General features: G+C 67.9%; 55 protein-coding genes and 1 pseudogene (1 of these 56 cut by a window edge). 24 read left to right on the top strand and 32 right to left on the bottom strand.

What is annotated here, in order from left to right; translation table 11 throughout:
- The 3 genes in view from ABIC63_RS12165 to ABIC63_RS12175 are tightly spaced (at most 27 nt apart) and all read right to left on the bottom strand, a layout consistent with a single transcriptional unit that may run on beyond the window.
- A protein-coding gene (locus ABIC63_RS12165) for an efflux RND transporter periplasmic adaptor subunit (RefSeq protein ID WP_354319944.1) crosses the window boundary here: on the bottom strand, nucleotides 1–301 show its start. 851 nt of this gene lie to the left of the window's left edge; only the first 301 of its 1,152 coding nucleotides appear in the window; it begins with the start codon at nucleotides 299–301; its stop codon lies beyond the left edge, outside the window.
- A 27-nt stretch (nucleotides 302–328) separates the two neighbouring features.
- Nucleotides 329–1,936: an efflux transporter outer membrane subunit gene (locus ABIC63_RS12170; RefSeq protein ID WP_354319945.1), complete on the bottom strand. Its 1,608-nt coding sequence runs from the start codon at nucleotides 1,934–1,936 to the stop codon at nucleotides 329–331.
- Complete coding sequence (locus tag ABIC63_RS12175; protein ID WP_354319946.1) at nucleotides 1,933–2,613, bottom strand: CerR family C-terminal domain-containing protein; 681 nt, start codon at nucleotides 2,611–2,613, stop codon at nucleotides 1,933–1,935. The genes ABIC63_RS12170 and ABIC63_RS12175 overlap by 4 nt, the downstream gene beginning before the upstream one ends.
- 92 nt (nucleotides 2,614–2,705) lie before the next feature.
- Between ABIC63_RS12175 and ABIC63_RS12180 the strand changes: the two genes are divergently transcribed.
- The 9 genes from ABIC63_RS12180 (at nucleotide 2,706) to ABIC63_RS12220 (ending at nucleotide 13,211) form a co-directional block, all read left to right on the top strand.
- On the top strand, nucleotides 2,706–4,112 hold the full coding sequence (locus ABIC63_RS12180; protein WP_354319947.1) for a DUF2130 domain-containing protein: 1,407 nt from the start codon (nucleotides 2,706–2,708) through the stop codon (nucleotides 4,110–4,112).
- A 27-nt stretch (nucleotides 4,113–4,139) separates the two neighbouring features.
- Nucleotides 4,140–5,675: a sigma-54 interaction domain-containing protein gene (locus ABIC63_RS12185; RefSeq protein ID WP_354319948.1), complete on the top strand. Its 1,536-nt coding sequence runs from the start codon at nucleotides 4,140–4,142 to the stop codon at nucleotides 5,673–5,675.
- 151 nt (nucleotides 5,676–5,826) lie between these two features.
- Nucleotides 5,827–7,011: a substrate-binding domain-containing protein gene (locus tag ABIC63_RS12190; protein ID WP_354319949.1), complete on the top strand. Its 1,185-nt coding sequence runs from the start codon at nucleotides 5,827–5,829 to the stop codon at nucleotides 7,009–7,011.
- A gap of 139 nt (nucleotides 7,012–7,150) precedes the next feature.
- Nucleotides 7,151–8,602, top strand: coding sequence for an extracellular catalytic domain type 2 short-chain-length polyhydroxyalkanoate depolymerase (locus ABIC63_RS12195; RefSeq protein WP_354319950.1), 1,452 nt, complete (start codon nucleotides 7,151–7,153; stop codon nucleotides 8,600–8,602).
- 20 nt (nucleotides 8,603–8,622) lie between these two features.
- Nucleotides 8,623–9,387, top strand: coding sequence for an ABC transporter ATP-binding protein (locus ABIC63_RS12200; RefSeq protein ID WP_294368565.1), 765 nt, complete (start codon nucleotides 8,623–8,625; stop codon nucleotides 9,385–9,387).
- Between the two features lie 154 nt (nucleotides 9,388–9,541).
- The gene (locus tag ABIC63_RS12205) at nucleotides 9,542–10,267 is read left to right on the top strand and encodes an ABC transporter ATP-binding protein (RefSeq protein ID WP_354319952.1); all 726 of its coding nucleotides are present in this window, start codon (nucleotides 9,542–9,544) and stop codon (nucleotides 10,265–10,267) included.
- The gene (locus ABIC63_RS12210; protein WP_294368559.1) at nucleotides 10,264–11,256 is read left to right on the top strand and encodes a branched-chain amino acid ABC transporter permease; all 993 of its coding nucleotides are present in this window, start codon (nucleotides 10,264–10,266) and stop codon (nucleotides 11,254–11,256) included. Before ABIC63_RS12205 ends, ABIC63_RS12210 begins: the two co-directional genes overlap by 4 nt.
- A gap of 18 nt (nucleotides 11,257–11,274) precedes the next feature.
- Nucleotides 11,275–12,339 carry a branched-chain amino acid ABC transporter permease gene (locus ABIC63_RS12215; RefSeq protein WP_354319953.1) on the top strand — a complete coding sequence of 355 codons (1,065 nt, stop codon included), beginning with the start codon at nucleotides 11,275–11,277 and terminating at the stop codon, nucleotides 12,337–12,339.
- Entirely contained in the window at nucleotides 12,336–13,211 is an 876-nt protein-coding gene (locus ABIC63_RS12220) for an alpha/beta fold hydrolase (protein WP_354319954.1), read from the top strand. Before ABIC63_RS12215 ends, ABIC63_RS12220 begins: the two co-directional genes overlap by 4 nt.
- Nucleotides 13,212–13,417: 206 nt before the next feature.
- On the opposite strand, the gene ABIC63_RS12225 is transcribed toward ABIC63_RS12220, so the two are convergent.
- The 9 genes from ABIC63_RS12225 to ABIC63_RS12265 form a co-directional block, all read right to left on the bottom strand.
- Nucleotides 13,418–13,804, bottom strand: a complete 387-nt coding sequence (locus ABIC63_RS12225; RefSeq protein WP_354319955.1) for a hypothetical protein — start codon at nucleotides 13,802–13,804, stop codon at nucleotides 13,418–13,420.
- A gap of 570 nt (nucleotides 13,805–14,374) precedes the next feature.
- Nucleotides 14,375–14,884, bottom strand: a complete 510-nt coding sequence (locus ABIC63_RS12230) for a hypothetical protein (RefSeq protein ID WP_354319956.1) — start codon at nucleotides 14,882–14,884, stop codon at nucleotides 14,375–14,377.
- Nucleotides 14,885–15,621: 737 nt separating this feature from the next.
- Complete coding sequence (locus tag ABIC63_RS12235; protein ID WP_354319957.1) at nucleotides 15,622–16,080, bottom strand: PA2169 family four-helix-bundle protein; 459 nt, start codon at nucleotides 16,078–16,080, stop codon at nucleotides 15,622–15,624.
- A 277-nt stretch (nucleotides 16,081–16,357) separates the two neighbouring features.
- Nucleotides 16,358–16,597: a hypothetical protein gene (locus ABIC63_RS12240; RefSeq protein WP_354319958.1), complete on the bottom strand. Its 240-nt coding sequence runs from the start codon at nucleotides 16,595–16,597 to the stop codon at nucleotides 16,358–16,360.
- Between the two features lie 56 nt (nucleotides 16,598–16,653).
- On the bottom strand, nucleotides 16,654–16,965 hold the full coding sequence (locus ABIC63_RS12245; protein ID WP_017760619.1) for a GNAT family N-acetyltransferase: 312 nt from the start codon (nucleotides 16,963–16,965) through the stop codon (nucleotides 16,654–16,656).
- A gap of 67 nt (nucleotides 16,966–17,032) precedes the next feature.
- Nucleotides 17,033–19,741, bottom strand: coding sequence for a response regulator (locus tag ABIC63_RS12250; protein WP_354319959.1), 2,709 nt, complete (start codon nucleotides 19,739–19,741; stop codon nucleotides 17,033–17,035).
- Between the two features lie 287 nt (nucleotides 19,742–20,028).
- Nucleotides 20,029–20,220: a hypothetical protein gene (locus ABIC63_RS12255; RefSeq protein WP_294368532.1), complete on the bottom strand. Its 192-nt coding sequence runs from the start codon at nucleotides 20,218–20,220 to the stop codon at nucleotides 20,029–20,031.
- A gap of 366 nt (nucleotides 20,221–20,586) precedes the next feature.
- Nucleotides 20,587–21,273 (bottom strand): substrate-binding domain-containing protein, encoded by a 687-nt coding sequence (locus ABIC63_RS12260; protein ID WP_354319960.1) that lies wholly within the window; start codon nucleotides 21,271–21,273, stop codon nucleotides 20,587–20,589.
- A 43-nt stretch (nucleotides 21,274–21,316) separates the two neighbouring features.
- Nucleotides 21,317–22,222, bottom strand: a complete 906-nt coding sequence (locus ABIC63_RS12265) for a LysR family transcriptional regulator (protein WP_354319961.1) — start codon at nucleotides 22,220–22,222, stop codon at nucleotides 21,317–21,319.
- 108 nt (nucleotides 22,223–22,330) lie between these two features.
- Between ABIC63_RS12265 and ABIC63_RS12270 the strand changes: the two genes are divergently transcribed.
- From ABIC63_RS12270 to ABIC63_RS12285, 4 genes are read left to right on the top strand one after another with little or no spacing between them, the layout of a single operon-like run.
- Entirely contained in the window at nucleotides 22,331–23,692 is a 1,362-nt protein-coding gene (locus ABIC63_RS12270) for an aromatic ring-hydroxylating dioxygenase subunit alpha (protein WP_354319962.1), read from the top strand.
- Nucleotides 23,689–24,171: an aromatic-ring-hydroxylating dioxygenase subunit beta gene (locus ABIC63_RS12275; RefSeq protein WP_354319963.1), complete on the top strand. Its 483-nt coding sequence runs from the start codon at nucleotides 23,689–23,691 to the stop codon at nucleotides 24,169–24,171. Before ABIC63_RS12270 ends, ABIC63_RS12275 begins: the two co-directional genes overlap by 4 nt.
- A gap of 10 nt (nucleotides 24,172–24,181) precedes the next feature.
- Nucleotides 24,182–24,571 carry a chorismate mutase gene (locus tag ABIC63_RS12280; protein WP_354319964.1) on the top strand — a complete coding sequence of 130 codons (390 nt, stop codon included), beginning with the start codon at nucleotides 24,182–24,184 and terminating at the stop codon, nucleotides 24,569–24,571.
- Nucleotides 24,568–25,566, top strand: a complete 999-nt coding sequence (locus tag ABIC63_RS12285) for a Bug family tripartite tricarboxylate transporter substrate binding protein (RefSeq protein WP_294368515.1) — start codon at nucleotides 24,568–24,570, stop codon at nucleotides 25,564–25,566. The genes ABIC63_RS12280 and ABIC63_RS12285 overlap by 4 nt, the downstream gene beginning before the upstream one ends.
- A gap of 38 nt (nucleotides 25,567–25,604) precedes the next feature.
- Here the strand turns inward: ABIC63_RS12285 and ABIC63_RS12290 are convergent, their stop codons facing one another.
- The 13 genes from ABIC63_RS12290 to ABIC63_RS12350 form a co-directional block, all read right to left on the bottom strand.
- Entirely contained in the window at nucleotides 25,605–25,904 is a 300-nt protein-coding gene (locus ABIC63_RS12290) for a hypothetical protein (protein ID WP_294368513.1), read from the bottom strand.
- 54 nt (nucleotides 25,905–25,958) lie between these two features.
- Nucleotides 25,959–27,008: a glycerophosphodiester phosphodiesterase gene (locus tag ABIC63_RS12295; protein ID WP_354319965.1), complete on the bottom strand. Its 1,050-nt coding sequence runs from the start codon at nucleotides 27,006–27,008 to the stop codon at nucleotides 25,959–25,961.
- Between the two features lie 155 nt (nucleotides 27,009–27,163).
- The gene (locus tag ABIC63_RS12300) at nucleotides 27,164–27,745 is read right to left on the bottom strand and encodes a YceB family lipoprotein (RefSeq protein WP_354319966.1); all 582 of its coding nucleotides are present in this window, start codon (nucleotides 27,743–27,745) and stop codon (nucleotides 27,164–27,166) included.
- A 152-nt stretch (nucleotides 27,746–27,897) separates the two neighbouring features.
- Nucleotides 27,898–28,866: a Bug family tripartite tricarboxylate transporter substrate binding protein gene (locus tag ABIC63_RS12305; protein WP_354319986.1), complete on the bottom strand. Its 969-nt coding sequence runs from the start codon at nucleotides 28,864–28,866 to the stop codon at nucleotides 27,898–27,900.
- A gap of 89 nt (nucleotides 28,867–28,955) precedes the next feature.
- Nucleotides 28,956–29,732 (bottom strand): amino acid ABC transporter ATP-binding protein, encoded by a 777-nt coding sequence (locus ABIC63_RS12310; RefSeq protein WP_294368504.1) that lies wholly within the window; start codon nucleotides 29,730–29,732, stop codon nucleotides 28,956–28,958.
- Nucleotides 29,716–30,369 (bottom strand): amino acid ABC transporter permease, encoded by a 654-nt coding sequence (locus tag ABIC63_RS12315; RefSeq protein WP_354319967.1) that lies wholly within the window; start codon nucleotides 30,367–30,369, stop codon nucleotides 29,716–29,718. Before ABIC63_RS12315 ends, ABIC63_RS12310 begins: the two co-directional genes overlap by 17 nt.
- 12 nt (nucleotides 30,370–30,381) lie before the next feature.
- Nucleotides 30,382–31,035 (bottom strand): amino acid ABC transporter permease, encoded by a 654-nt coding sequence (locus ABIC63_RS12320; protein ID WP_294368501.1) that lies wholly within the window; start codon nucleotides 31,033–31,035, stop codon nucleotides 30,382–30,384.
- Between the two features lie 52 nt (nucleotides 31,036–31,087).
- On the bottom strand, nucleotides 31,088–31,876 hold the full coding sequence (locus ABIC63_RS12325; RefSeq protein WP_354319968.1) for a transporter substrate-binding domain-containing protein: 789 nt from the start codon (nucleotides 31,874–31,876) through the stop codon (nucleotides 31,088–31,090).
- Nucleotides 31,873–32,688 (bottom strand): GntR family transcriptional regulator, encoded by an 816-nt coding sequence (locus ABIC63_RS12330; RefSeq protein ID WP_294368496.1) that lies wholly within the window; start codon nucleotides 32,686–32,688, stop codon nucleotides 31,873–31,875. Before ABIC63_RS12330 ends, ABIC63_RS12325 begins: the two co-directional genes overlap by 4 nt.
- 136 nt (nucleotides 32,689–32,824) lie before the next feature.
- Complete coding sequence (locus tag ABIC63_RS12335; protein WP_354319969.1) at nucleotides 32,825–33,775, bottom strand: dihydroorotate dehydrogenase; 951 nt, start codon at nucleotides 33,773–33,775, stop codon at nucleotides 32,825–32,827.
- A complete protein-coding gene (locus ABIC63_RS12340; RefSeq protein ID WP_354319971.1) occupies nucleotides 33,768–34,631 on the bottom strand; it encodes a dihydroorotate dehydrogenase electron transfer subunit in 864 nt (287 codons plus the stop codon). The genes ABIC63_RS12335 and ABIC63_RS12340 overlap by 8 nt, the downstream gene beginning before the upstream one ends.
- Complete coding sequence (locus ABIC63_RS12345) at nucleotides 34,628–35,914, bottom strand: hydantoinase/carbamoylase family amidase (protein ID WP_354319972.1); 1,287 nt, start codon at nucleotides 35,912–35,914, stop codon at nucleotides 34,628–34,630. Before ABIC63_RS12345 ends, ABIC63_RS12340 begins: the two co-directional genes overlap by 4 nt.
- Complete coding sequence (locus ABIC63_RS12350) at nucleotides 35,911–36,582, bottom strand: orotate phosphoribosyltransferase (RefSeq protein ID WP_354319973.1); 672 nt, start codon at nucleotides 36,580–36,582, stop codon at nucleotides 35,911–35,913. The genes ABIC63_RS12345 and ABIC63_RS12350 overlap by 4 nt, the downstream gene beginning before the upstream one ends.
- 135 nt (nucleotides 36,583–36,717) lie before the next feature.
- On the opposite strand from ABIC63_RS12350, the gene ABIC63_RS12355 reads away from it, so the two are divergent.
- From ABIC63_RS12355 to ABIC63_RS12365, 3 genes are all read left to right on the top strand, one after another.
- Complete coding sequence (locus ABIC63_RS12355) at nucleotides 36,718–37,635, top strand: LysR family transcriptional regulator (protein WP_294368485.1); 918 nt, start codon at nucleotides 36,718–36,720, stop codon at nucleotides 37,633–37,635.
- A 239-nt stretch (nucleotides 37,636–37,874) separates the two neighbouring features.
- Nucleotides 37,875–39,653 carry a PAS-domain containing protein gene (locus ABIC63_RS12360; protein WP_354319974.1) on the top strand — a complete coding sequence of 593 codons (1,779 nt, stop codon included), beginning with the start codon at nucleotides 37,875–37,877 and terminating at the stop codon, nucleotides 39,651–39,653.
- Nucleotides 39,654–39,738: 85 nt separating this feature from the next.
- On the top strand, nucleotides 39,739–41,439 hold the full coding sequence (locus tag ABIC63_RS12365) for a long-chain fatty acid--CoA ligase (protein ID WP_017760755.1): 1,701 nt from the start codon (nucleotides 39,739–39,741) through the stop codon (nucleotides 41,437–41,439).
- Nucleotides 41,440–41,574: 135 nt separating this feature from the next.
- Here the strand turns inward: ABIC63_RS12365 and rbp are convergent, their stop codons facing one another.
- The 3 genes from rbp to ABIC63_RS12380 form a co-directional block, all read right to left on the bottom strand.
- Entirely contained in the window at nucleotides 41,575–41,907 is a 333-nt protein-coding gene (gene rbp / locus ABIC63_RS12370) for an RNA-binding regulator (RefSeq protein ID WP_354319975.1), read from the bottom strand.
- A 63-nt stretch (nucleotides 41,908–41,970) separates the two neighbouring features.
- On the bottom strand, nucleotides 41,971–42,243 hold the full coding sequence (gene infA, locus ABIC63_RS12375; protein ID WP_017760753.1) for a translation initiation factor IF-1: 273 nt from the start codon (nucleotides 42,241–42,243) through the stop codon (nucleotides 41,971–41,973).
- 37 nt (nucleotides 42,244–42,280) lie between these two features.
- Nucleotides 42,281–42,496, bottom strand: a complete 216-nt coding sequence (locus ABIC63_RS12380) for a hypothetical protein (protein WP_294368473.1) — start codon at nucleotides 42,494–42,496, stop codon at nucleotides 42,281–42,283.
- Nucleotides 42,497–42,842: 346 nt separating this feature from the next.
- Here ABIC63_RS12380 and ABIC63_RS12385 point away from each other — a divergent pair, with 346 nt between their 5' ends.
- The gene (locus ABIC63_RS12385) at nucleotides 42,843–43,061 is read left to right on the top strand and encodes a hypothetical protein (protein ID WP_052383800.1); all 219 of its coding nucleotides are present in this window, start codon (nucleotides 42,843–42,845) and stop codon (nucleotides 43,059–43,061) included.
- A gap of 273 nt (nucleotides 43,062–43,334) precedes the next feature.
- Here the strand turns inward: ABIC63_RS12385 and ABIC63_RS12390 are convergent, their stop codons facing one another.
- Entirely contained in the window at nucleotides 43,335–44,669 is a 1,335-nt protein-coding gene (locus tag ABIC63_RS12390) for an NAD(P)/FAD-dependent oxidoreductase (RefSeq protein WP_354319976.1), read from the bottom strand.
- 151 nt (nucleotides 44,670–44,820) lie between these two features.
- Between ABIC63_RS12390 and egtB the strand changes: the two genes are divergently transcribed.
- The 5 genes and pseudogenes from egtB to ABIC63_RS12415 all read left to right on the top strand — a co-directional run bounded on the left by egtB (nucleotide 44,821) and on the right by ABIC63_RS12415 (nucleotide 48,816).
- Nucleotides 44,821–46,080 (top strand): ergothioneine biosynthesis protein EgtB, encoded by a 1,260-nt coding sequence (gene egtB, locus ABIC63_RS12395; RefSeq protein ID WP_354319977.1) that lies wholly within the window; start codon nucleotides 44,821–44,823, stop codon nucleotides 46,078–46,080.
- Nucleotides 46,080–47,054, top strand: a complete 975-nt coding sequence (gene egtD / locus ABIC63_RS12400) for an L-histidine N(alpha)-methyltransferase (RefSeq protein ID WP_294368463.1) — start codon at nucleotides 46,080–46,082, stop codon at nucleotides 47,052–47,054. Before egtB ends, egtD begins: the two co-directional genes overlap by 1 nt.
- A gap of 150 nt (nucleotides 47,055–47,204) precedes the next feature.
- Nucleotides 47,205–47,492: pseudogene (locus ABIC63_RS12405) on the top strand (DUF427 domain-containing protein); the annotation flags it as partial.
- Nucleotides 47,489–48,229, top strand: coding sequence for a 2OG-Fe dioxygenase family protein (locus ABIC63_RS12410; RefSeq protein WP_114803592.1), 741 nt, complete (start codon nucleotides 47,489–47,491; stop codon nucleotides 48,227–48,229). The pseudogene ABIC63_RS12405 and the gene ABIC63_RS12410, both read left to right, overlap by 4 nt.
- Before the next feature lie 140 nt (nucleotides 48,230–48,369).
- Entirely contained in the window at nucleotides 48,370–48,816 is a 447-nt protein-coding gene (locus ABIC63_RS12415; protein ID WP_017759115.1) for a universal stress protein, read from the top strand.
- Here ABIC63_RS12415 and ABIC63_RS12420 read toward each other — a convergent pair.
- The gene (locus ABIC63_RS12420) at nucleotides 48,797–49,492 is read right to left on the bottom strand and encodes an RluA family pseudouridine synthase (protein ID WP_294368441.1); all 696 of its coding nucleotides are present in this window, start codon (nucleotides 49,490–49,492) and stop codon (nucleotides 48,797–48,799) included. The two genes, ABIC63_RS12415 and ABIC63_RS12420, sit on opposite strands and share 20 nt — an antisense overlap.
- A gap of 240 nt (nucleotides 49,493–49,732) precedes the next feature.
- On the opposite strand from ABIC63_RS12420, the gene ABIC63_RS12425 reads away from it, so the two are divergent.
- Nucleotides 49,733–50,920, top strand: coding sequence for an MFS transporter (locus ABIC63_RS12425; RefSeq protein WP_354319987.1), 1,188 nt, complete (start codon nucleotides 49,733–49,735; stop codon nucleotides 50,918–50,920).
- 28 nt (nucleotides 50,921–50,948) lie between these two features.
- The gene (locus tag ABIC63_RS12430) at nucleotides 50,949–51,680 is read left to right on the top strand and encodes an RNA methyltransferase (RefSeq protein ID WP_294368438.1); all 732 of its coding nucleotides are present in this window, start codon (nucleotides 50,949–50,951) and stop codon (nucleotides 51,678–51,680) included.
- Nucleotides 51,681–52,525: 845 nt separating this feature from the next.
- On the opposite strand, the gene ABIC63_RS12435 is transcribed toward ABIC63_RS12430, so the two are convergent.
- Complete coding sequence (locus tag ABIC63_RS12435; RefSeq protein ID WP_354319978.1) at nucleotides 52,526–53,707, bottom strand: hypothetical protein; 1,182 nt, start codon at nucleotides 53,705–53,707, stop codon at nucleotides 52,526–52,528.
- A gap of 80 nt (nucleotides 53,708–53,787) precedes the next feature.
- Nucleotides 53,788–54,141 (bottom strand): hypothetical protein, encoded by a 354-nt coding sequence (locus ABIC63_RS12440; protein ID WP_354319979.1) that lies wholly within the window; start codon nucleotides 54,139–54,141, stop codon nucleotides 53,788–53,790.
- Nucleotides 54,142–54,498: the final 357 nt, after the last annotated feature.

Consider the following 54,498-nt stretch of genomic DNA (forward strand, 5'->3'; position numbering starts at 1 on the left):
TCTTCACCACATCGCCCACGTTCACCCGCACGTCGGCCAGGCGCAGGCCGGCCGATTCGGAGCCGATGATGGCCTCCTGCCAGGCGGCGATGTTGCCGTTGGCCGGCAGGCCGGCCACCAGGTCGGCGGGCTGCGGCTGTACCACCGTGACGGTGAGGGCAGGGCGGGCGATGGCGGCGGGCTTGTCGGCCTTCTTGGCCTCGCCCTCCGCGGGCTTGCCGCGCAGCAGGAAGAAGGCGGCCACGGCCAGGAGGGCCACGACCAGGATCGCGATGAGGAGCGGGCGTCGGGAGCGTTGCATGGTGATCTTTCCGGGCGCGAGGCGGGTTCAGGGACGTGGCGTCGCGGTGGCGCCGGTCGTGGTCGGGAGGGCCGTCGAAGCGGCCTGGGCGTCTGGGGCGGCGACGGCGGCGTTCGACCTGCCGGCAGCGGTGGCCGAAGCGGTGGCTGCGGTGTCTGCATCGGGCCGTTGCCAGCCGCCACCCACCGCGCGGTAGAGCGCGACCCAGGCTTCGTTGCTTTCGCGCTGCAGCGAGACGCGCGCGGTCTGCGCAGCGAACAGCGTGCGGCGGGCATCCTCCAGCTCGAACAGGCTGGCCAGGCCGGTCTGGTAGCGCGACTGCGCGGCGTCGAGGTTGGCCTGGTAGCCGCGCACGGCGGTGTCGGCATCGGCGGCGCGCTGGCGGGTGCTGTCGAGATTGGTCAACGCCTCTTCCACCTCGCGCACGGCCTGGCGCACGCTGGCGCGGTACTGCACCACGGCCTCGTCGTAGCGGGCGCGGGCCGACTCGGCATTGGCGGCCGACACGCCGCCGTCGAACAGCGGTACCGACAGCGCCACCGGGCCCACGCTCCAGGTGTCGACCGAGGCGCGGAAGCCCTGGCTGCGCAGCTGCAGCCGGCCCACGCTGCCGCTGAGCGTCAGGCGCGGATAGCGCTGGGCCTGGGCGGCGCCGGCATCGGCGCTGGCCGCCGCCACGGCGCGCTCGGCGGCGAACAGGTCGGGGCGCTGCAACAGGGTCTGGGCCGGCACGGCGTCCACGGCGGGCGGCGTGGGCAGGGCGGTGATGGCGGACTGGGCATCGAGTCGCCGGTCGATGTCCTCCGCCGGCAGGCCGGTCAGTGCGACCAGCCCGTGGCGCAGCACGCGGCACTGGGCGCGCTGCTGCGTGAGCCGGGCGGAGGCATCGGCCGCGCTGGCGCGGGCCAGGGCCGCATCGGCCGGCGCGGTGAAGCCGGCGTCGGCCGAGAGGCCCGTGAGGCGGGCTGTCTCGGTCCGCGAGCGGGTGTCGGCCTCGGCCACGGCGAGCTGGCGGGCGCAGGCGCGTTCGGCGAAGTAGGCATTGGCCGTCTCGGCCGCCACGGCGATGCGGGCGTCGTGCCAGCGGGCTTCGCCGGCATCCAGGCGGGCGATGGCCGCGTCGCGGCTGGCGCGCAGGCCGCCGAAAAGGTCGATCTCCCAGCTGGGTTGCAACGTGGCCTGCAGCACGGTCGCCGGCGGCACGCTGGTGCTGCCGGTCCCGGTGGTTGTGGTGCTGCCCGTGCTGGTGCCGCCAAGCGGCGAGGCACTGCGCGTGGCCGACAGGTTGCCGTCCAGCCGGGGCGCCAGGGCCGCGCCGGCCTGGGTGCGGGCGCCGCGGGCCTCGGTGACGCGTGCGGCGGCGCTGGCGACGTTGGGGCTGGCCGCCTGGGCGGCCTCGATCAGGTTGGCCAGCAGCGGATCGCCGGCCTGGCGCCACCAGTGGGCGAGGTCTGCCGTCGAGCCGTGGTGGGGCAGGGCGTCGGCCGGCACCGGGCTGCGCCACTGGGCGGGCGCAGGCGCCTGCACGGCGGCCGGCGGGCGGGTCACGCCGCAGGCGGCCAGGGCCAGCGCGAGCGGCAGCGCGGCCAGCAGGCGGCCGGGCACTGGACGACGCGGTGCGGTTGTCGGTGTCATGCGGAAGGTTCCTCGGAAGCGTCGGCCGCGCGGCGGCTGCGTTCGTCCGCCACCATGGCCAGGGCCAGGGCGGTCAGTCGTTCGGCCCACTGGTCCACGGCGCGGGTGGTGCGCAGCAGGCCGGGGCGGATCGCGTCGATGAAGTCGCGCGTCACGTAGGGTTGCATGGCCAGCCCGGTGATGGTGAAGGCCAGCCGGTGGATGTCGTCGTCCACCCGGGCATCCAGGTGGCGGGCCAGCAGCCGCACCATGGCCTGGTGGGGGGCCTTGATGTCGCGCTCGACCTCGGTGGCCCACTGGCTGCTGGGCTCCAGCATCTCGCGCAGGTGAAGCCGCATGCACTGGCGCACCGGCTCGCCCAGTTTGAGTGGCGCCAGGTAAGCGCCCATGAACACGGCCAGCGCCTCGCCGAGCGACAGGCCGGGCGCGGACCACAGGGCCGTGGTCTCCTCGGCCGTGCCGCCCAGGGGCTCGGTGAAGCAGGCGGCATACAGCCCGGCCTTATCGCCGAAGTAGTAGCTGATGGCGCCGATGTTCATGTCGGCGGCCGCGGCGATGGCGCGCGTGGAGGTCTTGGCGAAGCCCTGGTCGGCGAACAGGGCGAGCGCGGCCAGCAGCAGGCGCTGGCGGGCCTCGGCCCCGTCGCCCCGGGCCGGCTTGGGCGTGGCGGTGGTCATGCGGGTGCGGATTAGAGCATGAGAATCAAACGAATGATTAAAGTCGTCGCCGCGGTCGCGCCTTTGTCCGACGCCACGCTAGGATCGCCCGCATGCAAGACATCAAGTGTCCCCACTGCGGCAAGGCCTTCAAGATCGACGAGTCCGGCTATGCGGACATCCTCAAGCAGGTGCGCGACAGCGACTTCGACCGCCAGCTGCACGAGCGGTTGGAACTGGCCGAGCAGGACAAGCGCAGTGCGGTCGAGCTGGCGCGGGCCCAGCTCGCCAGCGAGCTGGAGAAGAAGGCATCGGCCCGGGAGGCCGAGATCCTCGCGCTCAAGGCGAAGCTCGACGCCGGCGAGGTGGCGCGGCGGCTGGCGGTGAACGAGGCGCTGGGCAGCATCGAGCGCGAGCGCGACCAGCTGGCGCACGAACTGGCCCAGGCCCGGCAGGAGCGCGAGTCCGCGGCCCGCCTGGCCGAGGCGCGGCTCGCGAGCGAAGTACAGAAGGCGGCGGCGGCCAAGGACGCCGAGATCCAGGCGCTCAAGTCCCGCCTCGACGCCGGCGACATGGCCCAGCAACTGGCCGTCACGCAGGCCGTCGGCGCGGTCGAGAAGGAGCGCGACGCCCTGCGCAACAACCTGGAGCGTGTCGCGCTGGAGAAGCAGGTGGCCGAGCAGATGCTCAAGGACAAGTACGAGACCCAGATCCGCGACCGCGACGACGCCATCGAGCGCCTGCGCGACATGAAGGCGCGGCTGTCCACCAAGATGGTGGGCGAGACGCTGGAGCAGCACTGCGAGACCGAGTTCAACCGCATCCGCGCGACGGCCTTTCCGCGCGCCTACTTCGAGAAGGACAACGACGCCCGCACCGGCAGCAAGGGCGACTACATCTTCCGCGACCTCGACGAGGACGGCATCGAAATCGTCTCGATCATGTTCGAGATGAAGAACGAGAGCGACGCCACCGCCACGCGCAAGAAGAACGAAGACTTCTTCCGCGAGCTGGACAAGGACCGAACCGAGAAGGGCTGCGAATACGCGGTGCTGGTGTCGCTGCTGGAGCCCGAGAGCGAGCTCTACAACACCGGCATCGTCGACGTGTTCCACCGCTATCCCAAGATGTACGTGGTGCGGCCGCAGTTCTTCATTCCCATGGTGACGCTGCTGCGCAATGCGGCCACCAAGGCGCTGGCCTACAAGTCGGAACTGGCGCTGGTCAAGGCGCAGAACCTGGACATCACCCGCTTCGAGACCCAGCTGGACGACTTCAAGACCGCCTTCGGTCGCAACTGGCGCCTGGCCTCCGATGGCTTTGAGGAGGCCGTCAAGCGCATCGACGAGGCGATCAAGGACCTGGAGAAGACCAAGGACGCGCTCTACAAGTCGGCCAACAACCTGCGCCTGGCCAACGACAAGGCCGAGGACCTGACGATCAAGAAGCTCACGCGCGGCAACCCGACCATGGCGGCCAAGTTCGCCGAGCTGAAGGACGCGGGCGGTACCGAAGACTGAACGCCCGCGCCGCTACGATCGCGCGCCATGTCTGCCGCTCCCTCCGACCCCACGCTGCCGCAGGATGCCCAGGGCATCCTCGCGCTGGCGGCGCGCTCGATGTTCCAGCTGTTCTCCAGCATCAGCCAGGGCATGTTCCTGATCGACCGCAGTGGCCGCATCGTGTGGGTCAACGAGGGCTACCGCCGCTTCCTGCCGGCGCTGGGTTTCGACGGCGTGGACCAGTTCGTGGGCCACATGGTGGAGGAGGTGATCCCCAACACCCAGATGCGCCGGGTGCTGGAGACTGGCGAGCCGGTGCTGGTGGACCTGCTGACCAACAAGGCCGGCACCTTCGTCGTCAGCCGCCTGCCATTGCGCGAGGAGCACGACGACGGCACCGGCCCGGTGATCGGCGCCATCGGCATCGTGCTCTTCGACCATCCGCAGACCACGCTGCAGCCGCTGGTGGCCAAGTTCGCCCTGCTGCAGCGCGACCTGGACGAGGCCCGGCGCGAGCTGGCCAGCCAGGCGAGCCGCGCGGCGCGCAACGGCCTCGAAGGTGGGCTGCCGCGCCAGGCCAAGTACAGCTTCGCCAGCTTCATCGGCAGCAGCCCGGCGGCCGTGGAGGTCAAGCGCCATGCCCGGCGGGCTGCGCAATCCAGCAGCCCGGTGCTGCTGCTGGGCGAGACGGGCACCGGCAAGGAACTGCTGGCCCATGCCATCCACGGCGCCTCGGCCCGGGCGTCCGGGCCCTTTGTCAGCGTCAACATCGCGGCCGTGCCCGACACGCTGCTGGAGGCCGAGTTCTTCGGCTTCGCGCCCGGCGCCTTCACCGGCGCGGATCGGCGCGGGCGCGAGGGCAAGTTCAAGTTCGCCGACGGCGGCACGCTGTTCCTGGACGAGATCGGCGACATGCCGCTCACGCTGCAGGCCAAGCTGCTGCGCGCGCTGCAGGAAGGCGAGATCGAGCCGCTGGGCTCCAACAAGCTGGTGGCCTTCGATGCGCGGGTGATCGCCGCCACCTCGCGCGACCTGCCCGCGCTGGTGGCGCAGGGCCGCTTTCGCGAGGACCTGTACTACCGCCTCAACGTCCTGCCCATCCGCGTGCCGCCGCTGCGTGCGCGTCGCAGCGACATCCCGGCGCTGGTGGAGGCGCTGGGCGACGAGGTGGCCCAGCGCACCGGCGATGCGCCGCCCGAGCTGCTGCCCGATGCCCTGGCCCTGCTGGCGGGCCAGCACTGGCGCGGCAACATCCGTGAGCTGCGCAACGTGCTGGAGCAGGTGGCGATGCGCAGCGACGCGCAGCGGGTGGATGCGGCGCAGCTCACGCGCATCCTGCGCGAGGCTGGCGTGGGGGAGGTGGCGCCGGCCGCCGCGCCCGAGCCTTCGCCGGCGGAGGCTGCGGCCGAAGCGCCTGGCAGCGGGCTGCTGCGCCCGCTGGCCGAGCAGGTGGCTCAGCTGGAGCGTCGCGCCATCGACGCGGCCATGGCCCACACGGCGGGCAACAAGCTCAAGGCGGCGCGGCTGCTGGGAATCTCGCGGGCGACGCTCTACGGCCGCCTGGAAAACCCTGAGCAGTGACCGAACAAATGTCTAAAAACTAGACATATAAGGTTGTATGGAAATCAGGCAATTCGGGGTGGCTAAGACGGCAAATCGTTGATCCAAAAGGACTTGTGTCGCTGGCACGGCGTGTGCAATATCCAGTCATCCGTCACAAGGAGACAACCGCATGCAACGTCGCCACCTCATCGCCTGCGCCGCCCTGGCCGGCGCCATCGCCGCGCCCGCCTGGGCCCAGTCCAACGAAATCCGCATCGCCCACGTCTACAGCAAGACCGGCCCGCTGGAGGCCTACGGCAAGCAGACCCAGACCGGCCTGATGATGGGCCTGGACTACGCCACCGGCGGCACCATGATGGTCAACGGCAAGAAGATCGTCGTCATCGAGAAGGACGACCAGGGCAAGCCCGACCTGGGCAAATCCCTGCTGGCTGCCGCCTATTCCGACGACAAGGCCGCACTGGCCGTCGGTCCCACGTCGTCGGGCGTGGCGCTGGCCATGCTGCCGGTGGCCGAGGAGTACAAGAAGCTGCTGATCGTCGAGCCTGCCGTGGCCGACTCGATCACCGGCGACAAGTGGAACAAGTACATCTTCCGCACCGGCCGCAATTCGAGCCAGGACGCCATCTCCAACGCCGTGGCGCTGGACAAGCCCGGCACCACCATCGCCACGCTGGCCCAGGACTATGCCTTCGGCCGCGACGGTGTGAAGGCCTTCAAGGACGCCATCAAGAAGGCCAAGATCGTCCATGAGGAATACCTGCCGCAGAACACCACCGACTTCACCGCCGGTGCGCAGCGCCTGATCGACAAGCTCAAGGACCAGCCCGGCCGCAAGGTGATCTGGATCGTCTGGGCCGGCGCCGGCAACCCCTTCAAGATCGCCGACCTGGACCTGAAGCGCTACGGCATCGAGATCGCCACCGGCGGCAACATCCTGCCGGCGATGGCCAGTTACAAGAACTTCCCCGGCATGGAAGGCGCCACCTACTACTACTTCGGCATTCCGAAGAACCCGGTGAACGAGGCGCTGGTGTCCATGCACTACAAGGAATTCAAGAGCCCGCCGGACTTCTTCACCGCCGGTGGCTTTTCGGCCGCCATGGCCGTCGTCACCGCGCTCAAGAAGACCGGCGGCGACACCGGCACCAACAAGCTCATCAGCACCATGGAAGGCATGAGCTTCGATACGCCCAAGGGCACCATGACCTTCCGCAAGGAAGACCACCAGGCGCTGCAGAGCATGTACCACTTCAAGATCAAGGTGGACCCGGCCTTCGCCTGGGGTGTGCCGGAGCTGGTGCATGAGATCAAGCCGTCGGAGATGGACATCCCGATCCGCAACAAGAGATAAGGGACTGCCATCCCCCATGCCGCTTCGCGGCTCCCCCTTCTGATCCTCGAAGGCGGCACACCCGACGGCCCGGCAGAGCCGGTTCCGTGGGTGTCCCCGCCTGGCTTCATCACCGCTCACCTGTTTCAGGAGACGCACCATGCAGAAGTTCACCGTGCCTATCAGGCGCGCCGCCGGTGTGCTCGTGTCGGCCTGGCTGCTGGCCGGCGCGGCGGGGGCGGTGCCTCTGCCGGAGCTGAACATCGACCCGGCGCAGGTCAGCGTGTCGGGCGTGTCGTCGGGCGGCTACATGGCCGTGCAACTGCATGTGGCCTATTCGGCCACGTTCAAGAAGGGGGCCGGCGTGGTGGCGGGCGGGCCGTACTACTGTGCGGAAGGGTCGGTGGTCTACGCCACCGGCCGCTGCATGGCGCACGACACCAGCATCCCGGTGAGCAGCCTGGTGGCCACCACCAACAACTGGGCCGCTAGCGGCGTCATCGACCCGGTGTCCAACCTCGCGGCCAGTCGGCTCTACCTGTTCTCGGGCACGCTCGACAGCGTGGTCAAGACGGCCGTGATGGACGACCTGCGCAGCTACTACGGCGCCTTCGTGCCCGCGGCCAACATCGCCTACAAGAAGGACCTGGCGGCCGAGCATTCCTTCGTCACCGACGACTATGGCAGCGCCTGCTCGGTCAAGGGCGACCCCTACATCGACGACTGCAACTTCGACCTGGCCGGCGCGCTGCTGCAGCAGATCTACGGCACGCTCAACCCACGCAACGTGGGCACGCTGGGTGGCAGCTTCGTCGAGTTCGACCAGCGCGGCTTCGTCGGCGGCCACGCGATGGCGCAGACCGGCTGGGCCTATGTGCCGGCGGCCTGCGCCAGCGGTAGCGCCACCTGCCGGCTGCACGTGGCGCTGCATGGCTGCAAGCAGAACACGTCGCAGATCGGCCAGCAGTACGTGCGCAACACCGGCTACAACCGCTGGGCCGACACCAACAACATCGTGGTGCTCTATCCGCAGACCGGCGTGACGGCCACCAACGGTTGCTGGGACTGGTGGGGCTATGACAGCTCCGACTATGCGAAGAAGGCCGGCCCGCAGATGGCCGCCATCCAGGCCATGGTCACGCACCTGTCGGGCGGCACGGCGGCGGCCGCGCTCGCGGCGCCCAGCGGGCTGACGGCCTCGGCGGCCACTGCCGGCAGCATGAAGCTCAGCTGGTCCGCCGTGCCCGGCGCCTCTGGTTATGTGGTCTATCGCAATGGTGGCCGGCGCAACCCGACGCCCATCACCGGCACGAGCTATACCGACACCGGCCTCGTCGCGGGCAGCAGCTACGACTGGACGGTGCGCGCTGTGAACGCGGCCGGCGCCCGCGGCGGCGCGTCTGCCGCCGCCACGGCCAGCACCACCGGGATGACGCCCGTGTGCACCACCACCGACAACTACAGCCACACCATGGCCGCGCGGGCCTATGCGCTCTACGGCTTCACCTATGCCTATGGCTCCAACCAGGGCATGGGTCTGTGGAACATCTACATCGAGACGACCCTGAAGAAGACCGCCGCCGGCTACTACGAGGTCGGTACCTGCTACTGAACGCGCCAGGACTTCCGCAATTGCTTGAAACCCAGAACCTCACCATCCGCTTCGGCGGGCATGTGGCGGTGAATGCCGTCAGCTGCCGCTTCGCGCCGGGCACGCTGACGGCCATCGTCGGCCCCAACGGGGCGGGCAAGACCACCTACTTCAACCTGGTCTCGGGCCAGCTCAAGGCCACCGAGGGCAAGGTGCTGCTGAACGGCCGCGACCTGTCGGGGCTGCCGGCCTCGGCGCGCACGCGCGCCGGCCTCGGCCGCGCCTTCCAGCTGACCAACCTGTTCCCCAACCTCACGGTGCTGGAGAACGTGCGCCTGGCCGTGCAGGCCGCGCACGAAGGCGGGCATCGCCGCGGCCTCAACCTCTGGAGCATCTGGAGCGACCACCGTGCGCTCACCGAACGCGCCGATGCGCTGCTGGCCGAGACCAACCTCAAGGCCCGCGAGCACGACGTGGTCGCCAGCCTGCCGCACGGCGACCAGCGCAAGCTGGAGGTGGCGCTGCTGATGGCGCTGGAGCCGCAGGTCTTCATGTTCGACGAGCCCACGGCCGGCATGAACGCGGCCGAGGCGCCGGTCATCCTCGACCTGATCCGCCGGCTCAAGCAGGACAAGACCAAGACCATCCTGCTGGTCGAGCACAAGATGGACGTGGTGCGCGAGCTGGCCGACCGCATCATCGTGCTGCACAACGGCACGCTGGTGGCCGATGGCGAACCGGCCGAGGTGATCGCCTCGCCCGTGGTGCAGGAAGCCTACCTGGGCGTGGCGAAGGAGGCGGCATGAGGCGCTCCCAGATTGGCTCCCTCCCCCTCTGGGGGAGGGCGGGGGTGGGGGCCAGCACGGCCACGAACGCCCACCTCGTCGCGAACGCCGCACGCCTTGCAAACGCTGCAGCCCCCATCCCCCCCTTCCCCCAGCGGGGGAAGGAGCAACAGCCATGAATCAAGCACTTCTCACGCTCGAAGGCGTGCACACCCACATCGGCGCGTACCACATCCTCCACGGCGTGGACCTGGTGGTACCCAAGGGCCAACTCACCATGCTGCTGGGCCGCAACGGTGCCGGCAAGACCACCACGCTGCGCACGATCATGGGCCTGTGGAAGGTGGCGCAGGGCCGCGTGCAGTTCGGCGGCAAGAGCATCGCCAACCTGCCCACGCCGCAGATCGCCGACCTGGGCATCGCCTACGTGCCCGAGACCATGGGCATCTTCGCGGACCTGACGGTGAAGGAAAACATGCTCCTGGCCGCGCGCAGCGCCCGCCGCGCGCAGGACATGGACGAGGCGCGGCTGAAGTGGATCTTCCGGCTCTTCCCCGCGGTCGAGAAGTTCTGGAACCACCCCGCCGGCAAACTCTCCGGCGGGCAGAAGCAGATGCTGGCCGTCTCGCGCGCCATCGTCGAGCCGCGCGAGCTGCTCATCATCGACGAGCCCAGCAAGGGCCTGGCGCCGGCCATCATCAACAACATGATCGACGCCTTCGCCGAGCTCAAGGCCAGCGGCGTGACCATCCTGCTGGTGGAGCAGAACATCCACTTCGCCCAACGCCTGGGCGACACCGTGGCCGTGATGGACAACGGCCGCGTGGTGCACGCCGGCGGCATGGCCGAGTTCTCGGCCGACACGCAACTGCAGCAGCGCCTGCTGGGACTGGCCCTATGACGACCCTCGCCAAAGACATCGACTGGAAGCCGCTGCTGCTGGTGCCCGCGCTCGCGCTGGTGGCCCTGCCGCTGGTGGGCTCGCCCTCCACCTGGCTCACGCTCACCATCGCGGGCCTGGCGATGGGCATGATCGTGTTCATCATCGCCTCGGGCCTCACGCTGGTGTTCGGGCTGATGGACGTGCTGAACTTCGGCCACGGCGTGTTCATCGCGCTGGGTGCCTTCGTGGCCACCAGCGTGCTGGGCGCCATGGGCGACTGGACGCAGTCCTCGTCCATCCTCACCAATCTGGTGGCGGTGCTGCCGGCCATGGTGGTCGCCATGCTGGTGGCGGGCGCGGTGGGCCTGGCCTTCGAGCGCTTCATCGTGCGGCCGGTGTACGGCCAGCACTTGAAGCAGATCCTCATCACCATGGGCGGCATGATCATCGGCGAGGAGCTGATCAAGGTGATCTGGGGCCCGGCGCAGATTCCGCTGCCGCTGCCCGAGGGCCTGCGCGGCTCCTGGCTGTGGGGCGATGCGGCGGTGGAGAAGTACCGCGTGCTGGCCGTGATCGTCGGTGCGCTGGTCTTCGGCCTGCTGGCCTGGACGCTGGCCCGCACCAAGATCGGCCTGCTGATCCGCGCCGGCGTGCAGGACCGCGAGATGGTCGAGTCCCTCGGCTACCGCATCCGCGTGCTCTTCGTCGGCATCTTCGTGGCGGGCAGCGCGCTGGCCGGCCTGGGCGGCGTGATGTGGGGCCTGTACCAGCAGAACGTGATCCCGCAGATGGGCGCGCAGGTCAACGTGCTGATCTTCATCGTCATCATCATCGGCGGCCTGGGCTCGACCACCGGCGCGCTGATCGGCGCACTGCTGGTGGGGCTGATGGCCAACTACACCGGCTTCGTCGCGCCGAAGGTGGCGCTGTTCTCGAACATCGCGCTGATGGTGGCGATCCTGCTGTGGCGGCCACAGGGCGTGTACCCCGTGGCGGGCAGCCGCTGAAAGGGAAGGGGACCGATCATGCTTCGACGCCTTCTCTCCAACGACCTGCCGCGCAGCAAGGTGCTGGCGGTGCTGCTGCTGGCCGTGCTGCTGGGCCTGGCCTTCGCGCCCTTCCTGTTCCCGGGCGTCAAGGCGCTCAACGTGGCGGCCAAGATCCTGGTCTTCATCGTGCTGGTGGCCAGCTTCGACCTGCTGCTGGGCTACACCGGCATCGTGAGCTTCGCCCACACCATGTTCTTCGGCATCGGTGCCTACGGCGTGGCCATCGCGGCCACGCGCATGGGCGCGGGCTGGGACGCGGTGCTCGTCGGCGTGCTGTGCGCGCTGGCCGTCTCGCTGGTGCTGGCGCTGGCCGTGGGCCTGTTCTCGCTGCGGGTGCGGGCCATCTTCTTCGCCATGATCACGCTGGCGGTGGCCTCGGCCTTCCAGACGCTGGCCTCGCAGCTGTCGGACTTCACCGGTGGCGAGGACGGGCTGACCTTCAAGTTGCCGGAACTCATCTCGCCCAGCTTCGAGTTCAGCGAGGAGCCCTTCCTCGGCGTCTCGCTCGATGGCCGGCTGCTGTGCTACTACCTGCTCTTCGTGATGGCCGTGGTGCTGGTGCTGGCGCTGCTGCGCATCGTCAACTCGCCCTTCGGCCGCGTGCTGCAGGCGATCCGCGAGAACGAGTTCCGCGCGGAGGCGATTGGCTACCGGGTGGTGGTGTTCCGCACGTTGTCTGCGGTGCTGTCGGCGCTGTTCGCCACGCTGGCCGGCGCCATGCTGGCCATCTGGCTGCGCTACAACGGGCCGGACACCTCGCTCAGCTTCGAGATCATGGTCGACGTGCTGCTGATCGTGGTGATCGGCGGCATGGGCACCATCTACGGCGCGGCCATCGGCGCGGTGCTCTTCGTGGTGGCGCAGAGTTATCTGCAGGACCTGCTGCGTCTGGGCAGCGAGGCGGCGAGCGGGCTGCCCTGGCTGTCGGCGGTGCTGTCGCCCGACCGCTGGCTGCTGTGGCTGGGCGTGCTCTTCGTGCTCTCGGTCTATTACTTTCCCACCGGCATCGTCGGCAAGCTGCGCAGCAGGAGCGCGAAATGAGCGTCACCCCCACTTCCCATTACGCGCAGCTGGTCGGCCGCGAGATCCACTGGATGGACTGGGGCGACCCAGCCGCGCCTACGGTGATCGCGTGGCACGGTCTGGCCCGCACGGGTCGCGACATGGACGAGCTGGCAGTGCACCTGGTGGGCGAGGGCTGGCGCGTGATCTGTCCCGACACCCTGGGCCGCGGCCTCAGTCAGTGGAGCCCCGCGCCTGACGAGGAATACCAGCTCGCCTTCTATGCGCGTCTGGCCGACGCGCTGTGCGAGCACCTGGGCCTGGCGCGCGTGCACTGGGTGGGCACGTCGATGGGCGGCGCCATCGGCACGGTGTGTGCGTCCGGTCTCGTGGTCCCGGCGATGAAGCAGCGCATCGCCGCGCTGGTGCTCAACGACAACGCGCCGCAACTGGCCGCCGCGGCCATCGAGCGCATCAAGGCCTACGCGGGCAACCCGCCGGCCTTCGACATGGTGAGCGAGCTGGAGGCGTTTCTGCGCACCGTCTACAAGCCCTACGGCTGGCTGAGCGATGCGCAATGGCGGCGCATGACGGAGACCTCGACCCGCCGCCTGCCGGATGGACGCGTCACGCCGCATTACGACCCGGCCATGGTGCGGCAGTTCACCGTGCACGACGACGACTACCTCATCTGGTCGCACTACGACGCCATCGAGGTGCCGGTGATGATCCTGCGTGGCGCCGAGTCGGACCTGGTGCTGCCCGAGACGGTCGAGGCGATGCGCCACCGCGGGCCCGGTGCGGCGGGGCGGCTGACGGTGCTGGAGGTGCCGGGTTGCGGGCATGCGCCGGCGTTGAACGTGCCTGAGCAGTTGGAGCCTGTCGCTGCCTTCCTGCGTTCGGCGCCTTAGTTTGGCGCGATCGCGGTGCAAGAGGCCCGCTGTTGCGGGCCTTCTTCTTTGTTGTGGTCATGGGCCGTCTGCTGCCGTGAGGGTGGCTTCACCACTTTCTTGCGACGCAGCGTTTGACGTGAGGGGCGGCTGGAGCCGCAGGCGAAGGGAACCGCAAGCACAGCTTGCGAGCGTCCCTCTCAACGGAATTGTTAGAAGTTTGGTATTTATAGCTTTGCAAGGATTAGATCTCCATATGCGGCAATGAAGGTACCAACGACGATACACGTATGCGCGATGTAGCCAATGCCTTTACGTAGGCGAGAAAGCTCAAAGACGGTTGGGCCGCCTATACCACTGGCCCACTCAATAGATTTTGCGCTGGCAAAAGACGCAAAGTTGTTGTGCCGATACTCCAAGACAGCCCCAAGCAAGACGACAACTGCTCCAGAGCGTGTGAACCAATTGGACTGCGGGTCTATTGACTGGAGCCAGAGCGAGGCAGATACCACCAAGCAAATACCAACAAGAACTATGGCATCTGGTATTGCCTCACGGACTTTGTTGCCCGGAATCCAGGCAACAACAACATGACCATCATCGCTTTGCGCCATGGCTCATTGAACTTCTAACGTGGAGGTGAGGGACGCCGTGCCGGCATCGCCGGCACGGCGTCCCAGCGGCCGAGTCGCGCCTCGACGGTAGGGTTAGCCATCGCCAAGAGGAGGCGGCAACTTGGATGCCTCAGAGTCCGGAATCTTTTCCCAGGTTATAACTTTGCCACTCGGCAACATGACATTGTCTCCGCTACGGATGCTCATCGCAAAAGCTTGGACGACCGCAGTATTGATTTTGCGGTTCTGAACCTTTTGCTCGTCGCGGGCGCGATACCAGATTCCTCCCAAGTGTTCCCATGCCGTGGTGCTGATGTTGTGTGGGTAGAAAGCGCCAATCGGCCTCCCGTTGTCTTGAGCCCGACTTCCGAAGACGGCATAGATAGCCGCGGTCAATGGAGTGAGAACACCTTGAACGTTCTTTCTGTGCTGGGAATGTGGTCTGTAAGTCGTGGTGGAATAGTGGGCAGGGTTGGTTGCGATGCCTAACGTTTGACATAACCGGAGCCGAGCGCCATGGAGGTTACCCAAAGTGCCGCAGGCATTTTGGGCGTCCGGTTGATGGAACTGTTAGGCACGCGCGCCCCTAAGGCCTGGAAATTTCTTGAGTGATTCGAAATCAATTTTTTCTACGCGAAATGCTACGAAATTGTGTCCAATTTCTTCTGCGCAGCGCTCTACTTTTTCAACTATGACGGCAAGTTCTTCGTATGACAAAAACTTGCCATCATCTGTTGTGTGGGCAATGGCTTCTATGAGTGGCTGATCAAGAGCGTCTTGAAGGAGCATTAGGCAGAGAGGGTTGTGCGCAATAAGGTTGCGATGTTGTATTAATGCTTTTGCTTCGAGCAATGAATTACAAAATGCTTCTTTAGTTGATTCTTTTGCGTCTTGAATCCTTGCTAGATCGTGGGCTAGATCGATTCTTTGTGAAAGACGCGCTCGAGAAAAATGCTTGTGAATGTGTTCTCCCGCCCAATCCCGAATGCATTCATGGGTTGTGCGTTCAATGCTCCCACAAGCAATAAATACTCGACCAATCAGAGGAGCCCATTTTTCTGAATCTACAAGGCTAACCATGTGAGTGCTTAACGTGTTCTAGGGAGACAGTTAGCGCCGCGTAGGCAGGCGCACTGCGCCCTAGATCGGCACCCTTGCCGCATCGTAAGCCGTTGACGCGCTATCGGATTTTCCCCTTCGGCTGTGCGCTTGGACAAAATTAGACCTCCGACAAAAGCGGCCCGCCGACAACCACCTAGCAGAGGTTGGCTGGCCGCCTGGGCAGCACCCATGATGCCAGTTGTGCCAACATCTGCGGCCTCTCGGAATTACCTGCTGCCGCGGCCCAATGTGGATATGTCGCCACGGCGCGCAACGGGGGGCTGGACCAGTTGCGAGAAGGCCCGCGGTTGACGCACAACAGCCTGCGTATCGAGAAGACCTGCGTCTACGGGTGAAGGCATTTATTCGCTTCCCCGGCTGCGGCTCCCTGCCGAGCTCGGGGTGACGGAGGTGGATTGGCCACCCGCAGCGCCGCTGGGACGTGCCCATCGTCCTCAGCGTTCAACAGTTGCGCATTGTCCTCGCCAAGCTTGAGGGGCAGCATCGCCGGGCGTTGATCGTGCACGAGTGAAAGAGAGCGAGGGGTAGCTTCATCATGGCGCCGCAGTCGCCCCTTCCTGAACTGCGCCATTCAATGGGGTCAGTGATCCGACGAAGGCAATCGTCCGGAGCACTTCGTCGGCGGGGCCCAAGACGCCGATGGACGCCAAGTGCCGCGCGGCCGCGCTTCCGCGCGGCCCCTGCCGCTCGGGCGATCAACTGGCAGCGCGCGCCTGGTCGCGCAGGTTCCTGATCTGATCATGGTTCTTCTGGGCGCCCTGCGCCTGACGCTCGATCAGCGCGCGCACGTCGGCCGGCAGATCCTGCTGCAGCGCCTTGCGGTAACGCGCCACGGCAGCGTCCTCACCGCGCTCGCATTCTTCGAGCATCGACTCTTCGCTGTTGGCGCCGACGGCGCCCTTCACATGCACCCAGCCTCGGTGCAGCGCGCCGGACGTCGTGCCGCCGTCCGCGGGCTTGCCGCCCAGGCGGACCACGAGTTCCTGCAGTTCCCGTGCGGCCTGCGCGCATTCCGCCGCCCGGGCGCTGAAGGTGGTGCGCAGGCTGCTGTTCTCGACCTCTTCGGCGCAGAGGCGGAAGCCGTATTCGCCGTCGCGCGAGTTCTCCAGCAGGTCGTTGAGGGTGTCGATGACGTCGTTGGTGGTCTGGGCCATGGTGGGCTCCTTCTTCAATGGGTGGTTCGGTGACCGAGGGGAGGGGAGAGAAGCCTTCCCTCTCGGCTGCGGAACCGCCATGGTTGAAGGGTGCGATCTTTCGGCCCGTCGTCGGGCCACGCGCCCCGCTGTAGGTGCAGGGGCCTTCGCGCTGCCCGTCAGGCGCAGAGGCGTTGTCGGAGGCGCCGGCTCAGAGCCGGAGTGTTCGTGGTCCGGCTCCAGCGGTGGCGCTTGGCGTGACGAGCGGACGGGGACAAGAGACTTTCCGGCGCTTGGCTCAGGAGAGCTGCAGCAGTTCGGTCGGGCTGATCATGTGCAGCCGCATGAGCTCGTCGGCCACCCGCGCGCCGCTCAGCGGTGTCACGCCCTCCCGCTGCGCATAGGCCAGCAGCCCGTTGCGCAAGGTGGTGCGTGACACGAAGAAGCTGCGTTCCCGCAAGTGGGCCAGGATCTCATCCACCACCACCTCGAATAGAGCGGCTTCATCAGGCGGGGTGTGCTGGGTGGTGTCGGTCATGGCGCGGCCGGGAGGAGTGATGCACGGCGCGAAGCAAGCTTCGTGCGAGCCCAGGCTCAGATGCCGAACGCGCGGCGGCTTTCCGGTGCGATGAGGTCGTGGAACTCGGGATGTTTGCGCAGGAAGGCTGCCACGAAGGGGCAGACCGGAATCACGCGCGTGCCCATCGCCCGCACATCCTCCAGCGCGTGGCGCACCAGCGTGGAGCTCAGGCCACGGCCCTCGAATTCGGGAAGGATCTCGGTGTGGGTGAACACCAGCCCATTGGCCAGCACGTTGTATTCGCTGAAGCCGGCCAGTGTGTCGCCCAGCAGGATCTCGTAGCGGTGGGCGGCTTCGTTCTTTCGAAGGGAGGGGGTCTGCGTCATGCGGCTCCTTGCGGTCAAAAGGTGGCCGGCCATCATCGCCGAGCGCCGTGGCCGGCGCCCAGGCTCGTCAGTGGCGTCCGTCTGTCGCAGCGGCCGTCGAGGCGGCCTGCATCGGTGCCGCAGGTTCGAGCGCCGCCTTCACGGCCGAGACCAGCGCCGCGGAGGTGTAGGGCTTGGCCAGGATCAGGCTGCCGCTGAGGTCGCCGCGCAGCAGGGGCGAGGCATCGCCGCTGGCGAAGATCGTGACCAGTTCGGGCACCTGCGTGCGCAGGGCCGCGGCCAGTTCGGTGCCCGAGGCACCGGGCAGGTTGATGTCGGTCACCATGACCTGCGGACGATGGCGCTGCGCCAGGGCCTCGGCCTCTTCGGCGCTGCCGGCCTCGACCACGGTGAAGCCCGTGTCGGTCAGCATCGCGGCCGAGGTCACGCGGATCAGCGGATCGTCTTCGACCAGCAGCACGACGCCGGCGCTGGGGCGGGCCGGGGCGGCTGTGGCGCTCGCCGCGGCCGGCCGGTCTGGCGTCGATGCGGAGGCCGGAGCGGCACTGGAGGGCGCAGGGGCCGCGGGCGCGGCGGCCTGCCGCTGCGCCCGGTTGCCCAGCAGGTGGCGCACCTTGCGCGCCAGGGCCTCGCGCGAATAGGGCTTGGACAGCAGCTCCACGCCGGCATCCAGCCGGCCGCCGTGGACGATGGAGTTCTCGGTGTAGCCCGAGGTGAAGAGCACCGCCAGGTCCGGAATGCGCTGGCGGGCCTGACGCGCCATCTCGGGGCTCTTGAGCGGGCCGGGCATCACCACGTCGGTGAAGAGCAGATCGACCGGAATGCCGCTTTCGATCACGGCCAGGCCCTTGGAGGCATCGGACGCCTGCAGCACCCGGTAGCCCAGGTCGGCCAGCATGGCCACGACCACCTCGCGCACCTCGGCATCGTCCTCTACCACCAGCACGACCTCGGTGCCGCCCTCGACGGCGCCGGCGTCCAGTCGCACCGCGACATCCTCCGCCTGCATGGCGCGCGGCAGGAACACCTTCACGGTGGTGCCATGCCCGACTTCCGAATAGATCTTGATGTGGCCGTTGGACTGCTTGACGAAGCCGTACACCATCGACAGGCCCAGGCCCGATCCCTTGCCTTCCGGCTTGGTGGAGAAGAAGGGCTCGAAGGCCCGGGCGATGACCTCCGGCGGCATGCCGGCGCCTGTGTCCGACACGGCCAGCATCACGTACTGGCCCGGCGCGACCTCGTCGTGCTGGCGCGCATAGGCCTCGTCCAGGTGCACGTTGGCCAGCTCGATCGTCAGCCGGCCCGAGCCGTTCATGGCGTCGCGCGCGTTGATGGCGAGGTTGAGCACCGCGTTCTCGATCTGGTTCGGATCGACGAAGGTGTTCCACAGGCCGCCCCCGAGCACCGTCTCGATCTCGATCGCGCCACCCAGGGCGCGGCGCAGCATCTCGTCCATGCCCTGCACCATGCGGGTGGCGTTGACCACGCGCGGCTCCAGCGGCTGGCGCCGGCCGAAGGCCAGCAGCTGGGCCGCCAGCTTGGCCCCGCGCGAGACGCCGGCCATGGCATTGGCCACCAGCCGCTGTGCGCGCTCGTTGCCGGCGATGTCCTTGGACAGCAGGTGCAGGCTGCCCGAGATGACCTGCAGCAGGTTGTTGAAGTCGTGGGCCACGCCGCCGGTGAGCTTGCCGATGGACTCCAGCTTCTGCGCCTGCGCGAGCTTGGCCTCGGCCTGCCGGCGCTCGTCGATCTCGGCGATGACGCGCGCTTCGAGGTTCTCGTTGAGCAGCCGCAGTTGCTCCTCGGCCCGCTCGCGATGGCGCACCTGGGCGGCCAGCGCCGTGGCCTGGGCCACCAGGCTGCGTTCCGCGGCGCGCTGTTCGGTGATGTCGGTGTGCACGCCCACCCATTCGTCGATGCTGCCGTCCTCGCGCAGGATGGGCAGGCCGCGCACGGCGAAGTTGCGCCAGACGCCGTCGCTGCGGCGCACCCGGTGCTCGTGGATGAACATGGTGCGGCCTTCGACGGCCGCATTCCAGGTGGCGATGGCGCCCTGCGCATCGTCCGGGTGCAGGGCGTCGGCCCAGCCGTAGCCTTCGTATTCCTGCTGGGTCTGCCCGGTGAGCGCGGCCCAGCCCGGCTGTTCGCCGGTCATGCGGCCATCGGCGCTGTTGGTCCAGAGCACGCCATGGACGGCGTCCATCGCCGTGCGAAAGCGCCGGTTGCCCACGCGCAGCCCGGCTTCCTGCCGCGCCCGGTCGGTCACGTCGAGGACCGTGCACATGACGCCGGCTGCCGCGCCTGCCGCTTCGTACACGGGCGTGTAGAAGAGGTCGAAGACATGCTGCTGTGGCCCGTCCTCCCGCATCAGCGTCATCGCGTGTTCGCGGAAGCAGACGATCTCGCCGCCAAGGCAGCGTTGCAGCACCTCCCGGTTCCATTCGGCGATCTCCGGCCACACCTCCATCGTCGTCCGGCCCAGTGCATCGGGATGCTGCGTGCCCAGCACGGCCCGGTAGGCGTCGTTGTAGAGCATCACATGGTCGGTGCCCCACATCAGCACCTTGGGCACGGGCGAGTTGACGATGTTGGAGACCGTGGTCCGCAGCGCTGGTGACCAGGCGTCCACCACGCCCAGCGGGGTGGTCGACCAGTCCCGCTGGCGGATCAGTGCCCCGCATTCCCCGCCTGCGGGCGGCCAGCCCGTGCCGTCGGACGGCGTTGGGCCCGAGTCTTCTGAAAGGGACGGCTGGACGGTGGAGACGTTCGGCATATCGGCTGTCGGTGGGGGAAAGCGCAGGAAAGACAGCCGGCGTGGGTCCTCACCCGTCCGTCAGCGTCGTGGCGCGCAGAGCGCCGCGGGATTCTCGTCAGCCGAAAGCGGTCGTCTTGACGGACAAGGCCGCGACACGCGGGGTGTTCGGGCCCATGGCCGCTGCGTGTGGCGGGGCCTCGGGCGCCAGGGCCTCGCGCCGTTGCGGGCAGCCGCGGCAGGGGAGGTGGGCCGGATGCACAGCGGCCTGTCGCGTGTGTCGTGCGTGCGCGGCGAGGCGCGCATCTTCAAGGCCGGTGCAGCGACGTCCAGCAATAGATCACCAGCGAAAAGCACAGGCTGATCAATAACGCGACCACCTTCTGCGCCGTATTTCTTTCTTCGGCACTGATGAAGAAAAGAACGACCGCCAAGACAAAACTGATGGTCAGGATCATGAATTGTTCGGCCGGCATTTTCTGGAAGCCCAGCAGGGTCATCGATGGCGGTTCAAGGGAAGCAGGCGTCTGCGGCCATCGATTTGCGCCGGGCCGCCCCCCAGTATGAAGCGCGGCCCACGTGCATTCAGTCAATCAATGAAATCTTTTGTCAATGTAATGAAAAGGCTGGTGAATTAATTCCTCTTCTGCGCGTTTGGCTGGATTGCCGCCAGACGCCGCCCAGAGGTCGTGGCTGGCCTCGCCGCGAACGGCGGCGGACCCATATCGGAAAAAGGAATTGGAAAAGTGGGGAGGGCCCTCGGCTCAATTCGGCCGGCGGCCTCGTCGGTCAAGGCCTGGCGGAAACGGGGATCGACGGTCCCGAAATACCGCCCGGCGTGGGCGTGCCACCGATGCGGCTGGCCCTCAGGCCGGCGCCATCCCTTGGCGACGAATGGCGCCGGCGGCCTCAGGGCCGGCCATGAAGTCGAGCACCGCCTGGGCCTCAGCCGCCCGCGTGCTGGTGGCCGCCACGGCACCCGAGAAGGTGGTGACGATCTGGATCGCGTCGGGCAGCGGGCCCAGGATGTCGATGCCTTCCAGGTTGAGCATCTCGCTCAGTTGCTGGAAGCCCAGCGCCACCTCGCCCTTGGCCACCAGGCTGCCCACCGGCACGCCGGGCGGCGCGGTGACGATGCGCGGCTGGATCTCGGCGGCGATGCCCCAGCGCTCGAAGAGCTTGGCCAGTTGCACGCCGCTGGGGCCGGTGGAATAGGCCAGGCTCTGCGCGCCCAGCACGGCCTGCTTGACGGCCTCTTCGCTGTCGATGGCAGGCCGCGGTGCCCCGGCCTTCACGGCCACGGCCACGCCCGACGTCACCAGGTCCTTGCGCGGGCTGGCCGTCTTGCCGGCGGCGGCCAGCTGGTCGATGGCGTTGGCCGCCAGCACCACCAGGTCGAAGGCCTCGCCGGCCTGCACGCGCTTGGCGGCATCGACGCCGCCCACCGATTCCACGCTCACCGCCTGGCCGGTGCGGCGTTCGTAATCGGTCGCCAGGTCGTTCAGGATCTGCCGGGTGGCCATGGAAGAGATGAGCGTCAGGGGGGCGGTCATGCTGCGGGTCGATGAGGGGTTGTCGGATGAACGGCGGATTGTGTCAGCCGTCGCCGAAGCGCGTCGCGATCAGCTGGCGCAGCCACTGATTGGCCGGCTCCCGGTGCAGGCGCGCGTGCCACAGCAGGTGGATGCCGATCTCCGGCAGCGGGGCGGGGTGCGCCAGCCAGCGCAGGCCGAAGGGCCCGGCCATGCGCTGGGCCAGCCGCTCGGGCACGGTGGCGATCATGTCGGTGCCAGCCAGGATGTGGCCCAGGGCCACGAAGTGCGGCACCGTCAGCCGTACCCGGCGTTCGATGCCCTGGCGGGCCAGCTCGTCCTCGACCACGCCGTGGCCGGTGCCCGCGGAGACCACGGCCAGGTGCTCGGCCGCGCTGAACTCGCGCAGGCCGATGCGGCGCTTGTCCAGCGGATGGCCCTGGCGCATCAGGCACACATAGCGCTGGGTGAACAGGCGCCGCTGGAAGAAGCCGGTGCGCAGCTGCGGCAGCAGGCCCAGGGCCAGGTCCACATGGCCGGACTCCATCTCGTCCTTGAGCTGCACCGCGGTGTTGCGTACCGTGCTCACGGTCACGCTGGGGGCGGCCTCGGCCAGGGCTTCCATGAGGCCGGGCAGGAAGTAGATCTCGCCGATGTCGGTCATGCCGATGGTGAAGGCGCGGCTGCTGGTGGCGGGGTCGAAGCCCTGGTCCTGCCGCAGCGCGCCCTGCAGCAGCTGCAGCGCGGCGGCCACCGGCTCGGCCAGTTGCACGGCGCGGGGCGTGGGCTCCATGCCGCGCGAGGTGCGCAGGAAGAGTTCGTCGCCCACCGCCTTGCGCAGCCGCGCCAGCGCGTTGCTCACGGCCGGCTGGCTCAGCCCCAGCGCCCGCGCCGCGCCCGAGACGCTGCGCTCGGCCAGCAACTGGTTGAACACCAGCAGCAGGTTCAGGTCGAGCTGCTTGAGGTCCATGATGTGTTATTGACAATGGTGATGGGGCCTATTCACCGGATTCTATTGGTGGATAGTGGGCCCGGCTGGATGATGCGGCCCATTACGACAACGACGGAGACACGCACGATGAACAGTGCGCCCCACGAGGCCCCGCTGCGCTGGGAAGCCGGCGGCACCAGCCGCATTCCCTTCGCCGCCTACACCCGCGACGACCTGCACCGCAAGGAGCTGGAGCGCTTCTTCTACCGCGGCCACTGGTGCTACGTGGGCCTGGAGGCGGAGATTCCCAACCCCGGCGACTTCAAGCGCACCGCCGTCGGCGAGCGCTCGGTGATCCTGGTGCGTGCGCAGGACGGCGGCATCCATGTGGTGGAGAACGTCTGCGCCCACCGCGGCATGGCCTTCTGCCGCGAGCGCCACGGCAACCGCAAGAGCTTCACCTGCCCCTACCACCAGTGGAACTACAACCTCACCGGCAAGCTGATGGGCGTGCCCTTCCGCCGCGGAGTGCGCGACGAGTCTGGGGAGATGCACGGCGGCATGCCCGAGGACTTCAAGCCCGAGGACCATGGCCTGACCAGACTCAAGGTGGCCACGCGCGGCGGCGTGGTGTTCGCCAGCTTCGACCATGAGGTCGAGTCGCTGGAGGACTTCATGGGCCCGGTCATCCTGCGCTGGTTCGACCGGCTCTTCAATGGCCGCAAGCTGAAGATCCTGGGCTACAACCGCCAGCGCATTCCCGGCAACTGGAAGCTGATGCAGGAGAACATCAAGGACCCGTACCACCCCGGACTGCTGCACACCTGGTTCGTGACCTTCGGCCTCTGGCGCGCGGACAACAAGTCGCAGCTGGTGATGGACGAGCGCCACCGCCACGCGGCCATGATCTCCACCCGCGGCCAGCAGGGCGCTGCCTCCCAGGTGACGCAGGTGTCGAGCTTCAAGGAGAAGATGTCGCTGGAGGACGCGCGCTTCCTGGACATCGTGCCGGAGCCGTGGTGGGGCGGGCCAACGGCAGTGATGACGACCTTGTTTCCAAGCGTCATCCTGCAGCAGCAGGTCAACAGTGTCTCCACGCGCCACATCCAGCCCGACGGCCACGGCGCCTTCTTCTTCGAATGGACGCACTTCGGCTTCGAGGATGACACCGAGGAGATGCAGCAGCGCCGCCTGCGCCAGGCCAATCTGTTCGGGCCGGCGGGCTTCGTCTCGGCCGACGACGGCGAGGTGATCGAGCTGTCGCAGATGGCCTTCGAGAGCAAGCCCGGCCACCGCGCCCTGGCCGAACTGGGCGGCCGCGACGTGGGCGATGCCGACCACATGGTCACCGAGACGCTGATCCGCGGCATGTACGACTACTGGCGCGGCGTGATGGAGGCACCCGGGGCCGATGTACCACCGGCCGCAGCGGCGGCGGCCCGACCGTCGCCGTGTGCGTCCGAAGGCGACTCGCCCCAAGTCCATGGGGAAGGGAGCGCCGCCCGATGAGCCCGCTCAATTTCGAGGACTGGTTCGCGCTCAGCCAGCTCTACGCCCGCTACGCCAGCGCGCTCGACGCCGCCGACTGGGACGCCTGGCCGGAGTTCTTCACCGAGGACTGCCGCTACCGGCTGCAGCCACGCGAGAACCATGAACGGGGCTTTCCGCTGGCCACGCTGTCGTTCGAGAGCAAGGCCATGCTGCGCGACCGCGTCTACGGCATCCGCGAGACGCTCTACCACGACCCCTACTACCAGCGCCACGTGGTCGGCACGCCGCTGGTGCGCGAGGTGGTGGACGGCCGCATCCGCTGCGAGGCCAACTACGCCGTCTTCCGCACCAAGCTGTCGCAGCTGACCACCGTGTTCAACGTGGGCCGCACGATCGATGAGGTGGTGCGGATGCCCGACGGCTCGCTCAAGTTCGCGTCGCGGCTGGTGGTGTACGACAGCGAGATGATCCCGAACTCGATCATCTACCCCATTTGAGGCCGGCTTCATGAACATTTCCATTGCCCACCTTTCAGGCACGGAACCCGATCCGCACGGCCCCCCGCTGCGGCGGTTCCTCGATCCCGGCTACACGCCGCTTTGCAACTCGCTGGCCGAGATCCGCGCCGGCATCGATGCGCTGGACGAGCAGATCGTCGCGCTGTTGGCCGAACGGGGGCGCTATGTGCGCGATGCCGCGCGCTTCAAGCGTGACGCCTTCCAGGTCTCGGCGCCTGCCCGGCAGGAGCAGGTGTTCGCCAAGGTGCGAGCGCTGGCCGAGGCCAAGGGCGCCTATCCCGAAGTGGTGGACGCCTGCTATCGCGCGATGGTGGCCGGTTTCATCGCGCGCGAGCAGCAGGACCATGCGGCCATGGCCCCGGTGGAGGATGGGCAATGACCCTGTTGCGTCGACATACCCTCCAATGGGCCGCGCTGGCGGCCATCGTGTCGGCAGCCTTGCCCGCTCAAGCCCAGAACGCTGCCGTGTCGCAGGACTGGCCCAGGCGCCCGATTCGCATCGTCGTGCCCTTTGGCGCCGGCTCGTCGCCGGACATCCTCGCGCGCATCGTCAATGACCGCCTGGCGCCAAGGCTGGGCCAGCCGGTGATCGTCGAGAACCGCGCCGGGGCAGGCGGCAACGCCGGCACCGACGTGGTGGCCAAGGCCAGTCCGGATGGCTATACCTTCCTTCTGTCGGTCAATGCCCCGCTGGTCTACAACACGGTGCTCTACCGCAACCTGCCCTACGACCCTTTCCGTGACCTGGCTCCGGTATCGCTGGCAGCCACCACACCCAACGTCTGTGCCGTCAATGCGCAGACCGGCATCGACTCGGTCAAGGGATGGCTGGATGCGCTGCGGCGCAACCCCGGCAAGTACAACTTTGCTTCCACCGGCAACGGGTCCATCGCGCACCTCGGCGTGGAGCTCGTCAAGGCGAAGACCCAGTCATTCGCCGTCCACATTCCCTACGCTTCGTCGGCGCAGGCCGTGACGGCGCTGGTGCAGGGCGACGTGCAGTTCGCCTGCCTGCCGCCGGTGACCGTGATGCCGCAGGTCAAGGCGGGCAAGCTCAAGGCCTTGGCCGTGACCTCCGCGCAGCGCTCCGCGCTGTTGCCCGATCTGCCGACGCTGCGCGAGTCCGGTCTGCCGGACATCCAGGCCGTGCCCTGGTTCGCCTACATGGCGCCACGCGACACACCGCGGCCGGTGGTCGAGCGCATGAGCCGGGAAATCGCCGCTGTGCTCGCCGAGCCTGAAGTCCGACAGCGTCTGCTCGGCGCCTACTTCGATCCGGTCGGCGGGACCCCGGAGCAACTCGCGGCCTTCATGCGTGACGAACTGCAGCGATGGAAGCCGGTGATCGAGCGCGCCGGCCTCAAGCCGGACTGAGTCCCCCATCGCCGTGCATAGAGGTGCACGAGGAAGACTCAGCCACCCAACAGCACACCCCGCGCCTTGTCCGTCCACAGCTGCAGGCTGTCCAGCAGGTCCTTCTGGCTGAAGGAGCAGCTTTCCTCGCTGAACAAGGCGCTGGATTCCAGGCGGTCCACCACGTCGAGCAGGACGGGCGCGTAGCGCGGTGGGAGCGCGGCCTGCAGCGCAGAGGCCTGGCGGGCGTGGTCGCACAGGCGGCCAAGTTGCAGCGGATCGCGGCGGGTGGCGGCGAGCAGGTCGGCGAGTCGGGCGAGCTGGTCCTGGGCGGTGGCGGCGTCGGTGGTCGTGTTCATGGCGCGAGCGGGGTGTTCGAGGTCGGTACGGTGCAGGGGCGCGGCCTGCAAAGGTCAGGCTGAGGCGGACCGTGCCGGCAGCGCAGGCGGCAGCGGCAGGTCGCGTTCCTGCATCAGCGCGCGCAGCCGGTCGGGATAGTCGGTGATCAGGCCGTCCACGCCCATGTCGATCAGGCGGGCCATGTCGGCCGGGTTGTTGACCGTCCAGGGCAGGACCTTCAGGTCCAGGTCGTGGGCCTCCTTCACCTGCTGGGGCTGCAGGTCGCCGAAGGCCGGCGACCAGATGGACAGGCCCTTGCCGCGCCGCGATGCGGCATCGATCAGCCGCGGCACGCTGCCGCCATGGTCGGCCAGGCGCAGGCCCGCGGTCCAGCGGCTGTCCTGCACGGTGCGCGGGCTGGTGAGCCAGGCGCGCCAGAGACGGGGTTCGCGTGTCTCGGCATACACCAGGCTGCGCCAGTCGAAGCTCTGCAGCGTGACGTGATGGAGGCGCCCGGCACGCCGTGCCTCGGCCAGGATGGCGTCGGTGATGGCTTCCGGCGAGGCGGTCTCCGCCGGCTTGGTAGGGTCGACCTTGGTCTCGATGTTGAAGTTGATCTGGCCCGCGCCGCGCCGGTCGGCCAGCGCGAACAGCTCTGCCAGGGTGGGAATGCGTTCGCCGTCGCGCGGCACCTGCGTGGCGAACTGCTGGCCGTACTTGGTGTTCGGGTTCAGCCGGCCGACGTCGTAGGTCTTGAGCTGGGCCAGGGTCAGTTGATGGATGGCGGGGCCGGTGGCACTCAGCCAGCGGCCCTGGGCGTCGCGCGTGTGGTCGGGGTTGAGGGCGGTGTCGTGGGAAATCACGGCCACGCCGTCGGCCGTGAGACCGATGTCGAGCTCCAGCGTGGTGACGCCGAGGCTGATCGCATGGTCGAAGGCGGCCAAGGTGTTCTCGGGTGCAAGGCCGCGGCCACCACGGTGCGCCTGCAGGTCCAGGAAGCGCTGTTCCGGCGCCTTGGGCACGGCCCGGCAGGCGGCCAGGCTGGCGAAGGCGGGAAGCAGGACGAGGGTGCCGCGGCCGAGCAGGGCGCGCCGGGACAGGGGCTGGGGAGGCGACGTGGACATGCCCTGATTCTGGACGCCGCCGATGACGGTGGCGTCAGCGCCAGCGCCGGGGTTTGCCCGGGGACACGGGACGTGTGGCAAGCAGCCGGGACGCGCCCTGCAGTGCCCGTGCGACGCGGCCACGGCGAAGCGTGCGTGGCCGCGTCCTTCGCACGCTATCGGAGCTGCACCTTGATGCCGTCCGCCAGCATGGTGATGTCGCCGATCTCGTAGGTCTTGCGGCCGACGGTCAGGTCTTCCTTGCGGAAGGTGTGCAGGGCCTGGCCCTGCAACAGCTCCTGCGCGACGGCGGCGCCTGCGCGCTGCAGGCGCACGGCGTCCTGGCCACCCACGCCGTCGAACACCACGCGCTCCGTGCGCGGCTGGTCCAGGCGCAGGCTCAGCGTCTCGGGGTCGTAGCGCAGCATGCTGCTCACAGCCACCTGGCCGCCCACCTGCGACGGATTGAGGAAGGGGCTGGCGATGGTGACGGCGGTGGTCAGCATCGCGCGATTGGCGCCCGGGTCCAGGTCCAGCCGCGGGTCGCGCAGCGTGACGTCCAGTAGGCCGCCGGCGCTCTGGCGCAAGGGGAATTTCTTCGCCACCTGGGCTTGCAGTTCCTCGCGCGAGGCCGTGTATTCGCTGGTGAAGAAGTTGAAGCCGGCCCAGGCGCTGCGCAGCGGCGCGGCCCCCAGCAGGAGCAGGGCGCCGCCGCTGGCGAGCAGGTGGCGGCGTGCGGCGAGGTCGGGTTGCGTCATGCGAGGTTTGAAGGTGAGGCCAGGGATGGGTTCCTCGGCCGTCGAAGAGGTGGTGTCCGCATGTTTCGCGGACGTTCGATCAATGGGCCGGGCGGTGGCATGTGCGCGTGGCATCGGGCGGCCGGCGGGGCCGAGGACGGCCGCCTCCGTGTTCAGTCCAGCCGCGCGCCGGAGGCCTTCACCGCCGCCGCCCAGCGCGGCGTTTCCGCCTGCAGGAAGCGGCCGAAGTCAGCGCTGCCGAGGAAGGCCGGATCCGCGCCCTGGCTCACCATGCGGCTCTTCAGGTCGGGCCGGGCCAGAACCTGCTGGAAGGCGCCGCTCAGCCTGTCGACCACGTCCTTGGGCGTGCCGTCCGGCACGAAGAAGCCGTAGAAGCCCACCACCTCGAAGCCCTTGAGCCCGGCCTCGATGGCGGTCGGGATGTCCGGCAGCGCTGGGTTGCGCTCGCGGCTGGTCACGGCCAGGGCGCGCACCTTGCCCTGCTTGTGGTAGCTCGCGGCCTGGGGAATGGACTCGGCCATGAACTGCACCTGTCCGCCCATCAGGTCGGTGAAGGCCGGTGCGCTGCCGCGGTAGGGAATGTGGACCATGAAGATCCCGGCCGCGCTCTTGAACATCTCGGGCACCAGGTGGCTGATGCCGCCGTTGCCGGCCGAGCCGTAGTTGATCTGGCCCGGCCGCGCCTTGGCGTACTGGATGAACTCGCCCAGCGTCTTCGCCGGCACGTTGTTGTTGACCAGCAGCGCCAGCGGCTGCATGGCGGTGCGCGCCACCGGTGTGAAGTCGCGCAGCGTGTCGTAGGGGAGGTGGCGGTAGAGCGCGCCGTTGATCACCGCCACGCCGGTGTTGGCGAGCATCAGCGTGTAGCCGTCGGCCGGGCTCTTTGCGACGAAGTCGGCGCCCACCGAGCCGCCCGCGCCCGGCTTGTAGTCCACCAGCACCGGCTGGCCGAGCACGGCCTGGAGGCGGTCGGTGAGCAGGCGGGCATGCTGGTCCAGCGGACCGCCGGCGGGAAAGCCGATGACGATCTTCAGCGGCTTGTCGGGAAAGGCGGCCTGCGCGGCCAGGCCCGTGCACAGCGCCAGCGTGCCCAGCAGGGCGGCCAGGCCGCGGCGGCGCATCGGCGTGCGGTGTTCTTGCTTCATCGGCGTCTCCGTTCTTGTGAGGGCGCCGATGATAGTGAGCGGCCTCTGCCGCCCGCGAATGTCGCTCAGTCGTGCAGCGACGACAGGAACTGCTTCAGCTCCGCCGTCTGCGGATTGCCGAACAGCTCGGCCGGCGGGCCCATCTCGTGCACGCGACCCTGGTGCATGAAGATGACGCGGTCGCTCACCTTGCGGGCGAAGCTCATCTCGTGCGTGACCATCAGCAGCGTCATGCCCTCGTCGGCCAGCGACTCCACCACGCGCAGCACTTCGCCCACCAGCTCGGGGTCGAGGGCGGAGGTGATCTCGTCGCACAGCAGCACGGCCGGCTCCATGGCCAGGGCGCGGGCGATGGCCACGCGCTGCTGCTGGCCGCCCGAGAGCTGGTCGGGCATGGCGTCGAACTTCTCGGCCAGGCCCACGCGGGCCAGCAGCTTGCGCGCCTGTGCCTCGGTCTCGGCCTTGTTCTTCTTCTTGACCAGCGTGGGCGCCAGCATCACGTTGCGGCCCACCGACAGGTGCGGGAAGAGGTTGAAGCTCTGGAAGATCATGCCCACGCGCTGGCGCAGCTCGCGCATGGCCATGGCGCTGTCGTGCAGCAGCGGCTTGGCGTCGACGGTGAGCGCGCCTTCCTGGAACTCCTCCAGGCCGTTGATGCAGCGCAGCAGGGTGCTCTTGCCCGAGCCGCTCTTGCCGATGATGGCGATCACCTCACCACGTGCTACTTCCAGGTCGATGCCCTTGAGCACCTGGTTGCTGCCGTAGGACTTCTTGAGCGCCGTGATGCGCACGATGGGCGCGCCGGGCTCGACATGGGCGTGGGTTTCAGGAACGGCGGCCATGGGTCTTTCTTTCGAGATGCTTGGCGTAGAGGCTGACGGGGAAGCACAGCGCGAAGTACATGAGCGCCACGCAGGCGAACACGGTGAAGGGGCGGAAGGTGGCGTTGGAGATCATCCCGCCCGCCTTGGTCAGCTCCACGAAGCCGATGACCGAGGCCAGCGCCGTGCCCTTGATGACCTGCACCAGGAAGCCGACCGTCGGCGCGATGGCGATCTTGACGGCCTGCGGCAGGATCACATGCCGCATCTGCTCGCCGAAGTTCAGTGCCAGGCTGGAGGACGCCTCCCACTGGCCGCGCGGGATGGCGGCCACGCAGCCGCGCCAGATCTCGGTGAGGAAGGCGCTGGTGTAGAGCGTCAGCGCCAGCGCCGCCGAGGTCCACGGCGACACGTCGATGCCGAAGAGCGCGATGCCGAAGTAGGCCAGGAAGAGCTGCATCAGCAGCGGCGTGCCCTGGAAGAGCTGCACATAGCCGCCGATGAGCCGCTGCACGGCCTTGCCGCCGCGCAGCCGCGCCGCGAGCAGCAGGCCGCCGACCACGCCGCCGCCCACGAAGGCGATCAGCGACAGCACCACCGTCCAGCGGGCGGCGAGCAGCAGGTTGCGGAGGATGTCCCAGAGGGTGAATTCGACCATCGTGGTGCTCCTTCAGCGGCCGAAGAACCGGGGGCCGGCCCAGTTGAACAGGCGCCGTGCGCCGATGGCCAGCAGCAGGTAGATGACCGTGGCGACGATGAAGGCCTCGAAGGCGCGGAAGTTGCGGCTCTGGATGAGGTTGGCGGCGTAGCTCAGCTCCTCGACCGAGATCTGGCCGCACACCGCCGAGCCCAGCATCACGATGATGATCTGGCTGACCATGGCCGGCCACACCTTCTTCATGGCGGGCGGCAGCACCACGCGCACGAAGGTCTGGGCCCGCGTCAGCGCCAGGCTGGCGGCGGCCTCGATCTGGCCCTTGGGCGTGGCCTCCACGCCGGCGCGGATGATCTCGGTGGCATAGGCGCCGAGGTTGAGCACCATGGCGATGATCGACGCCACCTCGGGCGTGAGCTTCACCCCTGCGGCCGGCAGTCCGAAGAAGATGAAGAACAGCTGCACGATGAAGGGCGTGTTGCGGATCAGCTCCACATAGGTGCCCACCACCCAGCGCAGCCAGCCCGGCCCCCAGGCCCGCGCCCAGGCGCAGCCGATGCCCAGCGCCATGCCGATCACGGTCGCGATGGCCGTGAGCCCGAGGGTCCACGCCACCCCCTTGAGGAGCAGCGGCCATTCCGAAAGGATGGCCCAGAAGTCGAAGGTCATGGGAGGTCTCGGGCGATGCGACTACAGGACGCGATCAAGCAACGGGGGGCTATCAGACCGGCAGGTCGCCGGCCGCCTTGCCGAGCCACTGCTTGGACATCTTGTCGAGGGTGCCGTCCTTCTTGGCGGCCGCGATGATCTCGTTCACCTTGGCCTTGAGCGCGTCCTCGCCTTTGGCGATGCCCACGAAGCAGGGGCTGTCCTTGAGCAGCAGCTTGAACTCGGTGTTGATCTGCGGGTTCTTGCGGATCATCTCGGCGGCCACGGCGCCGCTCATGGCGATCACCTGCGTCTGGCCGGCCACGTAGGCGGCGACGGTGGCGTTGTTGTCCTCGAAGCGGCGGTAGTCCACGCCGCTCGGGGCCACCTTGTTCAGCTCCTGGTCTTCCATGGCGCCGCGGGTCACGGCCACGGTCTTGCCGGTGAGGTCCTTGAAGTCCTTGACGGCCATCGTCTTCTTGGCGAACACGCCCTGGAAGAAGGGCGCATAGGCCGAGCTGAAGTCGATGACCTTCTCGCGCTCGGCGTTCTTGCCCAGCGTGCTGATGACCAGGTCGGCCTTCTTGGTCTGCAGGTAGGGGATGCGGTTGGCGCTGGTCACCGGCACCAGTTCCAGCTTGACGCCCATCTTCGAGGCGATCAGCTTGGCCATGTCGATGTCCAGGCCCTGGGGCGCCATGTCGGTGCCGACGAAGCCGTAGGGCGGGTAGTCGGTGGGAATGGCCACCTTCAGCGTCTTGGACTTGAGCACGTTGTCCAGCGCGCTTTGGGCATGCGCGGCACCGGCGAACAGTGCGGCAGCGGCCAGGCCGAGGGTGAAGAGGCGTTTGGAGGGCGTCATAGGAGCTTTCCCAGGTAGGTGGAGGAGTCGTCGGAGGAATCGGGGCCGCCGGCGGCGCCGCGCTTGCGCGCAGCAGCCTTGGACGGGGTGGTTCGCAAAAGCTGTGCCGAGGGGGCGGCGTCGGGGTTGGCGCCGCCCGCCCGCACGGGCGCCAGGGCTTCGCGCAGTCGCGCCAGCGGGTCGGGCGCGGTGGAGACGCTCAGCGCCGCCTGCACCGTGCCGATGTGTTCGGCCATCAGCGCCTCGGCCTCGGCGATGGCGCCGCGCTCCAGGGCCTCGACGATGCGCACGTGGTCCTCGCAGGACTGCTCGGCATCGTGGGTGGACTGGTAGCGCATCGCGATCAGCGTGGTGCGGGCGGTGTAGTCGCGCAGGGTGTCGGCCAGCAGCGAGTTGCCCAGGCAGTCGGCCAGGCAGACGTGGAAGTCGCCCAGCAGGTAGCTGCGCTTGCCGATGTCGTCCTGCCGCAGGGCGGCCTTTTCCTGCTGCAGGTGCAGCTTGAGGCGCTTGAGGGCCTCCTTGCGCACGCCGCTGGCGCTCTGGCGGATCAGGCCGGTCTCGATCACGCGGCGGGCCTCGAAGGCCTCGCGCGCCTCGTCCTGCGAGGGCTCGATCAGGTACCAGCCGCGGCGGGCGCTCACCGTGACGATGCCGCGCGCCGCCAGGCGGGTGAGCGCCTCGCGCACGATGGTGCGGCTGCAGTCGAAGAGCAGCGCCAACTCCTGCTCGCCCAGGCGGGAGCCGGGCGCCAATTTCTGGGCCAGGACCGCCTCGACGATGCGGTTGCTGATGTCGGTGGACGAGATCGCCATGCGCGGATGGCGAGCACGAAGCATGCCAATCTGGTATGCAAGCATGGCGCACGAATGTGGTTCATTCCTGGGATGAACCGCCCTGGCGTGCACCACGGCCATGCGAGGGCCGCACGCTTGGAGTGCGGCGGCGGCGTTAGGCCCAGGCGGCGGCCTGCGCCCGCCAACTGCGTTGTTCCTCGCCTTCCATCTGGACGGCCCCGGTCAGCTCGGCCGCCCGCGCCACGCCGTGTGCGGCGCAGTAATCGTGGAGCCCGGCCACGATGCGCTGCATCGCGGCGGGATCGATGAAGGAGGCCGTGCCCACCTGGATGGCGGTGGCGCCGGCCAGCAGGTATTCGACGGCGTCCTCGGCCGTGGCGATGCCGCCGCAGCCGATGACCGGGATGCGCACCGCCCGCGCGCATTGGTAGGTCATGCGCAGCGTGACCGGCTTGAGCGCCGGCCCCGACAGTCCGCCCATGCCATTGCCCAGCCGCGGGCGGCGGGTGTGCACGTCGATGGCCATGCCCAGCGCCGTGTTGCCCATCACCACCGCGTCGGCGCCGGCCGCTTCGGCGGCGCGGGCGATGGCGGACACGTCGCCTGCGTTGGGCGTCAGCTTGGCCCACAGCGGCAGGCCGGTGGCGCGCCGCATGGCGGCGATGGCGTCGTGCGTGCTGCGCGCACTCATGGCGAAGGCCAGGCCGTCGGCCTCCAGGTTGGGGCAGGAGATGTTGGCCTCGATGGCGGCCACGCCGGGCCTCGACAACACCTGCACGGCCGCCGCGAACTCGGCCACCGTATCGGCCGACAGCGAGACCACCACCGGCGTGCCGAAGCCCTGGTAGGCCGGCAGCACGTCGCGCACGAAGGCGTCCAGCCCCTTGCTGGGGATGCCGATGGAGTTGAGCAGGCCGCCCTGCACCTCGGCCACGCGGGGCGTCGGGTTGCCCACGCGCGTCCTGGGCGTGACGCTCTTGATCACCAGGGCACCGAGGGCGCCCAGGTCCAGCGCTTCCTGGTACTCGACGGCGAAGCAGCCGGAAGCCGGCATCACCGGGTTGCGCAGCGCCAGGCTGCCGATGCGCACCGAGAGATCAGCCATGCCAGCCTCCCACCATCTCGCGCAACGGAAACACCGGGCCCTCGCGGCAGACGCGCTGCAGGGCGACGCGGCCGTCCTGTTCGAAGGGACGCACGCAGGACAGGCACACGCCCATGCCGCAGGCCATGCGCTGCTCCAGCGCCACCTCGGCATGGATCTGCGGATGCGGCTGCAGCAGCCGGCGCAGGAGCAGCGCCAGTCGCTCGGAGCCGCAGGTGTAGACGGCGTCGCAGCCCGCGGTCAGCAGGCCGGCCAGCAGCGGTTCGACGCGGTCCACGGCGGAGCTGCCATCGCTGTCGAAGACGGCATGCACCGTGGCCGGTGCGCCGCGCAGCAGCTCACGGGCCATCGCATCGGCCGGGCTGCGGGCGGAGAGCAGCACGTCGATGGCAACGCCAGCCTGCGCGGCCTGCCGCACCAGCGGCGCCATGGTGGCCAGGCCCACGCCGCGGGCCACCAGCAGCACGCGCCGGGCGGCCGCGTCGAGCGTGAAGCCCTGGCCCAGTGGGCCCACGATCTCCATCGACTGGCCCTCGGCCAGCGTGGCCAGCGCCTGCGTGCCGGTGCCGGTCACGGCATAGAGGAACTCGACCGTGCCTGCTTCGGGCCCCGTGCCGTACACGCTCATGGGCCGCAGCAGGAAGGGCTGCAGGGCGCTCGTCTGCGGGCAGCGCAGTTGGTAGAACTGGCCGGGCCGTGTGGCGCTGGCCAGGTCCACCTCGGCCTGCAGACGCAGGTAGCGGTAGCGCGCGTTGACCGCCTGGTGGGCCGTCACGCGGCAGCGGTGGCTGGCCACCCGGGCCGGGGCGGCCGTGGCGCAGGTGGCGGGCAGATCGTCGACAACGGTGCAGTTCATGGCGCGGCCTCTGCGGGAAGCAGGACGGGGAGGGCGGGGGCGGTCGGCTGTCCGCCGCGCAGCGACGCGACGGCGTCGCGCAGCACGGCGATGCCGGCATCCAGGTCGTCCGCCGACAGCGCCTCGTGCGGGTTGTGCGAGCCGTGCGCGTTGCGCACGAAGAGCATGGCCGAGGGAATGCCGGCGGCAGCGAACACGGCCGCGTCGTGGCCGGCGCCGCTGGGCAGGCGCTCCAGGGGCTGGCCGAGCGCGGCCCCGGCGGCCTCGAAGCGGCGGATCCAGCCCTCGTCCATGGTGGCCGGCGCGCTGGCGACAGGCTCGTCGAATTCGAAGCGCACGCCGCGCTCCGCGGCCACCGTCTCGCATTCCTGCTTCAGCAGTGCATGGAAACGGCGCAGCGTCTCGGCGTCCTGGCTGCGCACCTCGAAGCTGAATTGCACCTCGCCCGGGATCACCGACACCGCATGCGAGGCGGCGGGGGTGGTGAAGATGCCGGCGGTCATCACCAGGTCCATGCCCATCTGCAGCAGCACGCGCCAGTGCTCGTCCATGCGTGCCAGCAGTTGGGCCACGGCCAGCACGGCGTCGTGGCGCAACCAGCGCGGAACGGCGCCCGAGTGGCCGGTCTCGCCCAGGCAGCGCACGCGGTTGTGGCGCAGGTTGCCGCGGATGCCGGTGACGGCCGCCACCGGCCAGTGGCGGGCCACCATCACCGGCCCCTGCTCGATGTGCAGTTCCAGGTAGGCGGCGACGGGTCCCGGCAGCAGCGGCTCGCCGCGTGCGATAGCCGCCACGTCGGCGCCGCAGTGGGCCAGGGCTTCGCCCAGCGTGCCGGTGCCCGTGCGATGGCGCAGCGCCAGCGCCGCGGCGGGCAGGCGGCCCAGCAGCGCCAGGGAGCCGACATAGGCCCGGCCGTACCAGGCGCTTTCCTCGCCGCGCAGCGCCAGCACCCGCAGCGGCGGAAGGCTTTGCCAGTCGCGCGCCAGCGCCTGCAGCACCGCGATTCCGGCCACCACGCCGGCCAGGCCGTCGTAGTTGCCGCCCTGGGGCACTGAGTCGACGTGCGAGCCGATGACCACGGCCGGTTCGTCCCGACGGTCGGCCGCGATGCGCAGCCACAGGTTGCCGGCGCGGTCGGCTTCGGCGGCCAGGCCCATTGCTTCGGCCTCCTGCGTCAGCAGCGTCAGCGCGGCGCTTTCGCCGTCGCCATAGCTTTCGCGGGTGATGCCGAGGCCGTCATGGGTGGCCTGGCCGATCCGGTCCAGAAGATCGAAGGGCGTCATGCCGCCACCCCCGTGCCGCCGTGGGCCACCGACCATTCGATGGGCGAGGCGCTGAATTCGGCCAGCATCTTCAGCGCGGCGTCGTCGAGGCAGCCCGCCTGCTGGAGGGCCGCGTGCAGATGGCGCCACGAGGCCAGGGCGTGCAGCGCCACCGGCGCCGAGGCGGGCGGCACCTGCGGATAGATGGCGTAGTCGAACAGCACCAGCACGTCGTCCACCTGCGCGCCGGTCTGGCGCAGCGCGGCCGCGGCGGCGTTCTTGGAGCGGCCGTCGGTGCTCACGTCGTCCACCAGCAGCGTGCGGCAGCCCGGAGCCAGCCGCCCCTGCAACTGCGCCTGCACGCCCCAGCCGATGGGCCGCTTGCGCAGCGTGAGCAGGGGCAACGACAGGCGCTCGGCCAGCCAGGCGGCCAGCGCGATGCCCGAGCTTTCGGTGCCCACCACGGCGCCGATGCCCTGTTCGCGCACCCGCGGCGCCACCGCCTCGGCCATGCGGTCCAGCAACTGGCGTCGACGCGCGGGTTCGGCCAGCAGGGCATGCACATCGACGTAGACCGGGCTGGCCCAGCCCGAGGTGTAGAAGAAGGGGGTGCCTTCGGCCAGGCGCACGGCGTCGGCCTCGACCAGGGCGCGGGCCACGGAGGCGGCGTCGGATTCGGAAAAGATCATGGGCTTGCAGAAAGGAGCAAGCGGCGCATCCTAGGCAGCCGTCTCGGCGCGGCGAAGTGCAAAAATCTCCGCGAGCCGTTCCGATCCGCGATGGCTCGGCCCCGGGCGGCCCGCGCCCGACGCCCGAACGCCCGCATGCCCCGTCCTCCTTCTCCCCGCAGCTTTGCCCGGCAGCTCGATGTCGGCACGCTCGACCTCTTCGTGCTGGTGTGCGAGACGGGCAGCATCGCCCGCGCGGCCGAGCGCGCGCAACTGGTCGCCTCGGCCGCCAGCAAGCGCATCGCCGAGCTGGAGTCGCTGGCCCAGGCGCCGCTGCTGGTGCGCCATGCCCGGGGCGTGCGGCCCACGCCGCTGGGCCTTGTGCTGTTGTCGCATGCGCAGGCCATCCTGCTGGCGGTCGAACACCTGCGCGAGGATCTTGCCGAAGCCGCCCAGGGCATCCGCGGCCGCGTGCGCGTGTGCGCCAGTGCCTCGGCGGTGGAGCAGTTCCTGCCGGCGGACCTGGCCGACTTCATGCGTCGCCATCCCGACATCCGCATCGACCTGCGCCAGGCCGCCAGCCGCGCGGTGGCGCAGGCGGTGCGCGAGGGGACGGCCGACGTGGGCGTGTGCGGGCCCAGCGACGACGTGCTGGGCCTGGAAAGCCGGCCCTACCGGCAGGAGCAGCTGGTGCTGGTCGTGCCGCGCGGCCATGCACTGGCTCGGCTGCGGCGGGTGGCCTATGCGCGCACGCTGGACTGGCCGCAGGTGGGCCTGCGCGACAGCAGCACGGTGCAGGCGGCGCTGTCGCAGGAAGCCAGCAGCACCCGCCGTGTGTTGCGCCGTCACATCGAAGTGGACAGCCTGAGCGCCCTTTGCCGCATGGTGGAGGCGGGACTGGGCGTCGGCGTGATGCCCGAAGGCGCCTTCCGCGCGCTGGCCGAAGGCACGCCCCTGCGCGCCGTGCCGCTCACCGATGTCTGGGCTCGGCGGGAGTTGCGCCTGTACGCGCAGCGTTTCGACGGCTTGCCCGCCGTGGCCCAGCGCTTCGCCGATCACGTCGCCCCCGTCTGAGGCAGCCGCAGCGGTCGACGGCCGCGCGCTGTTGCGGGTTCCGCACCTGGGCTGCCACGGCACGACAGTTATTCAAATACCGCAAACGTATGTTTTACATTGTCAGGAACGAGGCAAAATGTATTCAGGACGGCGCGGAAATGCCGATAAGAGAAGAAAACTCCGGATGACCGTCTGCCGGCCGCAGGCATGTCCCCCTGAAAGCCCTTGCCCTGACCGCCAGCGCCACGCCTCTTTCGATGGATCTCGACGACCCGCTGAAGCCTGACCTGGTCCATGACCTGACCGGGCCTGTGCGCGTGATGGCCGATGCGCTGGACGGATTGGCGGTGGGCTTGTGCCTGTTCGACGACCAGGACCGCTGCCTGCTCTGGAACCGCACCTTCCTGCGTTTCTTTCCGGAACACGAGGGCCATGTGCATGTCGGCGAGTCGTACCGCGACAACCTGCGCCGCTTCTACGGCGTAAGGCTGGCGTCCGACGAGCGCGGCCAGCTCGACCGCTTCGTTGCCGAGGGCCTTCAGCGCCACCGTGCGCAGCACAGGCCCTTCGCCTTCGAGCACCGGGGGCGTTGCCTGTGGGTGTCGTCCCTGCCCATGCCCGGCATCGGCCGGGTGCGCATGTGGCGCGAGGAGGGCGGCGTGCAGCTGTCGGGCTCCGCCGGCACCTCGGGCATCGCCGGCCTGGACAGCCAGGCGCTGCTGGACCACATGCCGGACGGCGTGATGATCACGTCGCCCGACCAGCGCATCGTCTGGGTCAACGAGCCCTTCCTGGCGATGTACGGCCTGCGCGAGCGCCAGGCGGCCATCGGCAGCACCTTCGAGCAGGTCTTTCGCGCCGCCTGGTCCGCCACGGCGCGCGAGGGGGAGCGGGCAATGTTCGACGAGGGCGTGGCCATCCTGGGCGAGAACCTTCACTTCACCGGCGCGCCTTTCGAGCTGCCGCTGCCCGATGCGCGCTGGAGCCGGGTGATCGGCGAGCGCAGCGCCGGCGGCACCTGCTTCTTCGCCCATGTGGACATCACGCTGCTCAAGCGCCAGCAGCAGCAGCTGTTGATGGCCAACTGGCGCACCTGGGAAAGCGACACGCTGCTGCGCCAGAAGTCCACCATGCTGGAGGCCGCGCTCGAGCGGATGGAGCAGGGCATCATCATGGTCAACCCCCAGGGCGTGGTGGAGGTCTGCAACAAGCGGGTGGTGGAACTGCTGGACCTGCCGCCCGAGCTGATGGCGTCGCGGCCGGCCTTTCGCGAGGTGCAGGCGATCCAGCTCGCCCAGCGTGTGGCCCGCGGCATGCCGCCCGGACTGGCGGCGCAGCCGCAGGCGATCCCCTTCGACCAGCCCTACCGCTACGAACGCCAGCAGCCCGACGGCCGCGTGATCGAGGTCTACAGCGTGCCCATGGATGGCGGCGGCGCCGTGCTCACCTACACCGACATCACCGACCGCCGCCGCAGCGAGGAGCGCATCCGCTACCTGGCGCGCCACGACGGCCTGACCTCCCTGGTCAATCGCGAGGTCTTCCTGGAGCACATGGCCGGCGCCGCGCTGGCCGCCAGCCACGGCGGCGAGGGCTTCGCCGTGCACTACATCGACATCGACAACTTCAAGCCCATCAACGACCGCTACGGCCATGCGGCCGGGGACAAGGTGCTGGTGACCGCCGCCCGGCGCATGCGCGAGGTGATCGGGCCGGGCGACGTGCTGGCGCGCATCGGCGGCGACGAATTCGCGCTGCTGCAGCACGGCACCAACGCGCCTTCGGCCGCGCGTTCGCTGGCCGAGCGCATGCTGCTCGCGCTGGGGCAGCCGATGGAGGTCGACACGCAGACCCTGTCGGTGAAGGCGTCCGTGGGCATCGCGCTGTCCACCGGCGTGGGCGACGACCCGGACGAGCTGATCCGCCGGGCCGACAGCGCCATGTACCTGGCCAAGGCGCGGGGCGCTGGCGGCGTGTGCCTGTTCGGGGCGGTGGGCGGCTGGGCCGGCGAGGGCGCGGACTCGTCGCCTATGTGACGCGGAAGGGGCTTTCCCGGTGTCGTGTGCCCGGGGGCGGGGCGTAGGCTGGCGGCTTTTGTCGCGACACCGCATTCCTTCACCCATGTCTGCCGACCGCCCGCACTACCGCTTCTGGCCCAAACGCCTGCCGCACGCCATCACGCTGCCCGCCACCTCGCTGTGGCACAACCTGGCCACCAGCGCGCAGCGCTATCCCGACAAGGCGGCGCTGGTCTACTTCGACCGCGTGACCTCGTACCGCGAACTGGCGGCGCAGGTCGAGGCACTGGCCGGCGCGCTGCATGCGCTGGGCGTGCGCCGCGGCGACCGCGTGGTGCTGGACATGCAGAACACGCCGCAACTGGTGGTGGCGCATTTCGCCATCCTGCGGGCCAACGCCGTGGTGGTGCCCGTCAACCCGATGAACCGGGCCGAGGAGCTCAAGCACTACATCAGCGATCCGGACGCCAAGGTCGCCATCACCACGGCCGATCTGGCGCCAGAGCTGGCCAAGGCGAGCAATGCACTGCCCGAGGGGGAACGGCTCGCGCACCTGGTCGTCACCCAGTTCACCGATGCCTTCGATGCGGCAGCGGCGGACGGCCCGTCCATGGCGCCGGCCTGGAAGAACTGGCTGCTCACCCGCCACGAACTTCCGCGGCTCGATGGCGGCGAGGTGCATGCCTGGACCGACTTGATGGCCCGCAACGCGCCCGCGCCGGCGCACGAGGTGGGCGCCGACGACATGGCCCTGCTGCCCTACACCAGCGGCACCACCGGCCTGCCCAAGGGCTGCGTCCACCTGCACCGCAGCCTGATGCACAACGCCGTCTCGGGCCAGATGTGGGGCTGCGCCCATGCCGACACCGTGGTGCTGGCGGTGGTGCCCATGTTCCACATCACCGGCATCGTCAGCATGATGCACACGGCCATCCTGGCGGCGGCGGCGCTGGTCATCATGCCGCGCTGGGACCGCGACGTGGCCGGGCACCTCATCTCCACCCGCAAGGTCACGAGCTGGACCAACATCCCGACGATGGTGATCGACCTGCTGGCCAGCCCGCACTTCAAGAACTACGACCTGTCCAGCCTGATCTACATCGGCGGTGGCGGGGCTGCCATGCCGCAGGCCGTGGCGCAGCGGCTGCTGGACGAGTTCGGCCTGGCCTACCAGGAAGGCTATGGGCTCACCGAAACGGCCGCGCCCTCGCACAGCAACCCGCCCGACCATCCCAAGCAGCAATGCCTGGGCATGCCCTTCATGGGCGTGGACGCGCGCGTGGTCGACCCCGACACGCTGCAGGAACTGCCACCCGGGGAGTCCGGCGAGATCATCATCCATGGCCCGCAGGTCTTCGAGGGCTACTGGAAGCGACCCGATGCGACCGCATCGGCCTTCATCGAGTTCGAGGGCAAGCGCTTCTTCCGCTCGGGCGACATGGGTCGCATGGACGAGGAGGGCTACTTCTTCATCACCGACCGCCTCAAGCGCATGATCAATGCGAGCGGCTTCAAGGTCTGGCCGGCGGAGGTGGAGCTGCTGATGTTCCGCCACCCAGCCATTCAGGAGGCCTGCGTCATCGCCACCCGCGACACCTACCGCGGCGAGTCGGTCAAGGCGATGGTGGTGCTGCGGCCTACGCACAAGGGCACCACCGCCGAGGACATCATCGGCTGGTGCCGTGAGAACATGGCCGCCTACAAGGTGCCGCGGCAGGTGCAGTTCCTCGATGCGCTGCCCAAGAGCGGCAGCGGCAAGGTCATGTGGCGCCTGCTGCAGGAGGCGGAGGACGGGGCGAAGTAGACATCCCGCCCCTCGACGCGGACGCCCCGTGGCGGCCACTGCGGCACAAAAGAAAACGGCCCGCGCGAAGCGGGCCGTTCTCATTCAGGCCATGCACCTGCCGGTGGGATGCACCAGCAGGGCAAAGGGCTGATTTCAGTACGAGTTGCGATAGCCACCGCCACCGCCGCCGTAGCCGCCGCCGCTGCCACGACGATCACCGCCGCCACCGGTGCGCGGCGTCATCGGACGGGCCACGTTCACGGTCACGGCGCGGCCGTCGATGCTCTGGCCGTTGAGGCCGTTGATGGCAGCCTGGGCTTCTTCGGCCGAGCCCATCTCCACGAAGCCGAAGCCCTTGGAGCGGTCGCTGTCGCGGTCGATCATGACCTTGGCCGAGTTGACGTGGCCGAATTCGGAGAAGTGACGCTGGAGGCTTTCGTCACGGGTGCTGTAGGCCAGATTGCCAACGTAGAGTCTGTTTTCCATGGGTTTCTTTCGTTCTGCCGCGTTTGAAGTTCGATGCGGCAAGGTGGGTTGAAGGGGAAGCGATCAGCGCTGCGGCGGACGCTTGCGCGGCGCGGCAGAGGCTCCACCCGAGCGTTGCTCGAGATGGCGGAAGGTGAGGCGACCCTTGTTCAGGTCGTAGGGCGACATCTCGATGGAGACCTTGTCGCCGGCCAGCACGCGGATGCGGTGCTTGCGCATCTTTCCGCCCGTGTAGCAGATGAGGGTGTGCCCGTTGTCGAGCGTGACGCGAAAGCGGGAGTCCGGCAGGACTTCTTCCACCTTGCCTTGCATTTCGATCAGTTCTTCCTTGGCCACGAAGCTCCTTGTCAGTGATGGGGTCGGTCGGCCTGTATCAGGCCAGCTGGTTGTTCAGCACGAAGTGCTGGCCCTGGGCGAGGGCATAGCGCTCGGCGTTGGCGGCGCTGTCGAATCGCGGGATGAACCGGAAGATCCGGTCGTGCATGCCGCGGCGGATGGAGACGGACGCGGCGTACTGGCCGGTGTCGGTCAGCCGCGTCAGCGGTGTGATGAGGTAGCGGCCCAACGATTGGGCGGGAATGTTCTGCATGAAATCGAAGTTCGTGATCCGCGTCCGGCGCGGACCTGCGCTGGGTGGCAAGCCGAAGGCTGCCATGCGCAGAAAAGTGAAACCCTGGGGGGTGGATCCAGCCCGCAAGAAAGGGTGATGCGGACGGGCGATGAACTCGCCGAAGAAGATGGGCGTCCGGCCAGAATTTTGGGACCGAAGCCTGGGCAGCCCGGGAAGCTGCGCGGTGCCAATCAAGGGCGGGGGCGGCGAGTACGCCCCGGCCAATCAACGGAGTATAGCCGATCACGGCTGACTCTGCTCAAAAATCCCCTCCGGCGGCCACGGCGGGTGTTACGCTGTGTCATCGACGCTTGGAAGGGCACGAATGAACACTGCCTCGCTTTCTAGACCTCGGCAGGATGCACTGCGCATCGAGCTTCCGCGGGTGGCCAACCTTCTGCAACGCCGGCGTGCCGGCGAGATCGATGAAGCGACGATCGACGATCTGGTGGCCTTGTCCTGGCTGGAATGGATGGGTGGATCCCTCCAACTGACGACCACGGGCTCCAACATCTGCAGGCAGCAGAAGCTGAGAGAGGACTAGCGTCTTCGGCGCAGCGCGCCCCCCGCGTCGGTACTGCCTTTCACGGCTGTTTGTCGCCTTCGCCCCGGGAGCAGAAAGGCCGCGCAGGGCGGTGCGCAGCAATGCGCGCCAGTGACACAGGGGTGTCAGAAATGATGGTTATGGCGGCTATCCAGTTTTTCTGTGGAAAACGTTGGGGATAAGGTGGTGGCGGCGTCGCCAAACCCCATTGTTGCGGTGTGTTTCCTTGGATTGCTGCTTATCTGAGCAGTCGGACGGGGCGCATCGGGCCTCTCAGTCCCGGCCGGCCCGTACCTCGGGCACCACTCGGGCATTGCGGCGGAACGTCCAGTAGGCGCTGGCCCAATCCATCAGCACGATCAGCCGGTTGCGAAAGCCGATCAGGAAATAGACGTGCACGAACAACCAGAACAGCCAGGCCGGATAGCCCGAAAAGCGCAGCGCGCCGAAGGGCGTGGGCACATCGGCCACTGCCGCGTTGCGGCCGATGGTGGCCAGGCTGCCCCAGTCCTTGTAGCGGAAGGCCTGCGGGGGACGTCCGGCCTGGCGGGCAAGGATGTTGCGGGCAGCGGTGCGTCCCATCTGCTTGGCGGCCGGTGAGACGCCCGGCACGGGGCGGGGCGCCTGTCCCGGCACATGGCTCATCGCCGCCGCCAGATCGCCCACCACGCTGATCTCCGGGTGGCCCGGCAGGCTCAGGTCGGCCTGCACGCGGATCCGCCCTGCGCGGTCGCATTCGGCGCCGGTGGCCTCGCCCAGCAGACGCCCCAGGGGCGATGCGGCCACGCCGGCGGCCCAGATCACGCAGCGGCTGTCGATGCGGACGACCTCGCCTTCGCTGCCGCCTTCGCGCACCTCCAGCCCGTGGGCATCGATGCGCGTGACCATCGCATTGAGCCGCACCTTCACGCCCAGCTTCTCGAGTTGCTGCCGGGCCCGTTCGCTCAGGCCCTCGGGCATGGCCTGGAGCACGCGGCTGCTGCCTTCGACCAGCAGCACCTCCGCGGTCGAAGGCACGATGCGGCGGAACTCGCCCGCCAGCGTGTGACGTGCGATCTCGGCCAGGGTGCCGGCCATCTCGACACCGGTGGGGCCGCCGCCGATCACCACGAAGGTGAGCAGCGCGCGTCGACGCTCGGGGTCTTCCTCCAGTTCGGCCAGCTCGAAGGCCGTCAGCACCCGACGCCGGATCTCGAAGGCATCGGCCAGGGTCTTGAGTCCCGGCGCGTCGGCGGCCCATTCGTCATGGCCGAAGTAACTGTGGGTGGCCCCTGCCGCCACGATGAGATGGTCGTAGGGAACGGCATGGCCATTGGTGAGGTGCACGCACTTCGCCGCTGCATCGATGCCGCCGACCTCGCCGAGCAGGGTGGTCACATTCGGCTGCTTGCGGAACAGCCAGCGCGATGGGGCCGCGATGGACGGGGCGGCAAGCCCCGCCGTGGCCACCTGGTAGAGCAAGGGCTGGAAAAGGTGATGGTTGGTCTTCTCGATCACCACGATGTCCAGCGGCTTGCCGCGCAGGGTGCGCGCAGCCTCGAGTCCGCCGAAGCCGCAGCCGACGATCACCACGCGTGGAAGGGCAGGGGTGCTTTGTGCAGAGGGCATCGGCCCATTATGGAAGTGCGGGTCGGCGCGCCAGCGGCGTAGCGGGCCTGCGCGCTTTCGTCCTACGTTTCGTGGGCATGCGGCCGGCTACAAACACCGATCCCGCGACGACTGGCCCGCTTTCCGGGAGCCGGAACATCCACGGAGACTCATGACTTCCCACCATTCGAGAACCGCGCTCGCGAGCCCCGATCTGCTGCACGCCTACCGGCAGGTCCGGTCGCACAGCATGGCCCTCGCGGCGCCGCTGTCCGCCGAGGACCAGTGCATCCAGTCGATGCCCGATGCGAGCCCGACCAAATGGCATCTGGCGCACACCACCTGGTTCTTCGAGGCCGTGCTGCTCGATCACCATGCCGCCGGCTACCAGGCGCTGGATCGGCGCTTCCATTACCTCTTCAACTCCTACTACGAAGCGCTGGGGCCGCGGCATCCACGGCCACAGCGCGGACTGCTGACCCGTCCCTCGCTGGAGGAGGTGCTGGCCTACCGCCGCCATGTGGACGTGGCGGTGGAGGCGCTGCTCTCGTCGGCCGACGCACCGACGCTGGCGCGGATCGAGCCAGTGCTCACGTTGGGCCTGCACCATGAGCAGCAGCATCAGGAGCTGTTGCTCACCGACATCCTGCATTCCTTCTCGTGCAACCCGCTGCTGCCTGCGTATCGCGCGCCTTCCGCCCCTGCACTGCGGCTTGCTGCGGCCACGCCGTCGCTGGCCTGGCTGGAGCATCCCGGGGGCATGGCCGCCATCGGGCATGAAGGCGACGCGTTCGCCTTCGACAACGAGGGGCCGCGCCACGCGGTGCTGCTGCAACCCTTTGCCATCGCCGATCGCCTTGTGACCTGTGGCGAGTTCGCGCAGTTCATCGCCGACGGGGGCTACGAGCAGGCGCGCTGGTGGCTGTCCGACGGCTGGGCTGCGGTGCAGGCGCACGGCTGGCGGCATCCGGCCTACTGGCTGTCGCCGGATGACCCCCGCCTGGCCCTGTCGGGGCACCATGGCACGGCGGGCTGGCATGTTTTCGGCCTCGACGGTGTGCGTCCCCTGCAGGCCGATGCGCCTGTCGCCCAGCTGAGCTTCTACGAAGCGGCCGCCTATGCCGAATGGGCCGGCGCGCGCCTGCCGACCGAGGCCGAGTGGGAGGTGGCCGCCACCACGCTGCCTGGTTTCGCCCAGGCGGAGGGCGCCGTGTGGCAATGGACCCGCTCCTCCTACGATCCGTATCCCGGCTTCCGGCCGCTTCCCGGCGTGGCCGCGGAATACAACGGCAAGTTCATGGTGGGCCAACTGGTGCTGCGTGGCGGCAGCGTGGCCACGCCGGCCGGGCATGCGCGGCCGACCTACCGCAACTTCTTTCCGCCGGCCGCCCGCTGGCAATTCAGCGGGCTGCGCCTCGCCAAGGACCTGTGATGTCTCCACCCGTCTCCCTCGCCATCCAGTCCCGCGTTGCCGACGACGGCCGCCGTGCCTTTGCGGACGACCTGGCCAGCGCGCTGGCCCACCGGCCGCGGCGCATTTCGCCCAAGTGGTTCTACGATGCGGAGGGCTCGCGCCTGTTCGACCGCATCTGCGATCTGCCCGAGTACTACCCCACCCGCACCGAACTCTCGATCCTGCGAAGCCGCGCGCCGGAAATCGCCCAGCAGATCGGTCCCGATGCCGAGATCGTCGAATTCGGTGCCGGCTCGCTGGTGAAGATCCGCCTGCTGCTCGACGCCTTGCAGTCGCCGCGCCGATTCCTGCCCATCGACATCTCGGGCGAGCATCTGCAGGGTGCGGCACGCCAGTTGCGTACCGACTACCCGGGGCTGGAGGTCACGCCGGTGGTGGCCGACTACACGCAGCACTTCGAGCTGCCCGAGCGGCTGGCCGGTGCCGGCCGGCGTGTCGGCTTCTTCCCCGGCTCCACGCTGGGCAACTTCGAGCCCGACGAGGCGCTCGCCTTCCTGCGCCAGGCCGCCCGCCTGCTGCGGGGTGGCGGCCTGCTGCTGGGCGTCGATCTGGTGAAGGACCCGCAACTGCTGCATGCGGCGTACAACGATGCGCAGGGCGTGACGGCCGCCTTCAATCTCAATCTGCTGGCCCGTGCCAATGCCGAACTGGGTGCGGACTTCGACGTGAACGCCTTCTCCCACGCGGCCTTCTACAACGCGCCCATGCGCCGCATCGAGATGCACCTGGTCAGTCGCCGCGAGCAGGTAGTCACGCTCGAGGGCCAGCGCCATGCCTTCGAGGAGGGCGAGACGCTGCACACCGAGTATTCGCACAAGTTCACCATCGACGGCCTGCGTGCGATGGCGGCGCGGGCGGGCTTCGGCATCGGCCCGGTGTGGACCGATCCGCAGCGACTCTTCAGCGTGCACTGGCTGCCTGCCGTGCAGTGACGGCATAAGCCGGGCGGGCGCCGACCGGGTTGGCGCCCGTTTCCATGTTCAGGCCGCCGCCGGTGGCCCTGGCTTCGGCAGGAGTCGCCACCGAAGCGCGCCGGCAGCGACAATCGCAGCCCGCGCCCGGCGACGGCGCGACGAACTCCTGCCGACATGAAAGCTACCTGGAACGGCGTGACCATCGCCGAAAGCGACGACACCGTGCTCGTCGAAGGCAACCACTACTTTCCCGCCGATTCGCTGCGGCGCGAGTACGTGACCTTCAGCAACAACCACACCGTGTGTCCCTGGAAGGGCACGGCCAGCTACTACTCGTTGCTGGTCAACGGCGAACTCAACCCCGAGGCGGTGTGGTACTACCCCGACCCCAAGCCCGAAGCCGAGATGGTGAAAGACCGCGTCGCCTTCTGGAAGGGCGTGAAGGTCGAGCCTTGAACAGCGCTTTCTCCCCCCTCTATACCCCGCCCGACGAGCTGGCCGCCACGTTGCGGCAGGAGGGCTATGCCGTGCTCAACCCGCGCGGTGTGGCCGAGTGGCTGGATCTGCCGCTGACCGACCTGGAAGCCTTGCAGCCCGACTGGGCGCAACTGCCGCCCGATGAATACCTGAAGGACGGCGGGCGCTACCGCCGTCGTCGCCACGCCTGCTTCACCACCGAAGGCGGGGCGCTGGTGCAGGCGCCGCATCGCGCGCATTGGCAGCCGGTCGAATACAACGCGCTGCACGGCGGCATGCAGCGCTGGTTCGCGCCCATGGAGCCCGACACCGTGGCGCGACCTGCCTGGCGCCGACTGCTGCTGAAGACGGCCGAGGCCGCAGCGGCCCTGCGCGGCGACCAGCGCTGGTACATCGAGGCGCACCAGTTCCGCATCGACACCGAAGGCGGCATCGGCCGGCCCACGCCGGAGGGCGCGCACCGCGATGGCGTGGACCTGGTGGCGGTCGCACTCGTGGGACGGCAGGGCATCAAGGGCGGCGAGACCCGCGTCTTCGAGGCGGGTGGCCGGCGCGGCGAGCGCTTCACGCTGACGGAGCCCTGGACACTGATGCTGCTGGACGATCAGCGCGTGATCCATGAATCCACGCCGATCCAGCCGGTCGCCCCCGGGACGCAGGGCTGGCGCGACACGCTGGTCATCACCTGCCGGGCCGGCGGCTTCCAGGGCGATTGATCCAGCGCAGGCTCATGGCCTGCCACCGGCCGCTGCCCCGGCGTCCTACATGGTCCCGTCAGGGTCGCGGGTTACAGTGCACCAAGGCGCCGGCGGCAAGGCCGACCGGCAGGACCAACCCACAGCGAGAGGACACCTTCATGTTCAACCACATCCTGGTTCCCATCGACGGCTCCGAGACGTCGATGCTGGCGGTGAGCAAGGCGAGCGGCCTGGCCCTGGCCTTCGGCAGCCGCATCACGCTGATCCACGTCATCGACAACTATCCCTTCATCGGCGTGGGCGCGGACTATGCCCTGGGCCAGAACGAATACCTGGCCGCTGCCACGGCCAGCGCCAACACGGCCCTGGCCCGTGGCGTGGCGGCCCTGGCCGCCGAAGGCCTGCACAGCGACCAGCGCGTGATCGACGGCCACGTGGTGCACGAAGGCATCGTGGACACGGCGAAGGCCCTGGGCTGCGACCTGATCGTGATGGGCTCGCACGGCCGCACCGGCATCGAGAAGCTGCTGCTGGGCAGCGTCACCCAGCGCGTGCTGCAGGAGGCACCCATGCCGGTGCTGGTGGTCAAGGAGCTGGAGGTCTGAGGTCTTCTCCGGCCACATCCTGAGGGTTTGGCGCGAACGGCGCCGGGCTCTCGACGCGCAAGGCCTCGCCGGTCACCGGATGGCGCAGCTGCAGCACCGTGGCATGCAGCAGCAGGCGTGGTGCGGCGGCGGCCACCCGCCCATCGCCGTACAGCGCATCGCCCAGGATCGGATGGCCCAGCGCGGCCATGTGCACCCGCAACTGGTGCGAGCGGCCGGTCTGCGGCTCCAGCAGCACATGGGTGCTGGCGCGTTCTGGCAACCACTGCAGCGTCCGCCAGCGGGTGAGGCTGGGCTTGCCGGCGGCGTCGACCTTCTGCAAGGGGCGATTGGGCCAGTCCGCCATGAGCGGCAGGTCGATGGTCTGCCAGTGCTTGGATTCCAGCGCGCCGTCGACGATGGCTTCGTAGCGCTTCCACACCTGCCGGCTTGCAAAGGCCTCGCCGAGCATCCGTTGGACGGCGAGGCTGCGCGCCATCAGGATCAGGCCGCTGGTGGCCATGTCCAGCCGATGCACCACCAGGGCGTCGGGCCAGCGCCGCTGGGCGCGGGCGGACAGACAGTCCTGCTTATCCTCGCCCCGGCCGGGCACGCTCAGCAGTCCTGCCGGCTTGTCGAAGACCAGCAGGTGCTCGTCTTCGTAGAGAGTGTCGATGGCGGCAGGGGCGTGGTTCACGGGGCGGCAGTCTAGGCGGGGAGGGCGGCAGCGTGCGCTGGCGGGGTGTCAATGCACCTCGCCAGTCCCAGCCGGGCGTGGTGGGCGCGATGCCGGCGCGCCCTGGTCAGTGAAGGGCGGGGATGCTGGGCTATGCTCGGCCGAATGCCTCCCGCTCCTGCCGACACCGCCGTCGCGCCCGACCCCGCCTCTCCCGCCGAACCCCCCCGTTTCTCCGATCTCACCCGCGTCCGCCCCTTCATGCAGCTGTGGCTGGCACGCTTGCTGGGTACCGCTGCCCAGCAGATGCTGATGGTGGCCATCGGCTGGCACATGTACGACCTGACCGGCAGCGCCTGGGACCTGGGGCTGGTGGGCCTCTACCAGTTCGCGCCCGCGCTGCTGCTGGCGCTGTACGCCGGCCATGTGGTGGACCGGCTGCACCGCGGCCGCATCCTGGCCGCCTGCCTGGGCGTGCAGGGCCTGGTCGCGCTGTCGCTGCTGGTCACGCACCTGGGTGGTGGCGACTCGCGCAACCTGCTGCTGGGTCTGTCGCTGGTGCTGGGGGCGGTGCGTGCCTTCCAGATGCCGGCCCAGCAGGCGCTCACGCCACTGCTGGTGCCGCCGCTGATGCTGCCCCGGGCCATGGCCTTCAGCTCGGCGGGGCAGCAGTCGGCCATCATTGGCGGGCCGGCTCTGGGCGGGCTGCTCTTCGTGGCGGGCATGGGTGCCGTGTATGCGACCTGCATCGGCTTCTTCATCGCGGCCGTGCTGCTGGCCGCCACCTTGCGCTACGCCCATGCGGCGCGGCCGCGCGAGCCGGTGACCACCGAAGTGCTGCTGGCCGGTGTGCGCTTCATCTGGCAGCGCAAGCCGGTGCTGGGCGCCGTCTCGCTCGACCTGTTCGCCGTGCTGCTGGGCGGCGCGGTGGCGCTGCTGCCCATCTTCGCCAAGGACATCCTGCATGTCGGCGCCTGGGGCCTCGGCCTGCTGCGCGGCGCGCCGGCGGTGGGGGCGCTGACGGCATCCATCTGGCTCACCCGGCGGCCGGTGGAGCGCCATGTGGGGCGCACGCTGCTGCAGGCGGTGGGCGTGTTCGGGCTGTGCATGGTGGTGTTCGGGCTGTCGCGCAGCTTCTGGCTGTCGCTGGTGGTGCTGGCCATCTCGGGCGCCGCGGACATGGTCAACGTGGTGATTCGCCAGACCCTTGTGCAACTGGAGACGCCCGACGCCATGCGCGGCCGGGTGAGTGCCGTCAATTCGATCTTCATCGGGGCCAGCAACCAACTGGGCGAGTTCGAGTCCGGCGCCACCGCCGCGCTGCTCGGGCCGGTGGGCTCGGTGGTGGCGGGGGGCGTGGGCACGCTGCTGGTCACGCTGGCCTGGTTCCGGCTCTTTCCGACGCTGGCCGGGCGCGACCGCATGGGCACGGGGCCGGCGCGAGAATGACGGGCTTTCCCGTCTGCGACTGTCTTCGATGCGCACCCGTTTCATCCTGATCCACACCAGCCACGCCGGCAATGTCGGCGCCACGGCGCGCGCCATGCGGACCATGGGCTTCGACGACCTGGTGCTGGTGGCGCCGCGCTGGGACAACGTGCTGCGCCGGGAGGAAACAATCCAGCGTGCCAGCGGCGCCCTCGATGTGCTGGAGAAGGCCCGCATCGTGGCCACCCTGGACGAGGCGCTGGACGGCCTGACCCATCTGTGCGCCACGGCCATGGTCTCGCGCGACTTCGGCCCGCCCACGCGGGCGCCGCGCGAGCACTTCGCGGGGCTGGTGCAGGAGGGTGGGCCGCAGCATGTGGGCCTGCTTTTCGGCTCGGAGCGCTTCGGCATGCGCAACGAGGACGTCTACCGCTGCCATGTGGCGCTGTCGATCCCCACGGCGCCCGACTTCGGCTCACTCAACCTGGCGGCCGCTGTCCAGCTGGTGGCCTACGAATGGCGGCAGGCGCTGGGCGGCTTCGAGGTGCGCTCGGCGGCACCGGTGACGCCACCGGCCGACGCCCAGGCCGTGGCCGGCATGCTGGCGCACTGGGAGCGCTCGCTGGTCGAGGTCGGTTTCCTGGACCCGGTCGCCCCCAAGAAGCTGATGCCGCGCCTGGCCCAACTGTTCAACCGCGCGCAGCCGACGATGGAGGAAATCCACATCCTGCGGGGCATCGCGAAGGCGATGGCGGAGAAGCAGCCGCTTCGGCGTTCGTGAGGGTCCTATTGCTTCGGACCTTTTGTGGCTGAACCTAGGCTGGCGGCAGCGCGCTGCATATGGGTGGCCCCTGAAGGAGTGATGGGGTCGGCGCTGCCAAAGGCGCATGGACTCTTGACCGGCTTAGTTGCGTCCATGGCGCGGCTGGCATAACCACCGGCCCCAATCGGATCCGCTTCACGCGGGCCAACAAAGCTGTGATAGAGCTGAGGATCCCGTTGAAGCGGTTGATCAACGCTGCGCGGAAACGCACTTCCGCACGCTCGCCTTGAACCACTGCTGAAACTTAGGCAACAGCGCGGCCGGTGTGGCCAGATTCAACGCCCTGGCCGGCTGCCCTTTTTGTCTGGACCAGAATGGTTTTTCAGAATGGAGAGCCAGGGCCCCATCATGGATCGTAAAAGATCAGGACTTTAGAAAAAACGCTGCTTTATTGAAACAAAAATTACTGGAAAAGCCCACAGGGCGACAGATGCAAACGTCCATATCCCGGACTCTCTCCGTAGCAAGGCAATAAATGATAGCAGGGCGCTCATAAACGTTACAGCTGCCATTGCGTAAAAAACAAGGGCTCCAGCAGCGGGGACTAAATAGATCCTCGGTGTGGATAACATGTCATTCGTCCAGAGTGCAACCGCGATAGCTCCAAGAACTAGCGTCAATATCGAGGCCAAGGAAAATCCGTATTTTTTTGTCGAAGTCATTTCGGATGGGGGATGCGTTGATAGTTTTTGATTGAAGAATGGCACCACTGCCTCTGGCGAGGTGTGGCCCATAATGGGCCGGAAGCATGTCAGGAACTTGGCCGCATTTTCAACGGTATTGCTTCACGCCATAGAAACCGCTCAATTCAAACGAATGTTGGCTCCATCGAGCTTGAGTTGCGCCTTGGCCAGAGGTTGAATCTTGCTCTCCTTGACCTTGGTGCCCTGAAGGTTCACCTCACGACTGATGGTATTGCCGGAAATTTCGAGTTTGCCGATGCGGGAGTCGGAAATATCTACGCTGCCAATCGTGTTGTTCTCCAGTCGCAGATGACGTGATTCGAGCCAGGAGGCATCCATCACGGGCAGGGTGCTGTTGCGGATCAATGCGTATTTGTTTTTTGGCGTAGTGGTCCATTCGTTGGGTTCCAATGGTCGACCTGCTCCCAAGCCTACGGAGAGCGTGGGGTCGGTGCCGAAATTACAATGCTCGATGAGCACTTCCTCGGCGCTGTCCATGCCTACCTCGAAGGAGAAATTTTTCCTTCTTCCGAGAATTTGACATTGGGAGATGGTGAGCTTGCCCATGCTGTGGGCACTTGCGTTGAGATAGCCTCCTCTGACTCGCTCAATGAGTACGTCGTTTTTTATTTCAGCGCCGCTGAGATCCAAGAAGTCTAGGTAGGTATCTTTGATAGTCACGCTTTGTAGATCGCACGCTGCCATATCAAACTTACCCCGTAGTTTGGATGATTCGATTTTTACTGATGAAGAAAAATAGTCTTCTCCGCTGTTGGCTCTGCTATCGGTCCATATTTTTACGTCAGCCGTTTCACAGCTTTCCAGATTGATTTGCTTGTAGCCCGCGAGCGAAAACCACTTCATTCTGCATCTTACGAAAGTCGCATCGCCTCTGCTTCCTATCCCGCCCCAGTGATTTGGGTCTGGATCTGATCCCAAAAAATCACAATCTTCAAGGAGCACATTCGAACTTCCACTGTAATCGAGAACAATGCTTCGTCCCCCTGTTCTGCATCGGATATAGCGAAGGTTGTTGGCTTTTCCCCAGCTTACGACTCCTGCGAAGCGGCAATCCTCAAATGTAGTATTTCTAAGCGATTTCAGTTTTATCTGATAAATTCCAAAAAAATCACAATTAATGAAGTGCAGGTTGCTCCAACTAAGATCGATAAAATTAATCCCGCTAATTTCAGCATCCCGAATTACCAGAACATCGTCGCCTAGTTCTCGCTTCCGCCAATCTGGATTATCAAGATAATTAAATGACTTTTCAATATTTCTGATATTGGTTTTTTTACTCATGGCATATCCCTTGTGATTCGTTACCCACAGGAGCAGCGCATTTTTTCTGATAAAAGATCGGCGCTTCATTGGGTGATATTTTATTTTTCGTCAGTATGTATTATTTCAGATGCGCTGACATAACCGCCATTCTTGTGGTATTTTTCCAAAAATTTCCAATCCGGCACTTCCCCGCGCTCCCCGTGCCATCGCTGAAATGACCAGGTCCGTAGACCCCAATCAGAATTTCCAGCCCAGATATCGAGCGGGAAGACCCAAGGATCCGTGCAATCCATGTCCGTACTCCAGTCCTCATTGCGTACCTTGGGCGCTCTGAGTTGCACTTCAAAGAATGCCTGTTCCACGCCCTGTCCATGATTGCTGCGGGTGGCGGGATTGGAATAGGCCTCAACTGCGCGACTCAGCTTTTCCATGTCCGCCTTGCTGAGTTTCATGGCGCATCCCTTATCGCTACTGTCGAAACTGGGCGTCACGAGGTGCCAGATCTTCAGTGCTTTGCCGCCCCGTCCTTCCCCGCCCTCGAAGACCCAGATCCTCACGCTGGCAATGCAGTCCAGCCTAGCCACCGTAGGACTGAGCTTGATGGGCACGCGCCCGCCGCTGGTGTCAGTGGCACTCCAATAATCCCCAGTTGTGGCATCTGAAATTTCCCCACCCATCGACAACGCGAAGGAGCGAGAGATGGAAAAGGAAAAGCAAGATCAAGATCAAGATCAAGATCAAGATCAAGATCAAGACAAGGCGGCGCAGGCCGCTACCGTGCCCGTTGGAGAACGAAGCATGGAGGTGGC

The sequence above is a fragment of the Pseudacidovorax sp. 1753 genome (assembly GCF_040544975.1).
GTDB lineage: Bacteria > Pseudomonadota > Gammaproteobacteria > Burkholderiales > Burkholderiaceae_C > Xenophilus.

Bases quoted from the DNA above. Each gene is read 5' to 3' on its own strand.
- ABIC63_RS12350 (WP_354319973.1), bottom strand. From the start codon at position 36,582: ATGATCTTTTCCGAATCCGACGCCGCCTCCGTGGCCCGCGCCCTGGTC.
- ABIC63_RS12320 (WP_294368501.1), bottom strand. From the start codon at position 31,035: ATGACCTTCGACTTCTGGGCCATCCTTTCGGAATGGCCGCTGCTCCTC.
- ABIC63_RS12260 (WP_354319960.1), bottom strand. From the start codon at position 21,273: ATGACCGCCCCCCTGACGCTCATCTCTTCCATGGCCACCCGGCAGATC.
- rbp (WP_354319975.1), bottom strand. From the start codon at position 41,907: ATGGAAAACAGACTCTACGTTGGCAATCTGGCCTACAGCACCCGTGAC.
- ABIC63_RS12265 (WP_354319961.1), bottom strand. From the start codon at position 22,222: ATGGACCTCAAGCAGCTCGACCTGAACCTGCTGCTGGTGTTCAACCAG.
- egtB (WP_354319977.1), top strand. From the start codon at position 44,821: ATGACTTCCCACCATTCGAGAACCGCGCTCGCGAGCCCCGATCTGCTG.
- ABIC63_RS12365 (WP_017760755.1), top strand. From the start codon at position 39,739: ATGTCTGCCGACCGCCCGCACTACCGCTTCTGGCCCAAACGCCTGCCG.
- ABIC63_RS12340 (WP_354319971.1), bottom strand. From the start codon at position 34,631: ATGAACTGCACCGTTGTCGACGATCTGCCCGCCACCTGCGCCACGGCC.
- ABIC63_RS12185 (WP_354319948.1), top strand. From the start codon at position 4,140: ATGTCTGCCGCTCCCTCCGACCCCACGCTGCCGCAGGATGCCCAGGGC.
- ABIC63_RS12175 (WP_354319946.1), bottom strand. From the start codon at position 2,613: ATGACCACCGCCACGCCCAAGCCGGCCCGGGGCGACGGGGCCGAGGCC.
- ABIC63_RS12240 (WP_354319958.1), bottom strand. From the start codon at position 16,597: ATGACCGACACCACCCAGCACACCCCGCCTGATGAAGCCGCTCTATTC.
- egtD (WP_294368463.1), top strand. From the start codon at position 46,080: ATGTCTCCACCCGTCTCCCTCGCCATCCAGTCCCGCGTTGCCGACGAC.
- ABIC63_RS12435 (WP_354319978.1), bottom strand. From the start codon at position 53,707: ATGAGTAAAAAAACCAATATCAGAAATATTGAAAAGTCATTTAATTAT.
- ABIC63_RS12270 (WP_354319962.1), top strand. From the start codon at position 22,331: ATGAACAGTGCGCCCCACGAGGCCCCGCTGCGCTGGGAAGCCGGCGGC.
- ABIC63_RS12335 (WP_354319969.1), bottom strand. From the start codon at position 33,775: ATGGCTGATCTCTCGGTGCGCATCGGCAGCCTGGCGCTGCGCAACCCG.
- ABIC63_RS12315 (WP_354319967.1), bottom strand. From the start codon at position 30,369: ATGGTCGAATTCACCCTCTGGGACATCCTCCGCAACCTGCTGCTCGCC.
- ABIC63_RS12330 (WP_294368496.1), bottom strand. From the start codon at position 32,688: ATGGCGATCTCGTCCACCGACATCAGCAACCGCATCGTCGAGGCGGTC.
- ABIC63_RS12210 (WP_294368559.1), top strand. From the start codon at position 10,264: ATGACGACCCTCGCCAAAGACATCGACTGGAAGCCGCTGCTGCTGGTG.
- ABIC63_RS12170 (WP_354319945.1), bottom strand. From the start codon at position 1,936: ATGACACCGACAACCGCACCGCGTCGTCCAGTGCCCGGCCGCCTGCTG.
- ABIC63_RS12295 (WP_354319965.1), bottom strand. From the start codon at position 27,008: ATGTCCACGTCGCCTCCCCAGCCCCTGTCCCGGCGCGCCCTGCTCGGC.
- ABIC63_RS12215 (WP_354319953.1), top strand. From the start codon at position 11,275: ATGCTTCGACGCCTTCTCTCCAACGACCTGCCGCGCAGCAAGGTGCTG.
- ABIC63_RS12355 (WP_294368485.1), top strand. From the start codon at position 36,718: ATGCCCCGTCCTCCTTCTCCCCGCAGCTTTGCCCGGCAGCTCGATGTC.
- ABIC63_RS12180 (WP_354319947.1), top strand. From the start codon at position 2,706: ATGCAAGACATCAAGTGTCCCCACTGCGGCAAGGCCTTCAAGATCGAC.
- ABIC63_RS12285 (WP_294368515.1), top strand. From the start codon at position 24,568: ATGACCCTGTTGCGTCGACATACCCTCCAATGGGCCGCGCTGGCGGCC.
- ABIC63_RS12425 (WP_354319987.1), top strand. From the start codon at position 49,733: ATGCAGCTGTGGCTGGCACGCTTGCTGGGTACCGCTGCCCAGCAGATG.
- ABIC63_RS12310 (WP_294368504.1), bottom strand. From the start codon at position 29,732: ATGGCCGCCGTTCCTGAAACCCACGCCCATGTCGAGCCCGGCGCGCCC.
- ABIC63_RS12190 (WP_354319949.1), top strand. From the start codon at position 5,827: ATGCAACGTCGCCACCTCATCGCCTGCGCCGCCCTGGCCGGCGCCATC.
- ABIC63_RS12430 (WP_294368438.1), top strand. From the start codon at position 50,949: ATGCGCACCCGTTTCATCCTGATCCACACCAGCCACGCCGGCAATGTC.
- ABIC63_RS12290 (WP_294368513.1), bottom strand. From the start codon at position 25,904: ATGAACACGACCACCGACGCCGCCACCGCCCAGGACCAGCTCGCCCGA.
- ABIC63_RS12195 (WP_354319950.1), top strand. From the start codon at position 7,151: ATGCAGAAGTTCACCGTGCCTATCAGGCGCGCCGCCGGTGTGCTCGTG.
- ABIC63_RS12280 (WP_354319964.1), top strand. From the start codon at position 24,182: ATGAACATTTCCATTGCCCACCTTTCAGGCACGGAACCCGATCCGCAC.
- ABIC63_RS12225 (WP_354319955.1), bottom strand. From the start codon at position 13,804: ATGGCGCAAAGCGATGATGGTCATGTTGTTGTTGCCTGGATTCCGGGC.
- ABIC63_RS12380 (WP_294368473.1), bottom strand. From the start codon at position 42,496: ATGCAGAACATTCCCGCCCAATCGTTGGGCCGCTACCTCATCACACCG.
- ABIC63_RS12275 (WP_354319963.1), top strand. From the start codon at position 23,689: ATGAGCCCGCTCAATTTCGAGGACTGGTTCGCGCTCAGCCAGCTCTAC.
- ABIC63_RS12245 (WP_017760619.1), bottom strand. From the start codon at position 16,965: ATGACGCAGACCCCCTCCCTTCGAAAGAACGAAGCCGCCCACCGCTAC.
- ABIC63_RS12250 (WP_354319959.1), bottom strand. From the start codon at position 19,741: ATGCCGAACGTCTCCACCGTCCAGCCGTCCCTTTCAGAAGACTCGGGC.
- ABIC63_RS12440 (WP_354319979.1), bottom strand. From the start codon at position 54,141: ATGAAACTCAGCAAGGCGGACATGGAAAAGCTGAGTCGCGCAGTTGAG.
- ABIC63_RS12305 (WP_354319986.1), bottom strand. From the start codon at position 28,866: ATGCGCCGCCGCGGCCTGGCCGCCCTGCTGGGCACGCTGGCGCTGTGC.
- ABIC63_RS12345 (WP_354319972.1), bottom strand. From the start codon at position 35,914: ATGACGCCCTTCGATCTTCTGGACCGGATCGGCCAGGCCACCCATGAC.
- ABIC63_RS12255 (WP_294368532.1), bottom strand. From the start codon at position 20,220: ATGACCCTGCTGGGCTTCCAGAAAATGCCGGCCGAACAATTCATGATC.
- ABIC63_RS12325 (WP_354319968.1), bottom strand. From the start codon at position 31,876: ATGACGCCCTCCAAACGCCTCTTCACCCTCGGCCTGGCCGCTGCCGCA.
- ABIC63_RS12360 (WP_354319974.1), top strand. From the start codon at position 37,875: ATGGATCTCGACGACCCGCTGAAGCCTGACCTGGTCCATGACCTGACC.
- ABIC63_RS12385 (WP_052383800.1), top strand. From the start codon at position 42,843: ATGAACACTGCCTCGCTTTCTAGACCTCGGCAGGATGCACTGCGCATC.
- ABIC63_RS12220 (WP_354319954.1), top strand. From the start codon at position 12,336: ATGAGCGTCACCCCCACTTCCCATTACGCGCAGCTGGTCGGCCGCGAG.
- ABIC63_RS12300 (WP_354319966.1), bottom strand. From the start codon at position 27,745: ATGACGCAACCCGACCTCGCCGCACGCCGCCACCTGCTCGCCAGCGGC.
- ABIC63_RS12235 (WP_354319957.1), bottom strand. From the start codon at position 16,080: ATGGCCCAGACCACCAACGACGTCATCGACACCCTCAACGACCTGCTG.
- ABIC63_RS12230 (WP_354319956.1), bottom strand. From the start codon at position 14,884: ATGGTTAGCCTTGTAGATTCAGAAAAATGGGCTCCTCTGATTGGTCGA.
- ABIC63_RS12390 (WP_354319976.1), bottom strand. From the start codon at position 44,669: ATGCCCTCTGCACAAAGCACCCCTGCCCTTCCACGCGTGGTGATCGTC.
- ABIC63_RS12205 (WP_354319952.1), top strand. From the start codon at position 9,542: ATGAATCAAGCACTTCTCACGCTCGAAGGCGTGCACACCCACATCGGC.
- ABIC63_RS12415 (WP_017759115.1), top strand. From the start codon at position 48,370: ATGTTCAACCACATCCTGGTTCCCATCGACGGCTCCGAGACGTCGATG.